A 57,671-nucleotide genomic window follows, 5' to 3' on the forward strand; every position below is an offset into this window, starting at 1 on the left:
TTAAGACTGCTTCGGCCCTTGATTCTAAATAAGGAAGATCATCCTGTCTGCATGTGCTTTCAAACAATTCCCCTTTCATCTTCCGTTCGACTTGAAATGAGACCATTCCATTTTTGTATACTGGTTTTACACTGGTTTTTGACTTTTTGATGTGAACGGTAAAAAAACCTTGATCGTCAGCAGCTCCGCATTTAGTCTCAATCGTCGCTTTTTTCGTATTGTTCGTAAAACCAAGAAAAATCTTGCTCTCATCCCTGGTTAAATAACCAGCAAGCTTGTCTTTTTTAAAATAAGCCATTCCGTTCAGGATTAAAAGAACTTCCGGCTCAGGGGAAGAAATGTTCTCTTGTGAGGAACCTATATCCTGATCACTGCTCAGAGTAACATAAGGAAGCGCTGTTGCTTTAATATTTATGAGAAGATCGTTCATCACTTTAACAGGATATACACTTGCCACAGATCCAAGGTTTAATTCATTGCTATGGACTATGTCGTTGATTCTTTTAGATGAGACCTTTTCCGCCGGGGTAATGGTTTTTATAATTTTGCTTGCCGGATAATCTTTTGTGACCATAATTCTTATGCTGGATGAAATTTCAGATTCTGTCAGAAACAAAGTCAGTATCTCATGAATCCCTTGTTCCCTTGCTGTTTGTTCTCCAATGACAATCAATTCGGCGCTGTCGAGAAAAATTTTCTTTGGATTGCGGTTTAGGATGTTTTTAACTGCCTGAGAAATGGTTCTGCCTGATTGCTGGTAGATAATTGAACCCGGTACTTCTCCAGCTGAATCAGGTTTAGCTGCAGTATTGATCATCTGAAGTGTTACCTCATACCCTTCATTACTGGAGTCAATTCCTATCGCACTGACGATGGAAATCGATTTAATCAGGGTATCCTCTACATTTTTTGAAATAACCACACTGGAACCAAGAGTAAGAATGACGAAAAATATGAGTCCCCATGCTTTTTTCTTCATCGTGTCCTCCTTACTCGTTTTTCAGCTGGTCTTTTTCTTCTTTAGTAAAGGTCTTCTTATTGTTCAGCTGTTCATACATGGGCACCCTGAATGCAGCATCCTTTTGATCTTCAAGCTTAAAAGGAGCGAACGGAGCAAGATACGGCACCCCGAATGATCTTGATGAAGATAACTGAAGCAGGTAATACATAATCCCTGCAATAATGCCGAAAAAACCTAAAACGGATGCAAGAAACATAAAAACGACAGTCAGTTTTTGAGAAACCGTGGCAAGAGAATATACCGGAATGATGCTTGAAAAAATGTAGGATGCACTTAATACAACCAGTGTAAATGGCTGAACAAGATAAGCTTCAACCGCAGATTGCCCAAGGACAATGGCCGCAAAAACAGTGACCGTAAACACAACGGATTGCGGAAGTCTAAGCGAACTTTCCGTAATAATCAGAATCAGAAAATAAAAGACGATGGTCTCAACAACCGTTGGAGCAGGCACAAGTTCCCTCTGCGTGACAATTCCAACGAGCAGATTAGTCGGAATCAGACCTGGATGATAAATCGTAAACGCAATATACAGGGCCGGAAGCAGGATGGAAAAACAATAAATTAACATCCGTGACAACCGCTTTGCCATAATCTTCTTTGTCAAAAAGTAATAATCATCCGGTGACTGAAAAAGCTGCACGAACACAGTCGGCAAGGTGACGACAAACGGCGTCCCGTCAACGATGAGAGCAATTCTCCCTTCCATGATTTCACTGCAGACAACGTCCGGTCTGTCCGTTGAAAGAGTCAGCGGGAAAATGGAGTTTGAAGATTTTTGCAGGGTCTCTTCAAGATAATTCGAGTCAAGAATTATGTCCATTTTTATAGAGGAAAGCTCTTCTTTCAGCTCTTTTATGATTTCCTTGTCGGCTACTCCTTCCATGTAAATGATGCAGATTTTAGTTGTTGAATTGATATCCGGAGACTCAATTCTGAGTGCAGGATTTCTGATCACCTTTCTGATTAATGCCGTATTTGAAGAAATATCTTCGTTAAATCCGATGTCTGGTCCTTTCAGAGTCCGCTGAGCTTTCGGGTTTGAAATACTCCTCTCAGGAAACTTGTCCGTTCCGGCTGTAATACAGCTCGACTGACCTTCTAAAAGAATGACAGTATTGCCAAAAAGGAGCTCATTTACTGCATCATTCATGTCTGTTATTATCCTGGTGTCCTTCAGAGCAATAACATGATCCATGAGGAAGTCAACGGTATCATCAGCTGCATGGGCCTTTTCTGCATCAAATGAAGCAAGTGATGGAAGAATCAGCTCCTCCAGCTGTTTGTTTTCAACAATCGTGCTGATATATACAATTAAAAAAGTAAATCCGTTATTTTTCATTTCTTTAAATTTCAAATCCGAACTGTTACCCAGCTTCTCACAAATCAGCAATTTGCCGGCATGCAGGGATTGGGGTATTTTTTCAGGAGCAACCATTTTTGACATGCGCAGTCCCTCAATTTCAATTTAGTATGGATTAATATTCCTTAAATTCCCCTTGAGTATACGCAAAAAGGACCCCGCAGCATGCGGAGTCCTTCCTTCCCATTACTTATAACAGCTTCCAAACACCCAATACATCAAGCAATACAAGGAAAATGGCAATTGGCGCCACGTACCTCATAAGCAGGAACCACACGTTGAACAGTCCTTTGGATAAAGAAGATCCTTTAGAAAGCTCTTCATAAAGAGCTGATTTTTTCATTTTCAGCGGTACAAAAACAGAAATAAGCAGGGCCCCCACGGGCATCAGGATGTTACTGACCAGATAATCCGCCGCATCAAAAATGGTTTTGCCGAAAATGTTTACTTCGCTCCAGACCCCGAACGATAAGGCAGATGGTATACCTACTGCAAAGATAAGAAGCCCGATTGTCCATGACCATTTTGTCCGTTTTTCCGCGTCTCCTTTTGATAACACAGATACAATAATTTCAAGCATGGAGAATGCCGAAGTCAAGGATGCAAACAGGAAAAGGACCAAAAATGCCGCAAAGAATACCATACCGAATGCCATTTGATTAAATACGGTCGGCAGTACGTTAAAGAGCAGCACCGGACCCGCATCAGGCTTCAGGCCAAATGAAAACACGGCCGGGAAAATTGCAAGTCCTGCAAGAACAACAATAAAAATGTTCATGCCGACAATTGAAAACGCGGATTGAGGAAGATTGGACTCTTTGGATAAATAAGAGCTGTACGTTACCATAACGGAAACCCCGACACTTAGAGTGAAAAAGGATTGTCCCAGTGCAGCCAGGATGGTTTCCGACGTTAACTTTGAAAAGTCAGGCTGAAACAAAAAGCGGACTCCTTCCATCGCCCCGTCGAGCGTAAGCGAACGGAAAATCAGCACGATAAACAAAAGAAATAAGACCGGCATCATAAATTTACTGGTTCGCTCAATCCCTTTTTGAACCCCTTTTGCTACAACCGCAATGGTGATTGCCATGAAGACAAAGTGTGCACCGACGCTCAGGACAGGGTCCGTGATCGTTTCCCCGAACAGCTGCCCATACTGCTCCTGACTGAGTCCGTTTAAATCTCCTGTCAGTGTTTTTACGAGGTACAGTATAATCCATCCTCCAATAACACTGTAAAATGACAGCAGAACAAAACAAGTGATCATACCTAAATACCCGACAGAAAACCATTTTGTCCCCGGTGCGATTGCTTTATAAGATTGGATCGCATCTTTCTGAGTGCTTCTTCCAACCGCAAATTCTGCCAGGAGCAATGGCAGGCCAAGCAGCAATGTGAAGAGAAGGAATATAAAAAAGAAGGCTCCCCCGCCGCTGACTCCGGCTATATACGGGAATTTCCATATTGCCCCAAGTCCGATTGCCGATCCTGCTGCGGCTAAAATAAATCCCAGTTTTGAAGACCACTGCTGATGTTCTCTCATTATGCACCTCTCATGATTGTGTCTTGTATTAATGAAAACGCAAAAAAGCCGCCCCCTGAATGTAGGGGCGACTGTTCATCGCGGTACCACCCTAGTTGAGAATACAATGTTCTCCGGCTCTTAAGTCGATATCGGGACAACCCGTTCATTCCTTCCGTCAGGTCGAAATAAAAACTCAGGGACCGAAATTCATCCACATTGTGTGTACTGACTTTCACCTTGCGTCAGCTCTCTAAAACAGGGACAATGTGATTACTGTGTTTCCCATCAACGTTACGCTCCATTAATTTATAGATAATTTAAACATCTCAGGACTGCTGATGTCAACCTGTTTTTTTAAATGGAACCTCTCTTCACTCATCAAATAGATCAGGCTCATTAAATACAGTCAGCACTTTTGATGCACAATTCAGCTTGCAGTCGAGGTTCCAGACCGTTTTTTTAAAGCACATGACTTCCGGGCTCTCAAGGTAAAATTTTAAGAGGACGTCAGCTTCGGCATCGATAATTGCATAATTTTCCCTGCTTTTGAACAGCTCGAAATCCTTGTGCATGACAAGCTTCCAGCCGTCGCTCAGCGGAAATTCCTTAAAATCCTTAGTGAACTTTTTCAAATTCATGAAGCCCTGCCTCCCCTGCACTGATGTAATTTTAAAAATCATACTTGTTTCTTTTCATTATGCATGGTATATTACTAGAGCGATGAGCTGAATTGTGTAAGCCGGAGAACATGCGGATTTCCGCACACATGAATGTGGCATGTGGTTCTTCGCCTCAATACGCAAGGAGACGACTGGTTTACCAGCGTCTCCTTTTCTATTTTATTCACCCTTGCTCTTGCTCAGCATCCATTTATACAGTTCAGCATCATTGTATGCCTGGACCCATGAATCATGCTTGACTCCTGGATAAGATGTGAATGTTACATTGCCGCCTGTCTGCTGTAAGGCATTGACCATATCCAGGCTTTCCTTGATTGGAATGACATCATCGTCTTCTCCGTGAAAAATCCAGACAGGGATTTCTCTCAGCAAGCCTGCTTTCTCCGGACAGCCTCCTCCGCATACGCAAGCAAGGGCTGCGAATGTTTCAGGCATTCTTCCTGCGAGTTCAAAAGCTCCATATGCCCCCATGCTCATGCCCGTCAAATAGATCCGGCTCTTATCGACTCTGTATGTTTCTACAACCTCTTCCAGCAAAGCTGCAGCACCGTCGATTTCCATGATCCAGTTCGACCTTCTTGCCGTTGATACCGGGCATTGAGGAGCGAGCAGGATGAAGGGAAAATCTTCTCGGTCTGCCACCTCCGGGAGCCCTATTTTTCTGACGTCTTCAGGATTTGTGCCCCGTTCGCCTGCCCCGTGAAGAAACAGTACAAGCGGCACTTCTTCGGTTCCTTCTTCATATCCATCAGGAAGCTTCAGTAAATAAGAAAGCTTTGCTTCTATTTTTTTCGTGATTGTTTTTTCAAATACGCCGGACTTCATCTGCTATAACCCCTTTTTTAATCGTCTTTTACATACATTCTTCTTTTCATGGCCAAATCCTTTTTTGAAAAGATGAAAAAAGACCGGAGATCAAAGTCTCCGGTCTTTATCATGAAGGAATAGTCGATTTAGGTTTAAACGGGTGCTTCTGCTTTACTGTTTCTGGTGCTGTCCGCATGAAACAATTTTTTTGTCAGGAGAGTCTGCAAAATGACAAACATCCCTCCGATGGTCCAGTACAGCGGAAGAGCTGCCGGTGCTGTCAGCGAGAACATGCCGATCATGACAGGCGACAGATAGCTGAACATGGCCATTTGTTTTTTCTGCGTTTCTTCAAGACCGACGAGCGATACTCTTGCCTGAAGAAAATAGATGCCTGCTGCGAGAAGTGTCAGGACAAGATTCGGACTGCCGAGGTTAAACCATAAAAAGGAATGCTGGGCAATTTCAGGCGTTCTTTGGATGGCATAATAAAACCCTGTTAAGAACGGAAGCTGAATGAGAAGCGGCAGACATCCGCCAAGTGCAGCAAGCGGATTGATCTGGTGCTTCTGATACACTTTCATCGTTTCCTGCTGCAGTTTTGTTTTCGTTTCAGCATCTTTTGCTTTTTTCATTTTTTCCTGAATAACTGAAAGCTCAGGCTGCGCCTTTGCCATTTTCCCCTTCATGTGCATTTGGTCTTTCGACTGTTTAAGTGCAAATGGAAGAAGAACGAACCGGATCATCAGCGTTACGAGAATAATTGAAAGCCCGTAGCTTCCCTGAAACCATTCGGCAAACGTTTTTAAAAGCAGTGAAAACGGATAGACAAAATAGTGATTAAAAAAGCCCGGGGTCCCGCTCGTTATTTCCTGAATGCCACCTGTGCCTGCCTGCTGGCAGCCGCTCAAAAGAATAAGCAGGCCTAGTCCAAGCAGTGCAAGGAATACGTTCCGAGAGGTGAATGCAGATTTCTTTTCCATGTAAATCCTCCTTGTTTTTCATTGATTATGAAAGATTCAAGAAGGAAATCTGACGGAGTATCATCTCCTGCATCATACCGCCTCATCTGCCTGATGATCCAGACAATGACCGCATTTGTTTCATTTTGTCTCCGCTGTGAAACCAGTCTGTCTTTATGTTCATGTCTTACTGCCATTTTCATAGACGGGTGTTTTTTAAAGGACTGATCCAGCAGATAGCCGCAGGCAAACATCGCCGCTACAGTAAAGAAAAGGCTGATCAGAGTCAGATACGGTGTCAGTTCGTGTGAAAACTCCATCATCATGTGCTGCATTCACCTCCTTTTATTACACTAAGTATAAACCTCAGAAATAGAAAAAGAAAGCGGATGTCACTTCCATTGCATGGATGGGCAATAAAAAAGCCCGCCGGCTGGAAATTTGGCCGGCAGGCTCTGGTTATCCTTTTTTTACATACAGCGGCAGTTCAGTATGCCCGAGGAGACGGGCATATACAAACAAGTTGCCTTTGTGGTTTACTTCGTGCTCAATTCCCATCTTCACAAGAGATGCACCGGTAGTCTTGAATCCAAAAACGTTTGTCAGATCAATCTCGCGTGAAAGCTCATCATCAGTGAGTGATTCCAGCAGCTGAACGGTTTTCTCCGTATAGAGTTCAACAGCTTTTAAAGGATCTGATTCCCGGACATTCTCTTTTTCCATCAGCGGTCCCGGGCTTCCTGCTTTGGCAACAGCCGTAAATTTATACATGGAAGTTGCCATATGAACAGCAATTTTCGAAGTCGACATAGACGATTCGGCAGGCTTAAAATCCGGATCATTGTTTCTCATAATGGAAAGCAGTTCAAGCGTAACAGCTCTGTGCGATAAAAAATGATTGATTAATTTCGTGTTCATCGTTATCCTCCGCAGGTTAAGGTTATTTAGCAAATCCCATAAACTGCTTCAGCATGGAAAGGCCGTATTTGCGGTCTGCACGTTCCTCTTTTTCTTTTTGCTGCTGTACGAACGCAAGAAATTTTTGTTCTCTCTGTTCAATATACTGTTTGGCTAGCTCACGTTCATACTTGACCTCATCATGGAACATTTCCCGTTCACTGTTTGCAGATTCATGGATTACGTTCAGTTTATCATGAAGAGATGCATAATGTCCTTCCGCAGCATTCATGTGTGCTTCCTTCATTTCGCCAAGCTTTTCCTTCAATGCGGAAAACTGGCTTTTCGACATCGTCAGCTGCGTTTTTGCATGTTCGTTTACTTTGTTTTGAAGGCCGGAGAATTGGCCCAACTGCACTTTCGTCTGTTCATCCATTTTTGACTGAAGTGAAGCATATTGTTCTTTTGCTGCCTGCAGCTGTGTTTTGGCCTGTTCATTAAGCTTAGTGTTCAAAGCAGCAAACTGGCCTTTTACGGCATTGAACTGAGCTTCTTTCTGCTCGTCAAGCTTTGTCTGCAGCGCGGCAAACTGGCCTTTTGATGTCTGCTGCTGGGATTTTGCCTGATCATTCAGTTTGCTCTGGAGGGCTGTGAAATGAGTTTTGGCCGTTTTCATTTGGGCTTTTGACTGCTCATTCAGCTTATGATGAATCGCCGTAAACTGGTTTTTAGCGGCATTCAGCTGCAGATCCGTCTGTTCTTCGAGCTTTTGCTGAAGCTCTTCCATCTGCTCTTTAGCGGCACTCAGCTGGGCTTTTGACTGTTCATTCAATCTGTGATGCAGGGCGGCAAACTGGCCTTTTGACGTTTGAAACTGTGTTTTGGTCTGCTCGCCAAACTCCTGCTTGACCGTTTTCTTCAGCTGTTCGATTAACGACAGCTCCAGCTGGTCCATTTTCAGCTCCAGTATATTTATGTCCTGTTTTCCTTTTTCTTCAATTAAACTGAAAATCTCTTCAAGCGCCACTTTAATATTTTTCTTTGCAGAAAGTTCTGCATCCGGATCCAGAACAGCAGCTGAGGCTGCAGCGGCTTCACCTTTTCCGTTCATAGCAAGCATTTGGACAATTGTCTCATGATCGAGCTGGCTGTCCTTCATATGTTTAATTTTTCTCAGCATTTCAATATTTTCGGGCGAGTACACCCGGGCATTTTTATGATCCCGTTCGATTTCAAGAATGGCTGTGAACTCTTCTTCCCACATTTTTAAAATGTAGGAGGACTCCCCAAGCATGGAAGCTACCTTTGAAATACTTACCTTTTTAGACATATAAAACCCCGCCTTTTCTCATTTTTTTGTTGCCTACGTTTTCGAGGCGGGGATAAGGAAAATCCTGCAAGTCGACAAAGGTTCCAAAATAAAGTCAACATTTCATGAATTGGGTTGAATTTCGGCATTTTCCGCGAATAATTAAAATCCGTGAATCGTCATGCCTCCATCTACGAATAATGTCTGGCCTGTTATGTAGCTTGCTGCATCGGAGCCGAGGAACACGGCAGGTCCCACAAGTTCAGGCAGCTGCCCGATCCGCTTCAGCGGTGTTACGGCAAGAATATCAGAAACATACGCTTCATCCTGCAGGATTTTTTCAGTCAGCGGCGTTTCAAAATACCAAGGACCGATGGCGTTCACCTGAATATTATCCTGCCCCCATTCAAATGCAAGCACCTTTGTCATCTGAATCATGGCTGCTTTTGTCTGGGCATACACAACACCTGTTCTCAGGGCGGTCTTGCCTGCGACGGATGAAATATTAATAATTCTTCCGCCTTTCCCGTTTTTCTTCATCCACTCAGCTGCTTTTTGAGACATAAAAAAAGCAGATTTCATATTTGTACTTACAATCGTTTCCCACTCATACTCTGTCACATCAAGTGCTTTTGAACGGATATTCATTCCGGCATTATTTATCAGAATATCGACATTCAGCTGCTGCGCCTCAAGCTCAGCAAATACACTCTTAATGCTTTCTGTGCTCGTCACATCTGCAGGGAACGGATAGGCTTTTCGGCCTTTTGCCCTGATTTCTTCTGCAGCTGCCTGCAGCTCTTCTTCTGTTCTGGAGAGGAGAATCACATCAGCCCCCGCCTCGGCGTACCCAAGGGCAAGTGCGCGGCCTATTCCCCTCCCTGCACCGGTAATAAGTGCTGTTTTATTTTTCAGATCAAATGATGGCAGATACATAATTGATGCCTTCTTTCTCTTTTTCTTTCATTTTATCATAGAAGTTTGAGTTTTCAGGAAATGATGCTGAAGGAGTAGACGCATTTTAAATTTCTTTGCAGGCAGAGCTTTTTCACACCAAAAAAAGAGCTGCCTGATCTCAGGCAGCTCCCGTTTATTTAGAATTTCCCTGCATTTGTGCCAGGGATTGACGTTTGATTTTGCGGTGTTTCCGGAGCTTTTTCTGTTTCAGACTCATTCCCGCCTGTCAGTTCAGCTCCTGCTTCCTTTACCTTGGAGCCGATGGCTGCAAGATCCTGCTGAGCATCCTTGGCCGTTGCCAGAGTTTCATTCGAAGCTTGAATGACATCGCTGACGTTGCCCTTTACATCTTCATTTAGGCGGTCATACAGTCGTTTCGCCTCGTTAATCGCATCTTTAAGTGAATCTGCTGCGGATTTAAACTGCGTGACAACCTGATTTTTAACTTCGCCTGGATTCTCCTTCACTTGTGTGAAAACCTCTGCAGAGGAATCTTTAATGCCAGCGGCTGACTTTTTCACTTGATTCCGCGTATTTTTATCAAACAATGTGACCAATCCGCCGATTACTGCTCCAGCGAGAATACCCGCAGCAAGCTTGCTGCCTTTCGACTTTGTTTTCACTTCCGGTGCTGCTGTTACAGCCGGTTGAACTGCTGTGTTTGTTGTTTGAAGCGTGTTTTCGTTCGTGCTTTGAATCGTCATCATGATTCCTCCCTGTAGATTAATGTCATATTGCGTACATACCCTTAATGATTTCTTTACGAAACATCATTTTTCCTTCTGTTTATTCAGAATAATCTGTTCATTTTTAAAAATAATCAGTATACTTATTTAGAAGCACGAAACAAGTTGATGGAAATCGGAGGATTATATATGGAAAAAGTGATCGAAAAGAGATTATCCAGAACAGAGGTGCCTGAAGCACTGACTTGGAATCTGGAAGATTTATTTGATTCTCAGGCTGACTGGGAAAAGGAACTCGCCGCAATCGAACATGATGCAGCTGAACTTGCAGCATATAAGGGCACTCTGGGAAATTCAGCCTCCTCCCTTCTTGCCTGCCTTGAAGCAGAGGAACATCTGTCTAAAAAGCTTGTCAGAGCGGGAACCTACATCAGCCTTCTTCAATCGGCAGATGGAACATGCCCTGATAACCAGGCGAACTCCTTACTGTTTGCAGCCCTGCTGTCAGGCGTTCAGGGAAAAACATCGTTCATTGAGTCAGAACTGCTCAGCCTTCCGGAGGAAACAATTGAAGCTTTTATAAAAGAAGAAAACAGGCTCGAGCCATTTTCAAGAAAACTGCAGGATTTAGGAGAATTAAGACCGCACCGTCTTTCAGAAGAATCAGAGCGAGTTCTGGCTTCACTCGGCGAGATTCACGGGGCACCTTACAAAATTTATCAGAACGCAAAGCTTGCAGATATGACATTTGAATCCGTCGAAGATGAAGACGGCAATCTTCTCTCGAATTCATTTGCACTCTATGAAGACAGATATGAATTTTCGTCAAATACATACGTTAGAAGAAAGGCCTACGACTCGTTTGTTTCTACTCTTAAAAACTACAAAAATACAGTCGCATCCGCCTATGCTGCAGAAGTAAAAAAACAGGTGGCCCTATCACGTCTCAGAAACTATCCGTCTGTAACTGACATGCTCCTTAAACCTCAGCATGTCACTAAAGAGATGTACAGCAATCAGCTTGATATTATTCAGGCAGAACTTGCTCCTCACATGAGGAAATTTGCTGCACTTAAAAAGCGTGTTCTGAAACTTGACGAACTGCGTTATTGCGATTTAAAAGCTCCGCTTGACACAGAATTCAATCCAAAAACAACGTATCAGGAGGCAAGCGACATCATCCTTGAAGCACTGGATGTAATGGGGCCTGAGTACACTCAGATCATGAAAAAAGCGCTGTCTGACAGATGGGTCGATCTTGCTGATAACGTTGGGAAATCAACCGGCGCGTTCTGTTCAAGTCCATATGGCGTACACCCGTATATTTTGATGACGTGGCAGGATACGATGAGGGGTGCTTTTGTACTTGCCCATGAGCTTGGCCACGCAGGGCATTTCTATCTGGCCAACAAGCATCAGCGGATCATGAATACACGTCCTTCCACGTATTTCGTTGAGGCGCCGTCAACTCTTAACGAAATGCTGCTTGGAAGACACCTGCTGAAAAAGACACAGGATAAGCGGATGAGACGATGGGTAATCCTGCAGCTTCTCGGGACTTACTATCATAATTTTGTGACTCACCTGCTTGAAGGCGAATTTCAGCGCCGGGTTTATGAATCCGCTGAAAACGGACAGCCAATTACGGCGAACATGCTTTCAAACCATAAAAGAGATGTCCTTTCATCATTCTGGGGAGAGGCAGTTACACTTGATGAGGGAGCATCGCTTACATGGATGAGGCAGCCTCATTATTACATGGGCTTATATCCGTACACGTATTCAGCAGGATTGACAGCCTCAACACTAGTCTCTCAATTCATTGAAGATGAAGGAAAGCCTGCCGTTGACAGGTGGATAAATGTACTGAAATCCGGCGGAAGCAAAAAACCGGTCGAGCTCCTTAAAGAAGCAGGCGTCGATATGACCAGCCCTGACTCGATCAGACAGGCAGTCGCTTATGCAGGTTCACTTATTGAAGAACTTGAAGAAAGTTTTCTCTCTTAAATAGGTCAAAAAAAAAAGCTGACTGGTGTCAGCTTTTTTTGATCAATGTACTTCTTTCATGCTCTCTCTTTTTACAATGGCAGCTTTAATCATAAAATAGGTCACATCGTTTGGAAGACTTTCTTTAATGGGTTTCAGCACATCTGTGCCGTGTGCGTCAATCGCCGCTTCTATCTCCCCGGCATATTCATCCGGAACCCAGCTGTCCGTGTCGATATGCAGGCCTTCTTTTGCGCAGCGCAGCAGATGATTTTCAACTGTGACAGGAGACAAATCTCTCTTTCCGGCTATTTCTTTAACAGATAATCCTTCCTGATAAAGCTTCAATGTATCAAGATGCGAAGATTCTTTCCGCTCTTTTTTTACAGGTACGGGTTCTTCTTTTTCAGGATGATCTTTTAAGTAGGCGATAATCGCATCTGCAAAAATGCGGCCGTATTTCTTCTGTTTCACCTCTCCTACCCCCTGGATAGAGAGGAACGCTTCTCTCGTTTGAGGTTTCTGCAGACTCATATCCTTCAGCGTTTTATCTGAAAAGATGACAAACGGAGGAACATTTTCTTCTTCAGCCAGCTGTTTTCTTACAGCCTTAAGCGTAAGGAAAAGCTCGTCATCCGGAGCCTGATGCACCATCCGCGGCTGTTCTTTCCTTTTAACAGCTTCCAGCCCTTTTAAAACCTGCAGCCCTTTTTCTTCAATGACCAGCACTGGAAACTGTCCGCCTGTTATAGAAATATACTGTTCAGATGTCAGAAAATCGATGAATTCACTGACTTCTTTTGCTGTTTTATGTTTCAGGATCCCGTAAGTAGACAGCTCATGAAAGTTAAAATCCTTGATTTTTTTGCTGGATGAACCAGTCAGCACCTGGCTGATCATCGTCTTGCCAAATTTCTGCCCCATGCGAATCATACACGACAAGACCATTTGGGCTTCTTTTGATACATCTTCGCTTATCCGTTCGTCTCTGCAGTTGCTGCATTTTCCGCACGGCTCAGCTGCTTCGTCCCCGAAATAGGTCAGGATGTAGGATTGAAGGCAGCCTTCTGTATAGCAAAAATCACGCATTTGATGCAGTTTGACGAGCTCTGAATGCTGTCTTTCCTTATGAAAGGACGACTGATCGATCAAATAGCGCTGAACCTGAACATCTTGTGCAGAGAACAATAGGATGCATTCACTTTCAAGTCCGTCACGGCCTGCCCTTCCCGCTTCCTGGTAGTAGCTTTCCATATTTTTCGGCATTTGATAGTGAATCACATATCGCACATTGGATTTATTGATGCCCATGCCGAATGCATTTGTAGCAATCATGACTTGAACGTCGTCATTTAAAAAGAGGTCCTGGGAACTGCTCCTTTGAACATCGCTCATTCCCCCGTGATACTTCCCTGCCTTAATCCCTTTTTTCAAAAGACGTTCATACAGCTGATCTGCGACTTTCCTTGTGGCCGTATAAATAATACCGGTTTCTTCGCTGCGGCCGGCAATGTATTTTTCTATAAATGGAAGCCTGTCCCCGTCTCTGCTTACCCGAAACGAAAGGTTTTCCCTCCCAAATCCAGTAACGACCGTATCCTCATCCAGTATGCCAAGGGTGCTGCAGATGTCTTCCCTGACTTGAGGGGTGGCGGTTGCAGTCAGCGCAAGAAAAACCGGCTTTGAGGGAAGCGTTGTTTTCAAATCTGTTATTTTTAAATAGCTTGGACGAAAATCATGGCCCCACTGCGAAATACAATGAGCTTCGTCTACAGCAACAAGCGATACGTTCATCGAAGAGAGCTGCTCCATAAAAACAGGTGATTCGAGTCTTTCAGGAGCAATATAAAGAATGGTATAAAGGCCATTCTCTAAGTCTGCAAGCCTTGATGATGTTTCCGAATGGGAAAGAGTGCTGTTCAGGAAGGTAGCTTTTATGCCGGCTTGGTCAAGTGAGTCAACTTGATCTTTCATTAAGGAGATGAGCGGAGAAATGACGAGGGTAATTCCCGGCAGAATCAGAGCCGGAATCTGGTAGCAAATTGACTTTCCGCCTCCGGTGGGCATAATGCCTGCTGCATGCTTTCCATTAAGGACATTTGCAATGATTTCTTCCTGGCCCGGCCTGAAAGCAGAATAGCCGAAATAATGTTTCAAGTGTTCTTTTGCCTGGTGTAGCACCGATGGATCCCTCCAGTTACTGTTTTTGTTCTTTTTATTTTACATGGGATCGGTCTTTCTGGCTATGAAATTGACGAAAATCAACTTTTGCGGAAATAAAAAAAACTCCGTTATGGAGTTCTTAATATTTTTTATGGTTATTAATCACTTCTAGTTCTTTGGTGCTTGATTTCATTTCGCTTTTGCAAAGCGGGCAGACAGGAATCTCGCTTTCGCTGCTTTTGAAATTGTCTCTGACCCATCCTTTACAGCTGTCTGATGTGCAGATCCACACCTTCGTTTCTTCAGTAATGATTTCTTCAGGCTTTTTCCTGTACATTCATGACTCTCCTCTCTGATCTTATCAATGTTTACAGAAAATCATAAACGTGATGACAAAAAAAAAATTCACTGCTTATAAAAAGTACCCTTGAAGTGATGACTCTTTATACCCAGTGAATACGGTCTTTTCATTATAACAAATTTTTGCAGTTTTCGTCAACAGACCATATTGCCCCCATACCAGTCCGTTGAATGGCACGCGGGCATGTCAAAACCCTTATAAAAGTAATTGGCTGCCGTTGCAGGCAGCCCGCTTCTTCATTTACTTGCTGAAAGGATTATAGTCCATTTTAATTTGAGGAAGTTCACGCACTTCTTCTGCCATCGTGCTTCCGCACATCGGACATGACAGATCTTCCGTTGAAAAATCTTTTCTCATCCAGCCGTTGCAGGACTCGGATTCGCAAGCGTATACAGTTGTATCTTCGATGATCGTGACGGGCTCTTCAGCACCCTTTTTAGCAAAGTACATGCGCATAACTCCTTTTTTTACCTAGTATACGCTTAAAATAGAATTTTATTTCTATTTTTGATCAATCATTCAATTTGATAGCGCGAAAAAACCGGATTGCGGCGCAATCCGGTTTTTAGCTTATTTAACGGGGAGGGAAATGCTGAAGACAGATCCGAACCCTTCCTCGCTGATGACATCAATGCTCCCGCTATTGGCTTTGATAATTTCCATGCAGACAGAGAGTCCGATGCCGGTTCCCTGTTCTTTCGTTGTAAAGAAAGGCTTAAAAAGAGAATTCAGGGTATCCTGGTTCATGCCGATTCCGTTATCTTTCACCTGAATCACAATTTTTCCGTTGTCAAGTCTCGTTGTAATCGAGATGTTGCCGTTTTTCTTCTGCTTGCTGAGCTGAATGGCTTCCATTGCATTTCTCATCATATTCAGCATAACCTGCTTCATCTGTTTAATATCGACATGCAGATAGACTTCCTCGTCAATGATGCTGCACGTTAATTCACAGTTTGTCAGTATAGCTTCGCTTTTGCAGATCAGGACGATATCATTCAGAAGCTTGCTTAGCAGCACAGGCTGTTTCGTTTCAAGCGGCGTTTTTGAATTATTAAGAAATTCATAGATGATCTCATTTGCGCGGTTCAGTTCTTCTAAGGCAACGTCCGCATAATGTCCTTTTCCAATCTCAATTAAATGAGGCTTAAGGAGCTGCAGAAAACCTTTCACGCTTGTCAGCGGATTTCGGATTTCATGGGCGATGCTTGCCGCTATCTGGCCTACCGTTGCAAGGCTGTCCTGCTTGATGGCTATTTCCTTCATTTGCTGGAGAGACTTTTCGAGCTGTTCCTGTTTTTCAAGAAGGTTCAGGTTCGCATACAGCAAATCACCTTCAAGCGTTTTTACTGCCTGATAAATCTGATCTACACTTTCCTCTTTGTCTATGCAGAAAATATGAATAAAATTTTTCCCTTCATATTGAATATAGACATCAAAAAGTGTCATCGGGTTTGACTTAGTTTTTAAATTCAGCTCTATTTTCGTAATCGACGGCGTGTCGAGAATAAATTTAGCTGCTTTTTTCTTGCTTCCGATCCCTACAACATCAAGAAAGTTTAATTCTTCATCGAAAATCGTAAAGGTGCATCTTGATACCGAAACAATATTCAGCTTTCTGTCCACCAGAAAGTAAGGAAATGGGATTTTATCATATTTACTTGCGATTAATTGCATTTCCATGGCGTTCAGTCCTTGAATTAGAATTTTGAAGCCAGCTTGTAAGCTGGACTATGTTTTGAATCACCACGGTGTTTGGAGGGCAGTAATAATCGACATCAAAATCGCTTGTCTGTTTTCCTCCCAGCATAACAGTAGGAGAAAATGACAGATTCTGCAATTGCGAGACGTATTCAATAACAACTGGAATATTTGAAACAAGACTTGTTGTGAATCCAATCACATCAGGCTTCCAGCGTTCGGCGTACTGACAAATGTAATCAATTGAAACATTTGATTCAATACAGCATGCTTCCCAGCCAAATTCTCTAAACAAGAAAGAAGTCATAATGCCTCCGACCGCATGATCTTCATTTCTCATAGAAAGCAGCATAACGCGCGGTTTGACTGCTGCAGGCAGTGTTAAAAAGGAGTGTGTATGTATTTTTTCGACTTTTTGGTAGTAATAAGTAGCAATCATCGATTTGCAGACAGCCGCTGCAACATATTCATCCGCTACTGTTGCGCGATTCATCTCCCAGAGTTCCAGTACATTGTCCATAGTATCTGATAAAAAGCCATACACCTCAGTGCTTGTCGTATCCGCTTCAAGCAGACTGTTCAATAAGCTCCACGAAAGGCCAAGTTCCCCATCAATAAACAATTGACTCATTTCTTCTACGGGATTCATAAAAATCACCTACCAATCGTTTGTATGTTTTTATCAGCCTAAGGACAGCGGAAAAAGGGATTGCGCAATATGAGATTGTTAGATTAAGCGTAACACATAACGTGTTAAGTAGATACAACAATTCCTTCGTATTGCTAATTTTTCTGAAATCTTAACAATCTTTACGCAAATTCACTCCGTTTTTGATAGAATGTAAGACATTCCACGACGAAAGGACTAACCTTTATGACTGAAAAGCTCTATTATACTTCCCCAAAAACGTTTGAATGGCAGACGGAGATTGTCCGCTGTACAGTTATAGATGGGAGAAAAGCTGTTGTTCTCAAAGAGAGCGCCTTTTATCCTGAAGGCGGCGGCCAGCCTTCTGATATCGGGACGATCGCATCGGTTCCAGTTCTTGATTTAATAGAAGATGAGAATGAACTTTACCATATTGTATCTGAATATCCTGCAGGGATGTCTGCAAACTGCTTTCTCGACGGCCGCCGCAGAATAGATCACATGCAGCATCACTCAGGGCAGCACCTTCTGTCGGCGGTGTGCCTCGAACTGTTCGGCTATGAAACGGAAAGCTTCCATCTTGGAGCAGATACAGTCACAATCGATCTGAATACTCCGCACTTATCTGAAGATCAGATGACCGAAATTGAAAACAAAGCCAATCACTATATCTTTGAAAATCGAAAAATCCGTACCTTTTTTGCCGGTGCAGATGATCTAAAAAACCTGCCGTTAAGAAAGGTTCCGGAAGTAGATGGCCCCCTTCGCATTGTACAAATAGATGGAATCGATACCTCAGCATGCTGCGGTACACACACTGCTGGCACAGGTGAAATCGGCCAAATGAAGCTGATTAAAACGGAAAAACAAAAAGACAGAATCAGGCTTCATTTTAAATGCGGCTTTCGTGCTTTTTCAGAGTTTCAGCAAGCACATAGCCTTGTTAAACATACAGCGCGCTTTTTTCAATCCTCACAGGCAGAGATCCCTGAGCGGCTCCATTCAATAGATCAGGAAATGAAACATCTGCACAAAGAATTGGAGTTTCTAAAAGCTGAGAATGCTGCATTGCTAACAGAAAAAATAACCAATGACCAGTCGGGAAAAATGGCAGCAGTCCTCAAAGAAAGATCATCGCTGAAAGACCTTCAGTTCCTGGCGGCAAAATTTCATGAATGCGGAAAGGATATAGTCCTGCTGGGTTCGATAAGTGAACACGCAGTTCTGTTCAGTCAAAAAAACAGCATTCATGCCGGCCATACAATTAGAGAGTGCCTGAAAGAATTCAGCGGCAAAGGCGGAGGAAGCGAAAATCAGGCACAGGCTAAATTAGCAGACAGCAATGAAACGGAATCATTCTTTCAAGCTATGAAAGAGCAGATCATACATGCATCTAAGGATCATCCGCTGAACTAAATGCCAAATGTGTGACCGCCATTCACTGTAATCGTTTGTCCCGTTATATAAGCTGACTCATCTGACGCAAGAAAGGCAACCGTCTTGGCAAGCTCCTCAGGTGTTCCCATTCTTTTAAGGGGAATGCCTGATTGATAGGCGGCAAGATCATCTGCCCCAACATCACGATGACGCTCTACCGGAATAAAGCCCGGATTGACTAAATTAACCCGGATGCCGTATTCTCCGAGTTCACTTGCCCATGACCTGGTCATTCCTAGCATGGCTGATTTTGCCGTTACATAACTTGAAAAATGAGAGTTTCCCAGAGTTATGACTTCACTGCCGATATGTATAACTGAACCGTTTCTTTTTTGCTTCAATCCAGGCAGAACTTCTTTCAGCAGAAGCAGCGGAGCTTTTACGAAGAAGACAAGCTGATCTTCGTAGTCTTTCCATGTTGCCTCTTCTAGTGACAGCTCCGGCTGAGGACCTGTGGCATTATTAACTAGTATGTCATACGTCCTTCCCCCGGCTGCCTGTCTGATTCCTTCCTCGGTAGTAAGATCTCCCTGGGCAAGAAACGCTTTTCCCCCCTGCTCTCTTATCTGTGAAAGCACGTTCTGCGCCTGCTGTTCTGACGCAGCGTAATTCAAGTAAACTTCAGCTCCCTGACGAGCGAGCTCCAAAGCAATAGCTTTTCCCAGTCCCCGGGAAGCTCCTGTCACCAGGGCAGATTTATTTGCTAAATTCATGATATCCTCCAAAGCGGTCATATAGTATGTATGTCAAATGGTAAACACATCCAGTTCCAAGTATAATCTCAAAATCCGTAAGATTCAATTAATATAGCTTGCACCCCGCGGTTCGATTAAAAAGGCCAACTTTAAAGCAGTTGGCCTTTTTAATCGAACATATTCAATCGGCTTTTGTGCCCCCATTGTTGACAAGAATGGCAAAATACCAGCCGCCTTCACGTATGATTGGTTTCAGGCTTTGAAGCCTCATGCCGGACTGTTTTGCAAGAGCATCCAGTTCTCTTTTAGTAGGAAGGGCGTACAAATTATCAAAAGCAGTAAAAAAACTATTAAAGACACTTGAAAATTGCTTTCCATGCTTCGGCTTTCGAATTGGCGTAATAATGGTAATCATTCCATTTGGAGAAAGAGAGCTGCTTAATCTGCTGATGACCTTCGGACGTTTTTCGGGAGAGAGATAGTGCAGCAGATTATTCATCATAATCAGGTCTGCTTTATTTTCCGGCGACCATTCTTCAATATCCATACAATCAATTGAAATGTTTTTGAGCTCGCTGCAGCGATGGACGGCTTCTTCTGCCACGTCCTTATTAACCTCAACACCTGTTAATATTAAATCCGGAAAAGACTTGGACAGCTTCTGCATGTAGCCCCCGTGTCCGCAGCCTACATCCACAACCGTATGGATGCTGTTTTTCTTCAGAATCTGCACAAGTTTGGGATAAGCAAGCTGTTCGAGCATAGCAGAGGTTTCTGCAACAGTCGCTCCGTGCTGTTTGTGATCAAAGGTCTGGCGCTCATCTGTTTTCATAATGGACGGATATGTCAAAAGCGCGGGAATGTGGAGCTCCATCATTTCTTTCAGCAAAATGCCGACAGACTTTGGATCACGTTTGCTGTCAGGCAGCATAAAGCTTCTGGAGGTTTTAAATTTATTTCGGGAAACTTTTTTAAGATATTTAATTGAAACCCCGACTTCCACCCAGCGTTCAAGAATCTCTGTTTCTAATGCATGACTGGCTGCAACCTCTTCGATTGTTTTTGGAGATTTAAAAATTTCAAACAAATCAAGTTCATACCCGACATATGCGTGCCAGCTGTATAAAAACGGCAAATTCTTCTTCATCCAGCTTCTCGCTTTGTAAAGCCTTACATATTCGGCAATCATCAACGGCTGTACCTCCCTTTCGCTTCCCACGGATAATCATTTTCATACGTAAACATATACCGGGTATGCAATAACTCAATGTTCTGGATTGACCTCGCCGGCATAAGGCCGATTTGTATCAGCCTGTCAACAAATGATTCCTTCCATATTCCAAGCCCCGAGATGTTAAGCATTTGCTTTGTATGAAGCTTTTCATCATCTGTCATCTGTTTGAGGCTTCTGTTTCTGAGAGAACCAAAGTACCTGAATGGCTTTGAATAAGCGAGAGCGGACAGGTGGCTGAGGCTTAAAATGAAATCCACCCTGGACTTGCGGACTTTTTCATACCATTTCAAATTGTCCGGACTGTGTTCATCATGCCTGTACATCCAGCAAAGCAGCTCACCGAGGACATCTCCGTCCTGTATGGCAAGATTCATGCCTTCCCCTGCCATCGGATGCACGCTGTGAGCGGAATCCCCGAGAATCGCCATATTCCCTGACACATATGAGTCTGCGTGGAAATGAACGGGAATCATCAGCTGTATTTTTTTCCACTCCCTGAGTTCGGTCACATAGCCATCAAGCTCAGGACACAACTCTATATATTTGCTGTGAAAATGTTCAATACCCTTTGATTTGAGGGATTGATAGGCACCTGACTGGATGAGGTACACCGTTCTGACTTCATTATCAGGAAGAGGAAAGAGTCCGAGAAAAGCATGAGGCGTAGAGATGATCTTACCTTCCGTCATGTCCGGAGGCCTTTTGAACGTAACCGTCAAAAAGTGATGGTCATATTCATGTTCATTCAGTCTGACATTCATCGCTTTTCTGACATTTGATTTTCTTCCTTCAGCACCGATAAAATAATCAGCCTGAATTTCCGTTTCCTCTTTTCCTATTAATACAATCGCTGCGGAATTATCATTGAATGCCTTGAATCGTGCGGGCTGTATGTAATGGAAAGAAGGAAACTTTTTGGCTTCTTCAAGCAGGAGTTCCTTTAATCTTTCGTGGGGGATCATCAAAGCAAAATTGTACTTGCTCTCAATAATTCCGTAACGCATGACAGCTGAACCAAGCAATCTATATGAACCTTTCTTCCGTTTCATTTCATTCATTTCAATTTCATTGATTCGGTGTCCTGATCTGAGAACAGGCTCTGCTAATCCGAGAGCATCAAAGATTTCAAGACTTTTTGGCTGAAGCAGCTCACCTTTATATAAATGCGGGGAGCCCTTTGTCTGTTCTACCACGCAAACATCTATCCCGCACTTGGCAAGCTTAAGAGCAGCGGTCAGCCCTCCAACCCCCCCGCCAATGACTAAAACCTGTGTTTTCATCCTCCCACCGCCTTTCACCTTTCATTTCCACAATTGGGAAACATTGAAACCATGGAATGCTCTTGGAAAAGCAGAATCAGCCGTATAGCTCCGACAGGCAGAAAAGAAATTGACCAGAAAGGCCGGGTTTGCCTTTTTGGGCAATTTTGTTCTGACGGAGGAGTTGGCTGATGGAGCTGGACAATGCGAAAAGCGGAGCCGACTGTTCAGGCCTGGCAGGCAGATAAGAAATCCCCGGAAAAGTCCGGGTTTGACTTTTTCGGGGATTTTGTTCTGGCAGAAGGACTAGGAGGCGGAGCTGGACAATGCGAAAAGCGGAGCCAACTATATAACCCTTTCAGTCAGATAAAAAATCGCGTTATTCGCGCTTTTTATGAGGATGCGTGTTGCCAGAATGGTACCCTTTATTCAGCCGTGAGCGTTTTATAGGGATGCATTTTGACAATATGGTACCTTCTATTCAGCCGCAAACAATTTATAGGGTTGCATTTCGCCAGAATGGTAACCTATATTTCGGCGACAGCGTTTTATAGGGATGCATTTTGACAATATGGTACCCTCTATTTCTGCAACAGCGATTTATAGGGGTGCATTTCGCCAGAATGATACCCTCTATTTCTGCAACAGCGATTTATAGGGGTGCATTCCGCCAATGGTATCCTCTATTCAGCCGCGTCCAATCTATAGGGTTGCATTCCTCCAGAATGACACCCTATACTCACCCTCGAGCAATTTAAAAGGTACCACATACCATACGAGCGTTGAAACACAAGCAATTCATGAAGTCAATGCTCCATCCAAACACAAAAAAAACCCAAGACTGCTGTTAATAGCAATCTTGAGTCAAAAAGTTGAACGGTGCTTTCAAACTGCCCCTTGATCTGTAAATGAAATCATCACAGAATCCTGTATCGGCTTATAGCCTATCTTCTGATAGATGCTGTTCGATGTTGGATTCGACAGGTCTGTATAGAGAGTGCAGAATGAATATTCCTTCAAAAGCTCACTGCTCAGGGCGGCAACGCAGCTGCTCGCATATCCTCTACCCCTGAATTTTTCCGGTGTGTATACAAGGGATACCGTTATGCCGTTCTTAGTTGCCCGTGATTTTTTTGCCATGGAGACAGGCACTCCGTCAACAGACCAGATGTAAACAGAGTCCTCCGCGAGAAATTTCTTCATTCTTTCTGCTGCCTGGAGCGTCGTAATCGGAGGCTCGTTTGTAAACGTCATAAAGTCCGCCATCCACTCTGTTAAGAGCGGGAGGTGTTCAAGTTTTGCTTTTTGAAAGCTTCCTTCACTGCCAGCAGCAGGCTGCACCTCATGAAGCTGATAAATTTTTTGTTCCATCACAATGTCGGCTCTACCCCCGGTCTGCACAGCCCACTCTTTGGCAAATCTCTCTGTCCAGTACCTTTCTCCGACAGCACCCGGCACAGAAACCCCTGCAGAGATCAGCTGACTGACCATTTCAGCAATCAATCTTTCACTCATTACATCTTGATTATATGTAAGGATTAAATTATGAGGGGGTGTCATAAGAAGCGCTGACGCAACTGCCCCTTCTGTTTCCATCAGAGCCGTATATACCTCTGATGGCGGAACCGTCTTTTTGAAAACAGACAGAAGTCCGAGTGCCAAATTATTTTCTGCTTCCTGTCTCATAAGCAGCGGTTCTGATTTATCAATGTACTTGCGGCGGTCTTTGTATTCTTTAAGCATCATCCATTATCACCTCTAATCTTTTTATTAGATTCACCCCCTCGATTTTCCTTTAAAATTTATTATTTTCACAAAAAAAACTCCGCAGCCAATCCCGGAGTTTAGAAGGTTGTAAACCTGAAGAATTTCTGCAGAGCATAAATGCCCCTTTTGAATACCGGCATGTCATCTCTGTATTTTTCAACATTCAGCGTATATTCTGCTCCGTCATTCGTCCAGAGTTTTGTGAAATACGCTTCCACTTCTTTCATTACATCCTCATCCTGAGGGGCGGAAATTTTCAAATCATTCTCAAGATTAAGATCATCAAGATTACGTTTTGTGAAATTCGCCGAACCACTGATGATCGTGGATTTCTTTTTCCCTTTAATATAAAGAAGCTTTGGATGATACTGTTCATTTGTTGTGTTATACCATCTGATACTCGCTTTGTTTTTCGTATCTTCCATCAGTTCTTCAGCAACAGGCCGGTTAGGCAGTCCGATTTTCTCCTGGCCGAAGGCATTTTGATTCGGATCAAGGATCATGTTCACCTGAACGCCCCGGTTAGATGCCTCAACGAGCGAGTTGATCACTTTTCTGTCAGCTAAATAAAACATACCCATCCAAATGACATCATTTTTTTCTGCAGCTCTTACTGACGACAGCAAATGCTCATATATTTTCCCTTCAGTCAGCACCTGCACATCTATATTCCCTTTTTCATTACCTGACTCAGTGTACTCAGGAAGCTTGGGCCCTCCGGAATAGTCCGATACAGCCTGTTCAGATTCGAGTACATCTGCAATGACATTTCCGCTTACCTGAAAAGCTGTATTGGAATGAAACCCGCTTGCATCGTGAGGATTTGCGGACGAGACTATTGCTGTTTTCTCCGTTGCGACCGCCTTTCTGTGATTTGCCTTTACATTAAAGAGCTTTAAATAAGACCGTACCGTCATATCAGGAGCTGTATCTCCAAACGGATTGGTCACCCAGCCTTTTCCTGACTGGCCAAACCATTGAAAAAACGTTCTCCAGACACTGGAATACAGCGGATTTGAATCGCGGAGAGGCTCCATATCCGACAGAACGACATCTATGCCTGCATCCTTAAATGCTTCAAGCTCCTTTGATTTGTGTGACCCGTATGAGGTATTGATTTCATCTGTAATAAAGACAATCGGCATGTCGGGATTTTCTTTCTTTTTTTGAAGCAGCTTTTCTGTCAGCTGAGCACTGATATCGGGATATGATTCTCCCTTATTGTAATAGCCGTTAAACAAAAATAAATCAATCACAACAAATTCTTCAGCATCATCAATCGCTTTAAGCACAGCATCAAATATCATCCGGTCTGATTTGACCCTGTTTTCTTTCTGATACGTCAGGTCATATAAAAAATCGACGTCCTCCACCTTGCGGACTTTCCCTTCATACGAAAGACCGTCTGGAAGAGGCTTATAGCTTTGATACATAACAGTACCTGTTAAAACAATAAAAATAAGCAGAATGACCAACAGGCGTTTCTTTTTATAGCCTGCAAATTTAGACCTTGACAATAAAACTCCCCCTACAACAAAATAATGGCTTTCTTTATATCCCCTTTTTCATTGATACAAAAACCTTTAACAAGAAAATAGACCGCAGACTGGCTGCGGCCCGTTCAATCAGTTATTTAGACTGGGGAAACATACGCTTCACCATTTCACCGAATTCATCTGCCAATCCTGAAACCGGCTCGCCGTTGCGGATTTTATCGCCGTAGTCTTTTACACGGTCAAAAAAGTCCGGATTCTCCGAAACAAATACATTGTCCAGGTTGCGGTCAGTTGATCTGACCTGATCAGCCACTTTGTTTTTCAGATCATCTGACAGCTTGCCTTTAGGATTTCCTTCCAGCATGACAGCGGCATAGGCCGTGTTATCAAGAACAATCACATTCGCGTATTTGATTTCTTCCAGATCTGCCACTTTCTTTGCTGCATCGTCGGCAACATTCATGCGGTTTTCGCGGTTGTCATTGGTTTGTTCGTCATAAGTGACGTTCTTAAGCTCATTGTTCATGATGTTGTCGTTTTCACGAGCATTGTTATCCATTCCGCAGCCTGATGCAATCAGGACAGAAAAAAAGATAGCTGCTCCAGTAAGGATCATATTTTTCATTCAGCATGCCTCCCATTTTTTTCTTCATTTTATTTTCTGCAGTTGCCGACCGATTATGCAAGATGACCAAAAATACTTAGACAAAGCGTTTTTATGGGAGACAAAATGAAAACCAGCCCCATCAAGAAGGCTGGCCGGTGATTTTATGGAGTGCATACCCTTTTTCTTTCCAGATATAAAAAATCCCCTGTTTAAAGGATTGAAACGTTTTTACATTCAGTGTATATCCCTGATGAATGATATGCTGCACAAGCTTTGGGTTCATCCCCGCAAAGATGGATTCGGTCCCAATAAGCCGCAGGCCTTCTGCAATTTGGTTAAGATGAAACGCAATGGTTTCATCGAACGTCTCGCTAATGCCTGTAAAGTCGAAGATCATGTATTCAGCTCTCCGCTCGGCGGCTTCCCTCAGGATCTTCTCTTTCATTTTTTCCATTCTTTCTTCAGTCAGTGTTCCAGTCAGAGCGATCAAAAGAGCGGAGTCGAGTGCAGTCCCGATGATGGGCGTATACATTTCCTCAAGCAGCGCTTTTCCCTCTTCTATCACATTTTCATATTCTGTGACATCACGCCATGTCAGGACAAATCCTGTCTGTTCTCCTTGAAGGTTGGTCAGTTTGTCCACAACGATCTTAGCTGTGAACCGGTTAAACAGCCTGATCTGGGCACTGTGAGGAAACGGACCGTTTTTAAGAATGTCATTTTGCTTTTTCCCATGAAAGTGCCGGATATCAAATCCGATGAATGCTTCCGGATCAGCCATTCCGGCAAGCGGCCCCACTTTTGAAAGAATCTCTTTTGCCGCATGATTTATCCAGATAATGCGGTACTCATCATCTGCAAAAATTAGCCCTTCCCCTATCCGGTCCAGCAGAGAATAAACATTCATATCCTCTAAAATCGATGAACTCATTTTCACTTGCCTCTTCCCCCTAGAAGACTATTTTTCTGTATGTATTCACAATTATATCCTTTTCCACCATTTTGAAAAGAATAAACGTGCCGAGGGGTCAGTCCCGCTGTGCGTTAACACACAGCGGGACTGACCCCTCTTTCACCTTTTTTATCCTTTTCCAGCCTGGAAGCTCGGGTATTTTGTCATTCCGCCGTCTGCATAAAGGGTGATTCCTGTTACGTAGCTTGCCTCCGATGAAGCAAGAAAGGCTACACACGCTGCGATTTCTTCCGGTTTGCCGATGTATCCCATTGGGATGAGGTCAATGACATCTTTTTTGATCTCGGGATCTGCAAATTTTTCGGCATTGATTGGTGTATCTATCGCTCCCGGCGCAATATTGTTGACGCGGATGCCGGATGAAGCGTATTCGAGTGCCAGGGTTTCAGTCAGAAGCTTAATTCCGCCTTTGCTTGCTGCATAGTGGGCAAAATGAGGCCAGGGAATCTGCTGATGCACTGATGACATATTGATGACAGACCCTTTAATATTGTGATCAAGCATATGCCTGATTGCTTCTCTGCTTCCTAAAAAACAGCCTGTCAAATTTGTCTGTATAACTTTATTCCAGTTTTCAAGACTCAGTTCTTCGGTGGGAATCTCTGCTTGGATTCCGGCGTTATTGACCATAATATCAAGTGTGCCGTAAGTATCGACGGCAAACTGTACAATACGCTTCACATCATGCTCCTGTGAGACATCACCCTGAATTTTCGAAGCTTCGCCTCCGTTTGCCTTGATCTCTTCGATGACAAGGTCTGGCTTATCGTCCTCTGTTAAGTAGTTGACAACGACTTTTACGCCCTCTTTTGCAAAGCGCTGTGCAATGGCTTTTCCAAGTCCGGATGATGCTCCGGTAACAGCAGCCACTTTCCCTTTTAAGCTTTCATACATTCTGCATTCCTCCATTTACCGTTTTGTATAGCCAAGCAGCACTCCGCCTCCGATAATCAGCACGCAGCCGATAATGACAAGCACAATCTGCTTTTTCGTCTTTTTTTCACCAAGCAGAAAGATTCCGCCAAGTGTGGAAATGATGATTCCTGTCTGGGATAAAGAAAAGCTTGTGGCCACTCCAATTTTCGGAAGGGAGAGCAGCAGCCCCAGGTTACCTGCAGCCCACATCAATCCTGTCAGAATGTTCCGCAGCGCATATTTATCAAACGGCTTGTGTCTCGCTGTTAGAATAATGGCTGCAAGCACCATCCCGATCGCCTGCGGCAAAATGGCTGCCCAGCCGTCAATCTCAAAATAACGGATGATGATGACGTAGCCAATATACCCGATTGACGAAATGAACAGAATGAATAGTCCCCGCTTCAGACTCTTGCCGGCCCCTTGTTCATCCTTCTGTCCAATGGAGGTAAATACTACTCCTGTAATGATCAGGAGGATAGCAAGGCTTCCAAGGATAACCGTCATTTTAGTGTCCCATTCTTTAAAGAGCAGAACGCCGAACAGTGTCGTCCCCAGGAGCTGCATGCCTGTTGAGATCGGCACGGTTTTGGATACGCCGATATGCTTGACACTGGCAAGCTGATTCAGCTGCCCGACCGTCCAGAAAATACCCGAGACAATTCCAATCGACCAGACAACCGGAGTGAGATCAGGATTTGAAAAAAAGAACATAACAATGGAAAATAAAAACGCTCCTATTGTAATACCAAGTGTTTGGCTGTATGCATTACCGCCGAGCTTGACACTCACAAGGACAAGACTTCCCCACGCAACAGCGGGAATTAAAGCAAGCAATATTCCAATCATGATGATAATCCTTTCTACTATGTAGTCGTGCTGCTATTTGGACATTTGAAAGTATTATTTCCCCTTATGCGGAAAATATCACCGCCTGCCTTAGTTCATTCCACTAATAAGAAAAAATGAAACAGCAGGTTTATAGATCACGCCGTTTTTTTATACTGGATAAAAAGGAGGGTCAAATGTGGAAGATGTTTTTGCTGAATATGGTGTGTGGGACCTCTATCTTAGAGACAGATACCCTCTTGAAGAATCAGGGATTTTCAAGGATGCTGATGCAGATGAGCTCAGAGGTTTTTTTGAAACGTTTGAGTACGATTCATATGAACAGTTTTCAACCCTCTTTCCGCTCTATTTATTTCTCAAAAAGAAGAACCGGCACTTTTGGTAAAATGCCGGTTCTTTTTTTTTAGAATCTTTGCGTTGATCATTTGTTTTGCTCAGATTTGCAAATCTCCAGTGGACTGAAGCGGAAGGCACTTGACTCCTTGTCCAGCTGCAGCGCCCAACTCCTCTGTCAGAACAAAATCCCCCAAAAAGTCAAACCCGGACTTTTCGGGTGATTTCTTATCTGACTGCCGGAGCAAAACGGGCGCTTCCGCTTTTCTAAGGGATGAAGAGGGCACTGAAGATCCCGCAAGCGCAGCGAGGAAGTTCAGGCACTCCCCGCGGAAAGCAAGTGACTGGAGCGCAGGGGAACGGGTACAAACTCAAAAATCCCGAACCATATTTATTGTAAATTTTGAATTTTTGATATATTATTCTATTTGTAACCGCTTACAAAATAGCAGGTATTGACCTGTATCTTGTTCGCGGGTCTTCAGCACGATTTTCTACATAGGTTTTCACCACAAATATTTAGGAGGCTGATGAAATGAGTCAAGCTACACTGAAGGCTGGAGAAAAACTGGAGAAATTTCTGCAGGGAAAGAAAAAACTGTTTATTAACGGGGAATTTGTAGAAAGCATTTCTAAAAAGACATTTAATACACCTAACCCTGCGACCGGAGAAACGCTCGCTTCCGTGTACGAAGGGGATAAAGCCGACATTGATCTTGCTGTTAAAGCCGCAAGAAGAGCATTTGACAGCGGTCCATGGTCAAAAATGAGCGCGGCTGAGCGCAGCAGATTGATGTACAAGCTTGCTGATCTGATGGAAGCCAATAAAGAAGAACTGGCACAGCTTGAAACATTAGATAACGGAAAACCGATTAATGAAACAACTAACGCTGATGTTCCGCTAGCGATTGAGCATATGCGCTATTATGCCGGCTGGTCAACAAAAATTGTCGGACAGACGATTCCTGTCAGCGGACAATATTTCAACTATACAAGACATGAAGCATTAGGGGTTGTCGGACAGATCATCCCGTGGAATTTCCCTCTGCTCATGGCGATGTGGAAGCTTGGTGCTGCTCTTGCAACGGGCTGTACAGTGGTCCTGAAGCCTGCTGAACAAACACCTCTTTCTGCCCTGTATCTGGCAGAGCTCATAGCAGAAGCCGGTTTCCCTGAAGGTGTTGTAAATATCGTACCTGGATTCGGCGAGACGGCAGGAGATGCCCTTGTCATGCATCCTGATGTTGACAAGATTGCTTTCACAGGATCAACACCTGTCGGAAAAATGATTATGGAAAAAGCGGCAAAATCGTTAAAGCGCGTTACACTTGAGCTTGGAGGGAAATCTCCAAACATCATTCTTCCGGATGCTGACCTGTCAGCAGCGGTCCCAGGTGCGCTTACTGGAGTCATGTTTAACCAGGGGCAAGTCTGTTGCGCAGGCTCCCGCGTCTTCATTCAGAAAAAGCATTATGATAATGTCGTGGCAGACATGGTGTCGCACGCTAAAAACATCCGTCAGGGAGCAGGAATTGAACCGGAAACACAAATCGGGCCGCTCGTTTCTGACGAGCAGCAAAACCGCGTGCTGAACTACATCCAGCGCGGAGTCGAAGAAGGAGCGGAAATCCTGACCGGCGGAAGCTCTCCATCCGAAAATGGATACTTTGTATCCCCAACAATCTTCTCTGCCGTGAAAGATGAAATGACGATTGCAAGAGAAGAGATCTTCGGACCGGTTATCGCCGCTATGCCTTATGATGATCTTGATGAAGTGATCAACCGCGCCAACCAGAGCGAATACGGCCTTGCAGCAGGACTCTGGACCCGCGACATTGCAAACGCGCATTATGTGGCAGGCAAACTGAAAGCCGGAACGGTCTGGGTTAACTGCTACAACGCATTTGATGCCGCTTCTCCTTTTGGAGGCTACAAGCAATCCGGTCTTGGACGGGAAATGGGCTCGTATGCGCTCGATAACTATACGGAAGTAAAGAGTGTCTGGATCAATCTGCAGCGTTAAATGCTGGTATCCTCGCCTGCCCGCTTGAGGTCTTATCGCCTCGGCGGGCAGGTTTTTTATTTTGGAAACACGCTAAAAGCCATTAAAAAAACACCGCCTGATGGAGCCAGACGATGCTGCTGCTTACTTTTCCTCGAAATAATCTTTGTAAAAACCGCTTACTTTCCCATTATTGTCGATCACAAAATAAAATTCTTCTGTTTCATTTTTCACTTCATATGTATTTCCCGCCGTTAACACCCTGTTGACCATATACTTCTCGGCGTTTGTGTGTTTGCACGTAACCGTTTTGATTGTTTCTCTGTTAAGCCAGTCCTGATGAATCATCCGTGATTCTCCTTTGCGCATTTTGACCTCATTATACTATAGAAATGTAAGTGCCGCCACCCGCTGATTCATAACCTTCGCTCTCCGCGAATAGGCTGGTGAAGATGAGGTGAAACATGTGAACCTATTAAAACGGACTGACGAGGAAGTGCAAAAGCGGATTTCAGAGCTCAGAGGCGTTCAAAGGCCGGATGGTTCCTTTCGCTTCTGCTTTGAGGGCGGACCTATGACTGATGCGTTTATGATCATTACGCTCAGATCCCTTGGAGATCAGGATCAACAGCTGATTGAAAAACTTGTCCTGAGGCTAATAAGCATGCAGTCTTATGACGGGGTATGGAGACTGTATGAGGATGAAAAGAACGGAAATCTGACAGCAACTGTTCAGGCCTATACGGCGCTGATTATTTCAGGACACTTCACCGCTGCAAGCCCTCAACTTCAGCGTGCAGAAGCATTTATTCTCGCAAATGGCGGACTGTCTGACGTACATTTTATGACAAAATGGATGCTTGCCGTTAACGGACTTTATCCATGGCCGAAACATTTCAGATTTCCATTGTCTTACTTGCTGCTCCCGGCATCTTCCCCCTTAAGTATGTATCAGCTAAGTTCCTACGCAAGAATCCATTTTATGCCGATGATACTCGCCATGAATAAAAAGTATATCCATAAGGGACTTGGAACAGCTGACTTTTCACACCTTTATGCATCTAAACCCAAATCAATCGACTGGCTGTCCCTGCACCGTGATGTGCGATCAGGCCCAAACCTTTTCTTGCAGACGATACGCTCCCTTGCAGCCTTTCCTGCCTATCTTCATAAATCTGGATATCAGGCAGCAGAAAGATACATCCTCGACCGGGTTGAAGCAGACGGAACACTTTTCAGCTATGCAAGCGCCACGTTTTTTATGATCTACGGATTACTCGCTTTGGATTATAGTGAACAATCATCGCAAATCCAGCGTGCCCTATCAGGATTAAAATCGCTAATCTATAAAAAGGACGATCTTGCCACTCTTGAAAACTCGACATCCACTCTGTGGGACACAGCCCTTCTGAACTACAGCCTTCAATCAGCAGGTCTCAGCTGTCATGACCCGATGATTGCGGCGGCTTCTGCCTATTTGCTGAAAAGGCAGCACATCAAAAAAGCTGACTGGGCGGTTCATAATCCCAGCAAAGAAGCTGGCGGCTGGGGATTTTCAGACATCAACACAAATCATCCGGATAATGATGATACAGCTGCAGCTCTTCGGGCGTTAACACCTGCAGCAATGTATGATCCCCTCATTTTTTCCAGTTGGAACAGAGGAACATCCTGGCTGCTTTCCATGCAGAACCGTGACGGCGGGTTTTCTGCTTTTGAAAAGAATACGGGCAGTGCCCTGGCAGCTATGCTTCCTCTTGAAAATGCAGCTGATGCTGCAGCCGATCCTTCTACGGCAGACCTCACAGGGCGCGTAATTGAATATTTTGGAACCTTTGCAGGACTTAGAAAAAATCATCCTTCAGTAAAAGCTGCGGTCGGCTGGCTCAAAAGCAATCAGGAAAAAGACGGTTCCTGGTATGGCCGCTGGGGAGTCTGCTACATTTACGGGACGTGGGCAGCCATTACAGGAATGAGAGCTGCAGGTGTATCTACTAAAAACGAGTCTATTCAGAAGGCCGCAAACTGGCTGCTGAGCATCCAAAACAGAGATGGCGGATTTGGTGAATCCTGCAGAAGCTGCGAGGTAAAATCCTATGTGCCTCTTGGGTACAGCACACCGTCTCAAACAGCGTGGGCGCTTGATGCCCTTCTCACCGTTCTTGATAAAGAGCATGAGGCTGTTCAGCTTGCCGTTAACCGGCTGCTGCAGCCATTTGATCAAAAATGCGATGAATATCCTACCGGCATCGGTCTGCCAAAACAATTTTACATTCGCTATCACAGCTATGGCAGAATTTTTCCGCTGCTTGCTTTAAGTCGTTACCTGAAAATGAAGTAAAAAAGGAGCCTTTTCCTCAAGGCTCCCAATTTCTATATTCAATATAGGCTGGTGACGCTGTAAGACTTCACTTAATTGCTGGATTAATCCGTTTTCTTAAATGATAAACCGGCCTCTTTCAATGCGCCGCTTAACTTTGGGATTGAACTGGGACCGACTCCATGCAGCTTCAAGATATCCGGTTCACTATACTCTGACAGGCGCTCAAGTGAAGTAATACTGTTGCGTTCAAGAGCTCTCCTGGCAGGTGCACTTATCTTTGAAAGAAAATCACTTTCAATCTCTCTTTCTGATTCACATTTAGGGCAAGTTGGACAATCCGAGCTTTTAAAATAATTGTGGCCCTTTTTACAAGTCCTCAATGTTTTATCCGCCATCGTCATTGACCTCCATTTCACGAGAATCCTTTATTACCGGTTCAATCCTGTTAAAAGAAATCATTAAAAAACGCTTTTCTGTCCGGAATCAGCCGTTCGAGACGGGCTATTGCCTCTTCACTGCCTTCCATTTCCCCAATTTCATAAAGATCCGACGGCCGCATATATCCAAATAAGGCTGCTGTCAGCGCATTAATGGAAAGGCTGATTTCGCCCTTATCAGCGTCTGTTTTCGTCACGTTTCCATCAGTAATCTCATACGTCCCATTGTTCCAGGGAGCATATTCATCCTTGATCGTGAGGACCGTTCGTTCTTGTGATGCAAATTCATAGTTTCTTAAAAAGGCTGCTGCATCTACAATTCTCGCCATAAAGTAAGGAGTCACTTCTGCTTTAATTCTTGGCTCTTTAAGTGAATAGAAAAGAGGATCACTTTCAAACGTAGTGATTTCAAGGTCTTTGATCATCGAATCATGCTGGCAGATGAAATTCCATAACCCTGTTCTCGCTGAAGGTGTCAGCGGAACAAATTCTTCCACAGTCATCTTGGAATCTTTCACTGCATATAGGAGATACCCTTCTGCCGCACCGTTTTCATTGTAATAGACTGCTGCATAGGTATCGTCGCTGTATATGGATTGCTGCCACCATCTTGTCTCCCTTTTCAGCATGCCAGTAAATCTCGAGGCGAACTGATCATAAACCTTCTCAATTTCTTCGGAATGGCCATCCTTTCCGGCATGACGCTTTACAGTTCCAAGATCCTGTTTTTTCATGACAAGACTCTCGGATTTTAAAGATGCTTTTAAATAGCTGCTGAAAAGTTCCCACCCGTATTTCCGGTAAAAAGGAACGGAAAAGGGATGAAGCATGGAAATCGTATAGCCTTCATTTTTCATCGTCTCCAATAGGTCCGTCAGCATTTCCCGGACAAACCCGCTTCTGCGGTATTCAGGATATGTCGCTACACCGGCGACTCCGCCCATTTTTAATGTCCGTCCTCCGATATACACCTCTAAAGGCAGCAAATGAAGCTTTGCTGCAAGCTCTTCTCCTGAAAAAACACCATACAGCTGATGATGTTTATCCATCAAATCCAGCCGTTCTTCCACCTTCTCCTCAGGTACTTTGTACTGAAAAGCATATTCTGATAATTTCATTGCTTCTTTGTAATGCTCTTTTGTCAGCTTCACGACTGTCATCTTGATAGTCCCCTCTTTCATGATCGGATAAATCCGCCTTCTGAATGGATCGTCTGGCCGGTGACCCACTCGCTTTGCTCACTTGCCAAAAAGGCAATAAGCCTTGCAGCATCCTGTGGCTTACCAATTCTCCCTGCCGGGAATTTCAAAAGCAGAGAAGCCTTTATTTCATCAGTCATCCACCCTGTATCTGTCGGACCGGGATTCACGGCATTGACTGTAATCCCCTTATGGCCGATTTCAGCCGCCAGCGTTTTTGTCATGTCAGGTATACACGCTTTTGTTGCAGCATAAGCAAGCTCACCCGGCATCGGGCCAAGCGACTGTCCGGAAGTGAGGGTGATCACTCTTCCTCCCCGTCCCCTTGTAAATCGCCGCGCAAACTCGGTGCTAAGCATGATTGGGGCCCGCACATTTAGGAGATAGTGACGATCCAGAATAGCTGATGTAAGTGTTTCTGCATCGCTGAAGACAGAGTATGCTGCATTATTAATAAGAATGGCTGCCTCGCCAAGCGTTCTCTCCGCCTCGTCAAACAGCATGGAAAAAGAAGCTGCATCTGTTAAATCAAGCTCCATGCTGGCGCAGCGGACTCCCTTTTGAAAAATGCTCTCTTCCAGTTTTTCTATGTCTTCCTTTAATGAGCCCCATGGCTGCTCGGAATCATAAGGTCTGTAATAAGTAAAAAAGATATCAATGCCTGCCTCAGCAAGCTCCAGGCATATGGCTGCCCCGATTCCTGATTGTCTGCTTGCTCCGGTCACAATCGCCATTTTTCTGCTAGTCATTCATTCACCTGCTTTTAGAGATGCTGATTCAAGAAATCAGCAATTGCTTTGTATACAAGAATCTCATTTTCTTTTTTTGAAAATCCATGCCCCTCGTCTTCAAGCACGATATAGTCTGTTTTTCTTCCTTTTTGCCGCAATGCCTCTACAATCTTATCAGACTCTGCTTTCACAACACGGGGATCGTTTGCCCCTTGAATCACGAGCATAGGCTTTGTCATGCCGTCAATATGGGTAATCGGTGAAAATTCGATCAGTTTTTCACGGTCGCGTTCAGGATTGCCTACCCACTGATCCATTGCAGGCTTCCAGAATTCCGGTACACTCTCAATAAACGAAAAAAGATCGCTCGGCCCGAAAATATCGACTACCGCTTTGAAGTAGTCAGAGTGACGTCCGTGCAGCAGCAGAGCCATATAGCCGCCGTAGCTTCCGCCCATCAGAAAGATTTTTTCTTTATCAGCAAGCCCTTCCCCGATCAGCCAGTCAATTCCGGCTGTCATGTCAAATCGCGGCCCATTCCCCCAGTCTCCTTCGACCAGTTTTGAAAATGACAGTCCGTATCGTGTTGATCCTCTGAAATTGGGAGCAAAAATGCTGTAGCCGCTTTTCAGAAGATATTGAAATAAAGCCCTGAACGCATTGGTCTCAGCAGATTGAGGACCGCCATGAGGCCAGATAATCATATGGTGGTTGCTTACATCCGCATGTGCCCTATAAAGAGAGGCTTCAATCGTCATGCCGTCAAAGGAAGAATAGGTAACCGTTTCCGGGTTCACCAAATCCTCCGGTGAGAGTCCTTGAACACCATGATTTGTTATTTGGTGCCATGAGTGGGACGGCGTTCTGCTGAAGATATTCAGCGGTATAATAGCAGACTGTCCAAGGAGGAACAGCTTGCCTTCCTTTGTGATTTGCAGTTTGCTGATGCGGTCGGCAGGCACATCAAGCTGCTCATAGGACTGATCTGACAAATCAAAGCAACAGAGCTCATCTTTGACGCCTTTTTCTGCAACGATATAAAACTTACCGGTAAAAGAATCATATTTCAGAGTACTGAAGTCTTTCCCTTCAAGCTGCAGAACCTTCGTAAAACTCTTAGTCGGAAGGTGAAATTTGGCCAGATAGGAAAAGTCTGATTCGTAGTTCGTCAGAAAATAGAATTCATCCTCAGATATGTAGACAGCATCACTCTGCGTATAAGAGACTTCACTTTCCGGTGCAGCGAGTATGTCTTCTCCGTCTTTTCTGACATAGAGGAGAGATGACGTATTGCTGAAATTTTTAATAAAGACAAAGCTTGTTTCTTGCGGTGATACAGCTTGCAAATAAATTGGCGCATCTGTGCCCTTATGCATCAGTTCCTCTTTTTCACTTTCGATTTCATAGCGGTATACTGCAAGGTTTGTTTCATGGCCATTTTTAGTTGAAGTGTAATACAGCGATTTTTCGTCCTTTGAAAAAAACGGCTGCATATGGCGTTCTCCTTCGGCAAGGCGCAGCGGAATCTGCGCACCTCCCTTTTTTGACAAGGCATAAAGCTGCGTATTTTCGTCCCCGTCCCTGTCAAAGCCTCCAAGGATAAATTCCGCCCGGCTGTTATAAGCAAGGCTCCCGCATGCCTGGTTCACAGTTGTAAGAGGATATGGATATTGGTTTGGAAGATCCATCGCCCACAGATTGTAATGGCCTCCAATATTTGTACTGAACACAAGCTGATTGCCATCTGGCGAAACGATGAAATCCTGAATGGAAAGCACGTTCAAAAATTGCTCAACATCCGACTGTTTAAAAGTAATCATTATGTACACCCCTTAAAAAATCATTTCATGTTCTTATTCGACAAAAAGGAATAAATTCCTCCATCGCATTAGTGAACGATAATTTTGTTATGTAAACCTTCAGGCAGACTAAAAGGCCCTTTCCAGGACCTTATTTTTCCTTCGTTTGAATAAATCGTAACCCAGTCTGCAAATTGGAAAATGTTTGGATGCTGTCCATTGAAACACCGAGATTGATGAGCGTCTGGGCGATCTCAGGCCTGATCCCGACAATCATGCACTGTGCACCGAGGAGTTTTACCGCTTCAGCTGCCTGAATCAGATGATTCGCCACATATGTATCAACAACGGGAACCCCTGTTATCTCCATAATGACGTAACGGCATTGATAGGTTTTCACACTGTGGAGCAGATTTTCGATAATAACAGTAGCGCGTTCATCATGAACCGCACCGATTAACGGAAGGATGCAAACGTCTTTTGAAATAGGGATAATTGGTGCCGAAAGCTCATTAATCATGCTGTCCTGTTTTCTGTATGCTTCATGCCAGCAGTCCGTGCAAATATTCACGAGGTCGGCAATCATCGGATCAAACCAGCTGTCCGTTTTCTCATAGAGCTCATCTGCGATGGCCGAATCCTCCATTGCCTCAATAATTGTGCGTTTAAATTGCTGAATGGACGCGACCAAATACTTTAAGCACTCTTCTTCCCTGAAGTGCCTGTCAATCCACTCTTTAAAGAACTGAACAGCTTCGTTTTCCGATTGGCTGATTTGACTGAAGATGATCTGGAACGTTTTCCGCTTATCCTCTTCCGTTAAAAAATTCGGGCTCGCTACTTCACCTTCCCATCTCTGAAAAAGCAGCTCCTCGTTCCGGTTCATCATGTCAATTACTTGCTGCATATACATTCCCCCAACTTTCTTTGCTCTTGTACCGTACCCTTTGCAGCCTCTCTCTCAAACGCTATGTACAAGCTTTTTAGTAGGGAAATTCTAAATCTGTCTCGATTGTTCCTTTTATTTTCTTCAGGAAGCTGTCCCTTCCGTTCAGCCAATCTTTGAAGTCAATGGAAACAGGCTCCCTGTCTCCCCCTGCACCTATAAGGACCTGGAGTGTTTCAGGTACATATACAGCTGTATGAAGAGTTCCAGCCCAGTTGCCGTACTCTTTTTTGAATATTGCACCATCAGTACGGTTGAAAAAAGCAAAAGCTTCTCTCGGGGTCAGCGCTCTATGAAATTGCCCCTCGATTCTCTTCTTTCTTTGAATCGTTTCTTCAAGACGATTCCTGTTTTCAAAACGTTTATCACCCAATTCAAAATGATTGGTGCAGGCAAGCTTATGTCCTTTTTTAATCTCAACGCCTTTGCTTGAAGCTTCAGCAATAGCCGCATGTCCTGACGAGTCATAGAGGGAGTAATTAAATGCGTGCCGGTGAGGTATTTCTTTCAGCAGCCAAATGGCTTCTTCGGTTGATTTGCACGTATCGAGCACCATTCTTGCAATGCTGCAGCAAATATACCCGTCTCCAGGCTTCAGACGGTTCACAAAATGATAGCCGACCGCAAGACCTTTTTCATTCATACCGTCCATGCGTCCGATCATCCGTGTCGCAAACCCTATGCTTGCATAGGCGGTTTCCGGCTGCCAGATTAAAAACCTTCCTTCGTATGTTTTCGGATGATAATCGTAATTTCTCGCATATATTCCATCCTGCATCAGTGCGCTGCACCCTGACTTTTTCCAGTCTCCCTGATAGCCGCTGTATTCATGGATGACATCTGCAAGAGGCCACTCCATCCCCTCTGATAGTCCTTCAAGCTCCAGCCACAAACCCGGAGCAAAAGATTCCATAAGGCGCTTTGCCTCGCTTAATTCTGTACTGTAGGACTTTGCAGATTTCACGCGTCTCTTTTTATGATTTTCTGAAAGTTTTGATCCCCTGTGTATCTTTCCCTGTTTCATTCCAAGGTCAAAATAAGTGCCTCTTCCCTGGATGATATCCACTTCAATTTTTGTCATATCGATCACTCTCCGTTTCTCTATCATGAATGATTTTAAAAGGAGAAACAAATTCTAATGAGCAGATTTAATGAAATTGTGCTCCACCGCAAGTATCATGATAGATGTACGAAAACATACGGAGGTCGAGAATAATGAATTCAAAGTATAAGCAGCTCCTTCAGCCATTTCAATTTGAGAATGGCGTTCAGTTAAAGAACCGGATTGTGATGGCTCCCATGACAAACTTTTCCTCAAACGAAGACGGAACTGTGACAAAGGAAGAAACAGATTACTACAGCCGCCGTTCAGGAGGACCTGGAATGGTCATTACTGCATGCGCATATGTGACTCCAAGCGGAAAGGGCTTCCCCGGAGAGTTTGGCAGTGACACTGACGACATGATTCCTTCTTTAAAACAGCTTGCTGCATCCATTAAAGAAAAAGGCGCAAAAGCCATCATGCAAATCTTCCACGGAGGACGAATGGTCCCCGCTGAACTGGTTCCTGGAGGAGATGTTGTCAGCGCAAGCGATGTGCCTGCAGAGCAGGGACATCCATCAGGCGAAGCGCCTGTGCCTCGTGCTTTAACAATAGATGAGATCCACTCCATCATCGATGACTTTGGAGAATCAACGCGCCGCGCCATTCAGGTAGGATTTGACGGCGTTGAAATCCATGGCGCAAATGGTTACCTGATTCAGCAGTTCGTATCGCCGCACAGCAATCGTCGCGAAGACGAATTCGGAGGTTCACTTGAGAAGAGACTTGCCTTTCCTCTTGCTGTAGTTGATTCCGTTAAAAAAGCAGCAGCCGAATTCGGGGATGAGAACTTTCTTGTAGGGTACAGATTTTCTCCGGAAGAACCGGAAACGCCTGGGATTACGATGGAAGATACTCTCGCACTTGTTGATGCCCTGAAAGAGAAGAATCTTGATTATCTTCACATCTCATTAATGGAATACTGGTCAGCTCCAAGAAGAGGAATTGATGATACCCGCTCACGTCTTGAAATTATTCAGGAACGGATTGGTGACAGTGTTCCACTAATAGGTGTCGGGTCCATTTACACTCCTGAAGATGCAGTTAAAGCGATGAATACAGGGGTACCCCTTATTGCACTAGGCAGAGAACTGATTATCGACCCTGACTGGGTACAAAAGATTGAAGAAGGCCGGGAAGATAAAATTGAAACCCGGCTTGATAAACAGGCACAAGATCGTCTTGTTGTTCCTGATCCGCTGTGGCAGGCGATAATAAACACACCGGGCTGGTTTCCTGTGAAAGAATAGAATGAACACAAAAAGAGCATCTTTTGCAGATGCTCTTTTTTGTGGAGTCTATATGGCTTTTCAGTGTTCAGGCTGATTCCGCTTTTCTGGTGTCCAGTTCCATCGCCCAACTCCTCTGCCAGAACAGAAAAGCCCAAAAGGCAAAGTGCGCCTTAGGGGCTTTTCTTTATCTGACTCCCGGAGCTAACCGGGCAATTCTACTTTTCTAGTGTCCAGCTCCATCAGCCAACTCCTCTGTCAGAACAAAATCACCCAAAAAGGCAAACCCGGCCTTTCTGGGTGATTTCTTATCTGCCTATCGGAGCTAAACAGCTGATTCCGCTTTTCTTATTAACCTTCAATCAGCAGCGACTCTGGATCTTCTAGAAGGTCTTTAATTGTAGCAAGGAAGCTTACGGCTTCTTTTCCGTCAACGATTCTGTGATCGTAAGAAAGTGCAATGTACATCATTGGGCGGTTTTCCATTGTATCCTTATCGATCGCAACAGGGCGAAGCTGAATTTTATGCATGCCCAAAATTCCAACTTGCGGTCCGTTAAGAATTGGTGTTGACATCAGGGAGCCGAAAACGCCTCCGTTAGTAATCGTAAATGTACCGCCTGAAAGGTCAGCAATTGTCAGCTTGTTTTTCTGTGCTTTACCGGCAAGATCACTGATATCCCCTTCAATTTGGGCGAATGACTTGCGGTCAGCGTCGCGGACAACCGGCACGACAAGGCCTTCAGGTGCAGAGACTGCAATGCCGATATCATAGAATTTTTTAAGGATCAGCTGATCTCCCTGAATCTCAGCGTTGAGAAGCGGGTATTTTTTAAGAGCTGCGATTACTGCCTTTGTAAAGAATGACATAAATCCAAGACGCACATCGTGCTGTTCGAAGAATTTGTCTTTACGGCGCTTGCGGATGTCCATCACAGCGGTCATGTCCACTTCATTAAATGTTGTCAGCATGGCTGCTGTCTGCTGAACTTCCACAAGGCGTTTTGCGATTGTTTGTCTGCGTCTTGACATGCGCTCAACTTCTACCGGCTTGTCAAAAGAATCTGCTGTAACTGCCGGTTTAGCTTCAGATTTAGGAGCAGCTGGAGCCTGCGGCTTAGCTTCAGGTGAATATGCTTCTACATCATGCTTGCGCAATCTTCCAAGCGGATCTCCTGATGGAACCTGGGAAAGGTCAATTCCTTTTTCCCGGGCAAGCTTGCGGGCAGACGGACTAGCAATCGGGCGCTGTGACTTCGCTTCCTGCTGTTCTTGCTTTACAGGTGCAGAAGGTTTCGGCTGCTCTTCCGTTTTCGCTTCTTGTTTAGCCTCTTCAGGTTTTGCCTCAGGAGCTTTTTGCTCATCACTGGCAGAAGCACCGCCGTTTTCATCAATCTCAGCGATCACTTCACCCACTTGAACAGTGTCTCCTGAATCTTTAACAACATCTTTCAGCACACCAGAATAATCAGCTGTCAGTTCAACGTTTACTTTATCGGTTTCAAGTTCAACCAGATATTCCCCTTTTTCAACGTAGTCTCCCGGCTGTTTCAGCCATTGTGCGATTGTTCCTTCTGAGATGGATTCAGCTAATTCTGGTACGATTACTTGTGCCATGATCAAATTCTCCCTTCGTTTTTCCACGTCAATGCTTCAGTCACGATGCGTTCCTGATCTTTTTTATGAACGTTTGGATCTCCCTCTGCTGTTGAAGATCTTCTCTTTCTGCCGATATATTTCACTTTTGTCTGTACTGGCGCCACTTCTCTGAGTTCCGGTTCAATGTATGTCCATGCACCCATGTTCATAGGCTCTTCCTGTACCCATACAATCTCTTCTAGAGCTTCATATCTGCCCAAGATGGCTGATATTTCTTTTTTCGGGAAAGGATACAGTTCTTCCACTCTTACAAGGTGAATACTGTCAGCTTTGTTTTCCATTGCGTTCAGTTTGTCCGTTAAGTCTGTCGCAATTTTTCCGCTGCACAGGACAATGCGCTTCACTTCTGAATGGTTCAGGCCGAGTCCTGGCTGTTCAATAACAGAACGGAATCCCCCGCCGCTCATCTCATCTATAGATGAAACAGTCTGTGCGTTACGCAGCAGGCTCTTTGGCGTCATGATCACAAGCGGACGCACTTCCTCGCGCTTAAGCAGAGCTGCCTGTCTTCTTAAAATATGGAAATATTGCGCTGCGCTTGTCAGGTTGGCAACTGTCCAGTTGTTTTCAGCCGCAAGCTGCAGATAGCGCTCAAGTCTGGCACTTGAATGCTCTGGCCCCTGTCCTTCGTACCCGTGAGGAAGAAGCATCACAAGACCTGATTTTTGTCCCCATTTAGCTCTGCCTGCAGAGATAAACTGGTCAAAGAAGACCTGGGCTGCATTGGCAAAATCTCCGTACTGTGCTTCCCATAGCACAAGTGTCTCAGGAGCAAAAACATTGTAGCCGTATTCAAATCCGAGAACAGATCCCTCAGAAAGCGGACTATTATGAACGGCAAATGATACGTTTGATTTACTTAGTTTATGCAGCGGCGCATAAACATTGCCTGTCTCGCTGTCATGCAGGACAAGATGTCTTTGGGAGAATGTGCCGCGCTCGGAATCCTGACCTGAAAGGCGGATCGGTGTACCATCTTCAAGGATTGTTGCAAAAGCAAGCGTTTCAGCAAGTGCCCAGTCAGCCTTTTGCTCACCTGCAAAGATGTTTGCCCGGCGTTCTAAAATGCGCTTAAGTTTATCAAACACATGAAAATCTTCCGGCCATTTTACAAGTTCATCATTAATTCTGAGCAAAGCTTCTTTCTCGACAGCTGTTTCAATAGCCGGCAGCCCGTTGATAACGATTTCAGGAAGTTCTATATCATGTACCTGCGTGACTTTTTTAGAAGGCACTTTTTGGTACGCTGCATCGAATTTATCCAGTACTTGCTGATCAATTTCTTCTATTTTTTCTTTCGTTGCATATCCTGCTTCTTCAAGCTTCTTCGCATAAAGAGCCCGCGCAGTAGGATGCTTTCGGATTTTTTCGTAAAGCTGCGGCTGCGTCGTCATCGGCTCATCCATCTCGTTGTGGCCGAAGCGGCGGTAGCCGATCAGGTCGATCAGGAAGTCGCGGTTAAACAGTTTGCGGTATTCGATCGCCATTAGAACAGCTGCAAGACACGCCTCCGGATCATCTGCATTAACGTGAACGATTGGAATTTCATATCCTTTGGCAAGATCACTTGCATATTTGGTGGACCTGGAATCCATGCTTTCTGTCGTAAAGCCGATCATGTTATTTGCAATAATGTGAATGGATCCGCCTGTCTGATAACCTTTCAGCGAGTTCAGATTCAGTGTTTCCGCAACAATTCCTTCTCCAGGAAACGCTGCATCCCCGTGAATGATAATCGCCATAGACTCTTTTTCGTCCTGTACAGGGTAGCCTGCTGATTTGCGGTTATCCTGTGCAGCACGCGTATATCCCATGACAATAGGATCTACATACTCCAGATGGCTTGGGTTGTTTGCAAGAGTCAGTCTCGCTCTCTTCGTGCTTTCATCTGTAATCTGTCTGTCAGCGCCCAGATGATATTTCACATCTCCGCTCCAGCCATAGTTAATGCCTACAGAACCTTCTGACGGCACAAGCTCCTTGTTCGGAGAATGCTGAAATTCAGAGAAAATAATTTCATACGGTTTTTTAAGAACATGGGCAAGAACGTTTAGACGTCCTCTGTGCGCCATCCCGATGTTTACATTGTGTGTGCCTGCGTGAACAGCACCCGAAATGAGTTCATCAAGCATTGGTACAAGCATATCAAGCCCTTCAATTGAGAACCGCTTCTGTCCGACAAACGTGCGGTGAAGGAATTTTTCAAATCCTTCTACTTCAGAGAGCCGGCGAAGAATGGAAAGGCGCTTTTCATTCGTGTGGCTTTTGAAGATTTCCCCTGATTCCACCATTTTTTTCAGCCAGTATTTCTCTTCAAAACGGTGAACATGGGAAAATTCAAACGCGATGGTTTTTGTATAAACTTCTTTTAAGTAAGTAATTGCCTGAAGTCCGTTCGTCACATCCTGCGGTGCATCCGCACACAGAATCGACGCTGGAATTTCTTCAAGATCTGCTTCTGTAAGCCCGTAATCCTTCAACTTAAGAAACTCTTTTCCAGGGTTTTCAAAAGGATAAATAGAAGCGTTCAAGTGTCCGTATGTGCGGATATCATCAGCGAGCTTGACTGCATAGGCAATCTTCTTCATCTTGTCCGCACTAGGCACGCTCCCTTCAGCCTGAACAGCAACTGATGCTGTCTGCTGCGGTGATTCATCCCAGCCGTTAAACATTTCTCGCAATTCGGCGTCAACCGATTCCGGATCCTGTTTATACTGATCAAACAGTTCCAGGACATAGCCAAGGTTCGGGCCATGAAAATCTTCAAGTCGAATCTTGCGCTTTGATGTAATTCCTGACATCTTACATTACCCCCAGCAATGGTAGTGAATCTGCTTTCGCGCAGACCCAAATGGATATTATTGTAATATACTATCCTTTCATTCAAAGAATGATAGGTTTGGATTAAAACGCTTCCATTTCCATTTTAACACTCCCTGGCTGTTTTATCAAAGGAGTATCATAAGAAAATTTAAAATAATAGTGAAAAACAAAAATTAATAATGATTCTTCATGAGAATGCAGCCCTAAAATTCGACTCAGGGCAAAAAAATAACCTGTAATCCGACAATAACCCCCATATCTTTTCCAATTTTCTTTTCTTTCAGCCAATTGCACCCACATATTTAAACTGTTCTCTCTTTTATATGCTTTCCCTTCAGAACAGATCCTCTATACAAGGATGAAAATTGTTTAGATTTGAGTATTTTATAATAATGTTTTAAAAAAGCGCCTCATGACGAGACGCTTTTTCAGGCATGAATACTTTTTTGCAGCAATTTTTTCAAAACTGGGAACAAGACTTCCGGAAGCGTGTCGATATCAGGAACGACAATGCTGAACTTTCCGTATATGTTCTGTATTGTTTTCTGCTGTCCCTCGTCAATTTCGCCGTTCGAAAGGAAAATATTTATTACTTCAATTCCGCGCTTTCTGGCTTGGAGCACCGCTTCATGTGTGTCGATGATCCCGTTCTGTTCATATCCTGAAGCTGCCGGTTCACCGTCTGAAAAAACAAGCATGAATTTTTGGCTCTCACTTCTTTGCATCAGCTGTTTTGTCATATGGCGAATGGCATAGCCGTCGCGGTTATCCTCTTCCGGCTGCAGCTGGAGGATCTCCGGCCCCCTCTTTTTTTGAAGGGACGAACCAAAATCAATGACCGTCTTAAAGTGGTTTGGCTGACTTGTTTCCGTGGCTTCATTTGTATCTTCCCAAAAACCGGTAACTTGATGAACAACAGAGACCGATTTCAGTGCTTCATGAAAAAGAGTAATGCCGAGCTTCGTCTGCTCCATTTTGTCAAACATAGAAGCAGAGCAGTCAACGAGCAGGCAGAAGGCAGCATCAATATGTGCTGAAGGCTGATTTTTCTTATAGAACAGACGTGGATTATCATCGGTCAGGAGCTTCAGCAGTTTCTTGCTCAATCTCCCTGTATGCAAATCGCTTCTTGGGGAGATTTTTTTATGTTCCAGTGTTTTTTCAATCATTTGCTTTAATTTTTTTTGATAAGGAGCGATGATTACTTTTTTCTCGCGGTAGGAGACCTGTTCATCAGCAGAAGGCAAGTCCGGGACTGTAAATACAGGAAAGGCATATTTGTTTTCTTTGCCGAATGCTTCAATTCCGCCTTTTTCCTCTCTGTTTTCTGCATTCTCCAGGGCTTCGAGCTTGGAATAATCGTTTCGGGACGTCTTTTTGGATGACCCCTGGACCATTCCAAGTGCCTGATCTCCGTCATCCCCTTCCCTTACACCTTCGCCAAGCAGGTCTGTTTTCGTTCCCTGCTCAAGATCGAACTGCAGGAAACTTTTCGTTGCTTCGCTTGTTTCGCGGTGCCAGGTTGGAAGCTTGTCTTCATGGACATCTTCATCATCTTCTTCTTTTTCCTGCTTTAGGATATCATCGTTTTTGAGCTTGGATTTTCTCTTCATCTCATCAAATGTCAGCACGGCATCTGCTTCGGCATAATCAAGAACCGGCAGATGAAAGTACATATTAAGCATATCAGCCTCAAGAAGATCCTCGAGCACCTCTGTGACAGAGAGAACGATTTTGCTGATGTCTGCTGTTTCTTTTGCCTCGTAAAAAGAAAGGATCTCTCTTTCTAAAAAGGGAACGGCAAGGTCAATGGACTCGCTTAGAGACGGAAAAACCTCCAGCGGAGAATCTGACGTAGCCTTTAAATAAAATGCGCTGTAAAGAGCATCTGTTAAAATGGTCCGTTCCTGATTTATAATCAGCTGGCTTTTAAAAAACCGCCTGTACATTTCCCTTCTTGCCGCAAAGACACGCACAGTGCCGGGTCTTTCCTTTTTGCATGATTCCTCGAGTCGCAAATCCTCAAGCATGACGAAAAGCTGCTTGGCAAAGCTTGAAAGCGAAAGGTTCTGTGCAGCTTTTACAAAAGTATCTACTGCTTGATAATCCGTATGCCTGCTGCTGCCGATGCTCCGGAGAAATACATCGCTTTTCAGTCCGTTCACCATATCCTTGCGGGGACGGTTGTCCCAGAAATGGCTGATATGAACTTTTTTTGTAAAGGGATCAAAATAGGACTGCACAGCAAATTCAACTTCTGTCTCATCGCTGCGTGTCAGTGTTTTAGCAAGATCCGACAGCTCCATAAAAAGAAAGGAATCTACCCGTTTATCGTTGAATTTAATGTATTTCATGACAAATCCCCTTTATGCAAACAGCGTTTCTGCAATATTACGGATCGCTGCCTTTTCCCTGTCATCTTCAAGTTTTTCGGTAATTCCGCGTGAGATCGCACGCAAAGGCGGAAGATAGACGGCAAGGTCGCATGTATCAATCAAGGCCCGTACTGAAGCGGCTTCTTCTGAAATTTGGCCGTTTTGCACCTGGGACAGTAAATCAGCTGACAAAGTAACAAATTGGGACAGAAGCTTTTCATCAGTCAGCTTCGACTGTGTGCGAAGAACGGATTTCAGCTGTTCTCCCTGAATGTATGGAACTTCTATCACGACAAAACGGTTTTTCAGCGCTTCATTCAGAGGAACCGTGCCGACGTATCCTTCATTGATGGCAGCAACTGTTCCAAAGCCCCCTTCGGCCCGGATGACTTCCCCCGTAAACGGATTCGTGATCATTTTGCGGTAATCAAGCACCCCGTTTAAAATAGGAAGCGTTTCAGGCTTCGCCATATTGATTTCATCTATATAAAGAAGGTGGCCTTTTTTCATCGCATGAATGACTGGCCCCTCTATAAATTCAATCGATGTTTTCGCGCCCTCCTGCGAAATGGTTTTATAGCCAAGAAGTGCCTCGGCATCAAGGTCGACACTGCAGTTGATGCTGTGCATCGGCTGTCCGAACAAATTGGAGAGGGTTTCGGCAAGCTTGGTTTTTCCTGAGCCGGTAGGCCCTTTTAATAGAACGTTTTTCCCAAGTGCCAGGGCAATCATCGCATCAAACAGGACCGCATCCTCTGAAGGCAAATAGCCTCCTGTTCCGATCAAGTATGAGTCTCCGCTGTTTTTATAGGATTCTGCCCGCTTCCTGATATCTTCCAAAAGCTGCGGCGGAAGGTTCATGGCTTCTAATTGTAAGGTCATTGTAGGTTGTTCCCTTCTCTCGTTCAAATTTCTCTGCCCCAGTATACTAGAAAAAAACGCATGACTCAAAGGGATTGCCTTTTGCAAGCGCGTTCAAAGAAAAAACAGATTATAACTGGTGGATTGATGATCGGAAGTGCTACATTAAACTGTAAAGAAGAGGTGAATCTATGTTTAGTTTGTGGGCAGCCCTTATTGCTTATGCTGTATTTTTTGCGCCGGGAAAGAGCGGCGTGGAAGATGACATCATGAGAAACCTTTTGTCTGGTTCTTTTGAACAGGCAGATCCGCTGGTGGTTACGGTGTTTTCATTTTTGGGGATTTTCCCAATGATCTTTGCTTTATTGCTCTTGCCGAATGATACGCGGAAGCTTCCTGCATGGCCGTTTGTTATCGGTTCATTTGCCCTTGGAGCTTTTTCGCTGCTCCCTTACTTCTTTTTGAGAAAAGAGCGTAAACATATGGAAAGGAAATTCTCAGAAAAAGCGAAAATGCTTCGTGATTCAAAATGGGTGATTTTGTTTCTTGCCGTGCTTACTGCCGGTCTATACCTTTTTGGCATCATTATGGGGTCAGTAGAGAGATATTCAGAGGCGTTTCAATCTTCGCAGCTTGTCAGTGTGATGACCGCTGACCTGTTTGTTTTAACATGGCTTTCGTGGTATGTGCTTAAGCATGAATACAAAATGGGCAGGAGATCCTTCTATTGTTTTATTCCCGTTCTGGGTCCGCTTTGTTTGCTGCTTGCAAAAGCAAAAAAACAAGAGTGAAGATATTCCTTCACCCTTGTTGTAATTACTGATTTAACGGAGCAGTCCTGATACGATCTCGAATGAACGAAGACGTTCATGATGGTCGTAAATAGAAGCATTGACCATAATTTCGTTTGCGCCGGTTTCTTCTATGAATTTTTCCAGTTTCTCTTTTACCGTTCTTTCATTGCCGACAATAGATGAACCAAGCTGCTGATGAATGGCAGCTTTTTCATATGGCGTCCACAGCTCTTCCATATTTTCAACCGGAGGCTGCATTTTTCCTGGACGATTGCGGACAAGATTCAAAAACTGCTGCTGCATGGAAGTCGCAAGAAAAGCTGCTCTCTCATCTGTATCAGCAGCGATAACGTTGGCGCCAACCATTGCGTAAGGTTCGTCAAGTACCTCTGACGGTCTGAAGCTGCTTCTGTACAAATTCATTGCGGGCACCGTATGCTCTGGGGAAAAATGACTGGCAAAAGCAAATGGCAGGCCAAGTCTTCCTGCGAGCTGCGCGCTGAAGCCGCTTGAACCCAAAAGCCAAATTGGCACATTCAGACCTTTTCCGGGCACAGCTTTGACATGTGCTGCCTCTGTCGGGTTAAAGTATTCTCTTAATTCATCAAGCTGTTCAGGGAAGTCTTCCCCATTGCTCATGTTTTCTCGCCGCAGTGCACGGGCAGTGAGCTGGTCTGTTCCTGGAGCCCGTCCAAGTCCAAGATCAATTCTTCCGGGGTAAAGCGATTCAAGTGTTCCAAATTGCTCTGCGATCACAAGCGGAGAATGATTTGGAAGCATAATCCCGCCTGAACCCACACGTATGGTCGAGGTTCCTCCGGCAACATGGCCGATCAGCACAGCAGTTGCAGAGCTCGCGATTCCTTCCATATTATGATGCTCTGCCAGCCAGAAACGGTTATATCCCCATTTTTCGGCATGCCGGGCAAGATCCAGTGTGTTCTTAAATGCATCTGATGGAGTGCTCCCCTCTACAACGGGAGCAAGATCCAGAATAGAAAGCTTTACATCTTTTTTTGCATTGGACATAAAAAGTCCTCCTCCTGAGTACATCTTAAAGACGAATTTATAGAAACTTACAAAAAGTAAGCTTGTGATTGGCTTTTATTTTAACAAGGAAGAAGGATAAAAGAAACTAATTCGACTCCATTCAGCTATCCCCAATTTGAAAAGCTTCTGCAAGTAGCCTGTACGACTCAAGTTTTTCTTTAATATCGTAAATGTTGGTCAGGATAAGGGCTTCATCTGTCTGATAATCATCCGCAATCCGAAGCAGGTCCTCCTTTATCCTTTCCGGAGTGCCGATCAGCATACGCTTGCGGTTCATTCGTATTTTGTTCTTTTGATCCTCATTGAACTTTATTTTTCCGGCTTGATCCGGAGAAATGATTCTTGTATCTCCCCCGCTTTCAACCTGAAGCAGCCAGGCATCCTGACTGCTTGCCAGATACTCTGCCTTCTCCTGAGATTCAGCACAGACTGCAAAAATGCAGAAATTTGTCTTCGGTTCTTTTAAGTGGCCGGCTGGCTTAAATTGCTCTCTGTAATCTTTCATAGCTTTTTTCCCGCTGACAGGGTTGATAAAGTGCCCGTATGTAAATGCCATCCCATGTTCAGCTGCCACTCTGGCTCCTCTGTGCGATATTCCGAGCAGCCACAAATCAGGTGAGGACGACAGTGGATCAGGCATCGCCTGTACCCCAGAAAAAGCATGCTCCGCAGGGAGGCCGCTGCTTAAGTACCCCTGTAAGTCCTTTAGCTGTCTTGGAAATTCGTTCATGCTCTTTCGCAGACCGTCTGTCAGTGCAAGACGTGTTTCTGCTGAACCTCCGGGAGAACGTCCAATGCCAAGGTCAATCCTGTTTGGAAAAAGCGTTTCAAGCGTACGAAACGTTTCAGCTACTTTCAGCGGACTGTACTGAGGAAGCAGCACACCGCCGGATCCGACTTTTATCCGTTCGGTATGAGAGGCGGCATGTGCCATCAAAATTTCCGGCGCTGTGCTTGCAAGACCGCTCGTGTTGTGATGTTCTGCAAACCAATACCGGCAATAGCCCAGCTTTTCAGCCTCTTTTACAAGGTGAAGAGATTGGGCAAGCGCATCTATGGCAGTAAACCCTTCTGAAATGGGTGACTGGTCTAATATACTAAGTTTCATTGCATCTGCTCCTCCCACAGGTGTCATTCCGCTTATGCCGAAGAAAAATGCTTCCTGCTTATTAGATTTATCGCAATGGCCTTTAAAAATCAAACAATTGAACTGCGTGAAAACAAAAACAGATCCCTCAGGACCTGTTATCTGCTATTCTTCCGGCTTCATGACAATTGACGTAACCAGCCCGATCACTGCGATGGTTATACAGGAAAAAACAAAACTCCTAAGTTCAAGTGTTTTATATCCCGCAAGAACGACAAGCCCGTCTACTAAAAGGATTGCGATGCCGATATTTAAGCTGGTATAGTCTGAAATCAGGCGTGCAAGCAGATCCGTTCCCCCGGTGCTTGTATCATTTCTGAGCATAATCCCGATTCCTATTCCTATAATGCACCCGCCTATTAATGAACTTAGAAAGATGGGCAGATCAAATGACGTCCTCAGCGGATCAAGCAGATCAATAAAGAACGCAGAAACGAGTAAACCATGAAAGCTGCTGTAAAAATACGCCGGCTTATAAAACCACGCATACATGCATAGCGGAATACTGAATAATAAAATGCATAATCCAGTTTTAAAATCAAAGTAATAATGCATAATAAGCGCCGCACCATCCACACCGCCGTCAATCAGATGGTGAGGGACAAGAAATCCGTTAATGCCTATGCCGATCAGCAAACTTCCTATTATAATGGCGGCTATCTTCTGTGTGATAAGCATCACCTTGCCTAAGAAAAGAGTCTTCTAACTATATGTCCAGGCATATTCTTTCAGAAGCATCTTTTTCAGACCGGCAAAATAGAACGCCGCAAATCCTTACTTAATCCTTTCTGCACTCTTTTCGTACAGCACTTCCTTTGTGGAATAAATCGTTACCGTCACACTTGAGCTGTAAACAGCAGCCATGATCAGAACAGGCTCACTGTACTTGTTTGTGAACTTGAAATCAGGACCATACCAGCTGACGGTGGCATCCCGTCCCTTTGGCACATAGGGAACATTCCTCGAATGAGAAAACCGTTCAACTGTTTTCAAACCAGCATTGTCTGTCGCGTTAAATAAAGTAGACGAGACTTGGCAGATTCCGCCGCCAATTCCTTCCGCAAGCTCTCCTTTGATGATAATTGGAGCTTTCATATACCCTTTTGCAGCCGTTCTGTTCCCTACAACACCATTAAACGAGAAGGTTTCTCCAGGAAAAACAACTGTATTATTAATGGCTTCTGCTGCAAGGATTATGTTTTTAGATCTTTGTACATTCCGTTTGTTGAAAAAAGTAGCATAGCTGCCGATCCGTGCTGAACGGATGCTAATTAAGAGATCACTGTCCACTCTGGGGTATAGATCCATTTTCGGCGCATGGATTGTCATAGGCCCCTTCCCGTAAAAATAGGAATATAAAAGTTCACGGAATTTTTCTTTGTTCAGCCTGTAGCCTTTTTTTTCCTTGATGATCCCGCCTGACTTACTTATCTGGGCATTTACAGGAGGCGTATACATCTCGTTGTCAATCCGCGTTGACAGCTGATTTATTTTTTCATCATTCATTATGTACATATCTTCAGTAAGCTGCGCCAGGTCTTCCTTTGAAATGGTTCCAATAATCTCTGTCTGGTCTTTAATAAGCAGACTGTCATTCCCTGGCTGCTGAGTCAGCGCAATCAGCAAAGCGAAAATAGCCATTTTCATACACCATCACTCCCCTGCTTACTATTGGCTTCAAAGTAGGACTTTATGTATGATTTACAAACAATTTCGCAAGAATTCATGATAGATTGCCAGATTGATTGAATTATAAGAAAGTTGACTTTTATAGAGGGGATGCGTTATGATTTTTCTTATCTTTTGCTGAACACATTCAACATTTTCAAACCGACTGTTAACGACTTTTAAAAATGATACTAATTGATTACTAGAGGTGAAAAAAATTGAACAAATTACTTGCTAAGGGTTTTTTAAATAAGCATCTTGGCTTTTTTATTTTCGCGGTAGTCTTGCTGTGGATTAAAACCTATGCTGCTTATCAAACTGAATTTACACTAGGCATTGATAATGCCATTCAGCAATTTCTGCTGTTTGTCAACCCGATCAGCTCTGCTGTTCTTTTTCTTGGATTAGCTCTTTTTGCAAAAGGAAAAAAGGCATTTATCTGGATGATCACTATTGATTTCCTTATGTCCTTCCTATTATATGCGAACCTTGTCTACTACCGTTTCTTTAATGACTTTATTACGGTTCCAACATTGACGCAGACGAAGAATGCAGGCGACCTTGGGCAAAGTCTTGGAGCACTCGTTAAACCTTACGATGTCCTGTACTTCCTGGATGTTATTATTTTGATGATTCTTGTTTTCGGGAAATTCGTCAAACCTGAAAATGTTCGAATGAAAGGCAAAAGAGTAGCGACTGTGATCGTTTCAGCTTTTGTTCTGTTCGGGGCAAATCTTGCTCTTGCTGAAATGGACCGTCCGCAATTACTGACACGTACATTTGACCGAAATTACCTTGTGAAGTACCTTGGAATGTACAACTACACAATCTATGATGCAATTCAAAGTTCCAAGTCTTCTGCTCAGCGCGCACTTGCTGACAGCAATGACGTCACTGAAGTACTCAACTACACAAAAGCGACACAGGCCAAGCCTAACCCTGAATACTTCGGCAAGGCTGAAGGCATGAACGTCATCTATATTTCACTTGAATCGCTGCAGACTTTTGCGATTGATTATAAAATAAACGGCGAAGAAGTAACGCCATTCTTGAACTCACTGACGAAAGATAAAAATACTCTTTACTTTGATAATTTCTTCCATCAAACAGGCCAGGGTAAAACGTCTGACGCCGAGTTTATGGTAGAAAACTCATTATACCCTCTTCCGCAGGGAGCTGTATTTACAACAAAAGCTGAAAACACGTATCAGGCAGCACCGGCAATCATGGATCAAAAGGGTTATTCGACCGGCGTATTCCACGGCAACTACAAGTCGTTCTGGAATCGCGATGTGATGTATAAATCACTTGGATATGAACAATTCTTCGACGCTGAGTATTACTCAATGAAAGAAGAAGATGTTGTAAACTACGGATTAAAAGATAAACCATTCTTTGAAGAGTCGATTCCGCTCCTAAAATCAATGGAGCAGCCGTTTTACACGAAGTTCATTTCATTAACAAACCATTTCCCTTATCCGATTGAAGAAGATGAGGCAACCATTGACCCTCATACAACCGGAGACGGATCTGTTGACCGCTACTTCCAGACGGCACGCTACATGGATGAATCTCTTAAGCAGTTCTTTGAAGACCTGAAGAAATCAGGCATGTATGACAATACAATGATCGTCATGTACGGTGACCATTACGGAATTTCAGAAAACCATAACAAAGCAATGTCTCAAGTAATGGGCAAAGAAATCAACGGCTTTGAGCACGCACAGCTGCAGAGAGTTCCGCTCTTCATTCATGCCCCTGGGTTAAAAGGCGGAGAGCAGCACCAATTCGGCGGCACAGTTGATATTCGCCCTACTGTTCTTAACTTGCTTGGCGTTGATACAAAAGACTATATCCAAATGGGTACAGACTTAATGTCAAAAGACCACCAGCAAGTTGTACCGTTCAGAAACGGAGACTTCGTTACTCCTGAATTCTCTTCTGTTGACGGCAAGTTTTACGATACAAAAACAGGAGAGCTTGTAAAAGAAAACAAAGAAATCAAACAAACGGAAGAAATGGTAGACAAAAAGCTGACAATCTCAGATAAAATCGTCTACGGTGACCTTCTCCGTTTCCACACTCCTGAAGGCTTTAAAAAAGTTGATCCTAATCAGTACCGCTACATGGGTCCTGATGAAAAAGAAGAGTAATCAAAAGCTGATGAGATCTCATTCTCATCAGCTTTTTTGTATTCAGTTCACGATAGCCCCGCAGGCAATCCGGTTTCCTGCATTTCCTGCCGGATCCGTCTGATAATCATCTTTCGACTCGTGGATAATCAGCGAGCTTCCATCCTCATCAAGCAGGGAATTCTTTTTCCCCTGCATCAAGGTAACATCCGCTGTCTGCAGTTCTACATCCACCTTCCCCTTCTCGTTAATTTCAATGTTAGGAAGATCTCCTGCATGATAGCCTTTTGGATTGTCGAATCCATGCTGTTTTTTCTTCGGATTAAAATGACCTCCTGCCGTTTTAAAATCCGGTTTATCGCACTTTCCCGTTTCATGGATGTGAATAGCTTTTATTCCGGGCGGCAGCCCTTCAGCCTTCAGCCTGATCGATACGCCTTTACCCGTGTCAGTAAATACGGCCGTTCCAATCTTAATCCCCTCGCTGTTTATCATTTCTGCTGTAACCGGAGCAGCAGTTCGCCCGCTCGCAGGTGCCGACTCCTCACTTGAAGCTGAGCAGCCGCTAAGCGCCGTGACAGCAGACAGTAACACCGCTGATACAATATGTTTTTTCATGATCCAGCCTCCATTTTAAAAAATTCTCTAGTAGGTTGTGCATAATGGGGGGATTTTAAAACGGAGTGAGTGATTATGTGAATCTTTCTTGAGTGTTTTCTTTCTCTGAATGGGGTTGTACCGGTTTATTGAGAGAACCATATGTAAGGCTTTTTTTATGCTGGGAGGTTATATCATGTGGGTTTATGACCCTTTAGATACTCTCCTTCATGCTGAAGGGTTATATCATGGCTGCTTATGACCTTTCACACATTCTCTTCCATGCTGAAGGGTCATATCACGCGGGCTTATGACCTTTCACACACTCTCCTTCATGCTGAAGGGTTATATCACGCCTGCTTATGACCTTTCACACACTCTCCTTCATGCTGAAGGGTTATATCACGCCTGCTTATGACCTTTCACACACTCTCCCTCAATCTGAATGGTCATAACTTATTTCTGAAATGCAAAAATATAAGTCTTTTGCAAACAACGTCTTCATTATTAAAAACAAAAAAATCCGTCCCCTTTAAAAAGGAACGGATTTCAAACAGCTTCTTATTTTAAATATCTTTTAGCTCCCAGGTATCTTGCTTTCCAGTAGGAGTTGTCAAGCTTCGAAACGGTAACACCTGATGAGCTTGCGTGAATAAATTCACCATTTCCTAGGTAGATCCCCATATGGGATGGACCTGCTTTATAAGTAGTGAAATAAACGAAGTCACCTTTTTGCGGCGAGCTGACAGACGTCATTATGTCCCAGTAGCCTGCAGTGCTCAGGCGGGATACGGACGTTACTTTGTTCAGTACATAGTACATATAGCCGCTGCAGTCAAAACCTGACGGTGTATTGCCGCCCCAGCGGTACGGAACACCGATGTGTTTTTTGGCTTCGGCAATCATTGTGTCTATTTTACTGCTTGCAGATGGCTTTGTTTCTTCCACTTCTTTAGGCGGCTGTGCGCCTGAACCTTTAACTTTGAGAACCTGTCCTGCATATATGGTATCAGATTTCAGATTATTCATCGCTTTCAGTTCAGCTACAGTCAGATCAAATGCATTCGCAATTTTACCGAGATAGTCGCCAAGCTGAACCTTATATGTAGAAGTTTGATTCACCGGTGCTGCCGGTTTTGGACTCTGCACAGGGGCTGAAGGTGCAGCTGAAGGGGCTGATTTGCTGACCTTTAAAACCTGACCAGGCCGGATCAAATCGGATTTAAGACCGTTCCAGCTTTTCAGCTCGTTTACAGATACCTTATGTTTTGCTGCAATGACCCATAGTGAATCACCTGATTTGACAGTGTATGCAGCCGTTTCCGCAGGCGTTTGCACCGGAGCAGGTTTTGCCGCTGAGGGCTTAGAATTTTGAACACCTGAAATTTGAAGGACTTGTCCAGGGTAAATCAGATCACTCGTCAATTTATTTGTCTGTTTAATCGTTTGGATAGTTGTTTTATAGTCACGTGACAATTTCCACAGCGAATCGCCTTTTTGTATGGTTACACTTGCTGCTGAAGCTGCAGAACCAATGAGGCCTGAGCCTATGACAGCTGAAGCAGTCAACCCGAGAATCTTCTTTTTCATCTTCTGCTATGTACCTCCTTTTTTCTTACTTCACTATTTTAATAGATTAGGGCATTAATTACTACAAATTTCTAAAAATAGTATGATTTTCTTACTTTTTACGACGGAAAATGTCAATTTTATCCCGAAAAATCCCCGTAAAATGACATACTGATGCTTTTTTCCCTGGAGCATCTTTTGTCTCAGGAACATATACTATTTAAAAGGAAACAGGGTGTTTGGGATGGCAAAAAGATCAAGAGGCAAGACTTTATGGAGAATGGCATCACGGGCCAGGGGAACGTGCCCAATATGCGGAACACAGCGTATTAAGCTCCTTTACCCGAGCCTTCAGGACGGACAGAAGCTGACAGTCTGCAAAAAGTGCAGAAATAAATAAAACGAAAAAAAGAGAGGTCTCACCTCTCTTTTTACTTGCTTTCACTTAAACCAGCAATCTCATTTCTCTGAAAATACTTCATACCGTATAAAATGACGAGCAGGAGCGAAAGCGTGCCGAATATAAGGACCATAAACTGCAGTCCAATCGTATCAAGAAACAGCCCTGTACCCAGCAATACGATCTGAAACATGACCCG

At 44.1% G+C, this 57,671-nt stretch carries 52 protein-coding genes and 1 other annotated feature (2 of these 53 running past the window's edge); of the genes, 8 read left to right on the plus strand and 44 right to left on the minus strand.

What is annotated here, in order from left to right:
- The 11 genes from ACK1LH_RS10910 to ACK1LH_RS10960 all read right to left on the minus strand — a co-directional run.
- Positions 1-979, minus strand: the 5' portion of a protein-coding gene (locus tag ACK1LH_RS10910) for a Ger(x)C family spore germination protein (protein ID WP_411333026.1). 203 nt of this gene lie to the left of the window's left edge; only the first 979 of its 1,182 coding nucleotides appear in the window; its start codon is at positions 977-979; the stop codon falls past the left edge of the window.
- Between the two features lie 10 nt (positions 980-989).
- Positions 990-2,468: a spore germination protein gene (locus ACK1LH_RS10915; RefSeq protein WP_282033925.1), complete on the minus strand. Its 1,479-nt coding sequence runs from the start codon at positions 2,466-2,468 to the stop codon at positions 990-992.
- A gap of 106 nt (positions 2,469-2,574) precedes the next feature.
- The gene (locus tag ACK1LH_RS10920) at positions 2,575-3,927 is read right to left on the minus strand and encodes a sodium-dependent transporter (protein ID WP_282033926.1); all 1,353 of its coding nucleotides are present in this window, start codon (positions 3,925-3,927) and stop codon (positions 2,575-2,577) included.
- Positions 3,928-3,987: 60 nt separating this feature from the next.
- Positions 3,988-4,207 (minus strand) — a binding site (T-box leader).
- Positions 4,208-4,280: 73 nt separating this feature from the next.
- Positions 4,281-4,547 carry a hypothetical protein gene (locus tag ACK1LH_RS10925; protein ID WP_029565796.1) on the minus strand — a complete coding sequence of 89 codons (267 nt, stop codon included), beginning with the start codon at positions 4,545-4,547 and terminating at the stop codon, positions 4,281-4,283.
- 201 nt (positions 4,548-4,748) lie between these two features.
- Positions 4,749-5,414, minus strand: a complete 666-nt coding sequence (locus ACK1LH_RS10930; protein WP_282033927.1) for a prolyl oligopeptidase family serine peptidase — start codon at positions 5,412-5,414, stop codon at positions 4,749-4,751.
- 134 nt (positions 5,415-5,548) lie between these two features.
- Positions 5,549-6,379 (minus strand): membrane protein insertase YidC, encoded by an 831-nt coding sequence (gene yidC, locus ACK1LH_RS10935; protein WP_282033928.1) that lies wholly within the window; start codon positions 6,377-6,379, stop codon positions 5,549-5,551.
- The gene (locus ACK1LH_RS10940) at positions 6,322-6,684 is read right to left on the minus strand and encodes a hypothetical protein (RefSeq protein ID WP_282033929.1); all 363 of its coding nucleotides are present in this window, start codon (positions 6,682-6,684) and stop codon (positions 6,322-6,324) included. The genes yidC and ACK1LH_RS10940 overlap by 58 nt, the downstream gene beginning before the upstream one ends.
- Before the next feature lie 133 nt (positions 6,685-6,817).
- Positions 6,818-7,276 carry a DinB family protein gene (locus tag ACK1LH_RS10945; RefSeq protein ID WP_411333027.1) on the minus strand — a complete coding sequence of 153 codons (459 nt, stop codon included), beginning with the start codon at positions 7,274-7,276 and terminating at the stop codon, positions 6,818-6,820.
- A gap of 22 nt (positions 7,277-7,298) precedes the next feature.
- Entirely contained in the window at positions 7,299-8,585 is a 1,287-nt protein-coding gene (locus ACK1LH_RS10950; protein ID WP_282033931.1) for a helix-turn-helix domain-containing protein, read from the minus strand.
- A 141-nt stretch (positions 8,586-8,726) separates the two neighbouring features.
- The gene (locus tag ACK1LH_RS10955; protein WP_203287356.1) at positions 8,727-9,500 is read right to left on the minus strand and encodes an SDR family NAD(P)-dependent oxidoreductase; all 774 of its coding nucleotides are present in this window, start codon (positions 9,498-9,500) and stop codon (positions 8,727-8,729) included.
- Between the two features lie 158 nt (positions 9,501-9,658).
- Positions 9,659-10,225 carry a YtxH domain-containing protein gene (locus ACK1LH_RS10960; RefSeq protein WP_051865301.1) on the minus strand — a complete coding sequence of 189 codons (567 nt, stop codon included), beginning with the start codon at positions 10,223-10,225 and terminating at the stop codon, positions 9,659-9,661.
- A gap of 171 nt (positions 10,226-10,396) precedes the next feature.
- Between ACK1LH_RS10960 and pepF the strand changes: the two genes are divergently transcribed.
- Positions 10,397-12,214, plus strand: a complete 1,818-nt coding sequence (pepF, locus tag ACK1LH_RS10965; protein ID WP_411333030.1) for an oligoendopeptidase F — start codon at positions 10,397-10,399, stop codon at positions 12,212-12,214.
- Positions 12,215-12,256: 42 nt separating this feature from the next.
- Here the strand turns inward: pepF and recQ are convergent, their stop codons facing one another.
- The 5 genes from recQ to ACK1LH_RS10990 all read right to left on the minus strand — a co-directional run bounded on the left by recQ (position 12,257) and on the right by ACK1LH_RS10990 (position 17,064).
- A complete protein-coding gene (gene recQ / locus ACK1LH_RS10970; RefSeq protein ID WP_411333031.1) occupies positions 12,257-14,374 on the minus strand; it encodes a DNA helicase RecQ in 2,118 nt (705 codons plus the stop codon).
- Between the two features lie 121 nt (positions 14,375-14,495).
- Positions 14,496-14,693, minus strand: coding sequence for a cold-inducible protein YdjO-related protein (locus ACK1LH_RS10975; protein ID WP_029280848.1), 198 nt, complete (start codon positions 14,691-14,693; stop codon positions 14,496-14,498).
- A 264-nt stretch (positions 14,694-14,957) separates the two neighbouring features.
- Positions 14,958-15,167 (minus strand): cold-inducible protein YdjO-related protein, encoded by a 210-nt coding sequence (locus ACK1LH_RS10980; protein WP_029280847.1) that lies wholly within the window; start codon positions 15,165-15,167, stop codon positions 14,958-14,960.
- 120 nt (positions 15,168-15,287) lie between these two features.
- Complete coding sequence (locus ACK1LH_RS10985) at positions 15,288-16,397, minus strand: ATP-binding protein (RefSeq protein WP_282033934.1); 1,110 nt, start codon at positions 16,395-16,397, stop codon at positions 15,288-15,290.
- Positions 16,372-17,064 carry a B12-binding domain-containing protein gene (locus ACK1LH_RS10990; protein WP_282033935.1) on the minus strand — a complete coding sequence of 231 codons (693 nt, stop codon included), beginning with the start codon at positions 17,062-17,064 and terminating at the stop codon, positions 16,372-16,374. The genes ACK1LH_RS10985 and ACK1LH_RS10990 overlap by 26 nt, the downstream gene beginning before the upstream one ends.
- Before the next feature lie 225 nt (positions 17,065-17,289).
- Here ACK1LH_RS10990 and ACK1LH_RS10995 point away from each other — a divergent pair, with 225 nt between their 5' ends.
- A complete protein-coding gene (locus ACK1LH_RS10995) occupies positions 17,290-18,480 on the plus strand; it encodes an alanyl-tRNA editing protein (protein WP_411333035.1) in 1,191 nt (396 codons plus the stop codon).
- Here ACK1LH_RS10995 and ACK1LH_RS11000 read toward each other — a convergent pair.
- The 9 genes from ACK1LH_RS11000 to ACK1LH_RS11040 all read right to left on the minus strand — a co-directional run bounded on the left by ACK1LH_RS11000 (position 18,477) and on the right by ACK1LH_RS11040 (position 28,293).
- A complete protein-coding gene (locus ACK1LH_RS11000) occupies positions 18,477-19,214 on the minus strand; it encodes an SDR family NAD(P)-dependent oxidoreductase (RefSeq protein ID WP_282033937.1) in 738 nt (245 codons plus the stop codon). The two genes, ACK1LH_RS10995 and ACK1LH_RS11000, sit on opposite strands and share 4 nt — an antisense overlap.
- Positions 19,215-19,377: 163 nt before the next feature.
- The gene (locus ACK1LH_RS11005; protein WP_282034228.1) at positions 19,378-20,385 is read right to left on the minus strand and encodes a class I SAM-dependent methyltransferase; all 1,008 of its coding nucleotides are present in this window, start codon (positions 20,383-20,385) and stop codon (positions 19,378-19,380) included.
- The gene (locus tag ACK1LH_RS11010; RefSeq protein ID WP_282033938.1) at positions 20,385-21,710 is read right to left on the minus strand and encodes an FAD-dependent oxidoreductase; all 1,326 of its coding nucleotides are present in this window, start codon (positions 21,708-21,710) and stop codon (positions 20,385-20,387) included. The genes ACK1LH_RS11005 and ACK1LH_RS11010 overlap by 1 nt, the downstream gene beginning before the upstream one ends.
- Positions 21,711-22,574: 864 nt before the next feature.
- Positions 22,575-23,435 (minus strand): GNAT family N-acetyltransferase, encoded by an 861-nt coding sequence (locus ACK1LH_RS11015; RefSeq protein WP_411333037.1) that lies wholly within the window; start codon positions 23,433-23,435, stop codon positions 22,575-22,577.
- 98 nt (positions 23,436-23,533) lie between these two features.
- Complete coding sequence (locus ACK1LH_RS11020; protein ID WP_411333039.1) at positions 23,534-24,973, minus strand: phospholipase D family protein; 1,440 nt, start codon at positions 24,971-24,973, stop codon at positions 23,534-23,536.
- 112 nt (positions 24,974-25,085) lie between these two features.
- Entirely contained in the window at positions 25,086-25,577 is a 492-nt protein-coding gene (locus ACK1LH_RS11025) for a YhcN/YlaJ family sporulation lipoprotein (RefSeq protein WP_029280836.1), read from the minus strand.
- 121 nt (positions 25,578-25,698) lie between these two features.
- Positions 25,699-26,490: an STAS domain-containing protein gene (locus tag ACK1LH_RS11030; protein WP_411333042.1), complete on the minus strand. Its 792-nt coding sequence runs from the start codon at positions 26,488-26,490 to the stop codon at positions 25,699-25,701.
- 150 nt (positions 26,491-26,640) lie between these two features.
- Complete coding sequence (locus ACK1LH_RS11035; protein ID WP_029280834.1) at positions 26,641-27,426, minus strand: glucose-1-dehydrogenase; 786 nt, start codon at positions 27,424-27,426, stop codon at positions 26,641-26,643.
- A 15-nt stretch (positions 27,427-27,441) separates the two neighbouring features.
- Positions 27,442-28,293 carry a GRP family sugar transporter gene (locus ACK1LH_RS11040; RefSeq protein WP_411335090.1) on the minus strand — a complete coding sequence of 284 codons (852 nt, stop codon included), beginning with the start codon at positions 28,291-28,293 and terminating at the stop codon, positions 27,442-27,444.
- Between the two features lie 181 nt (positions 28,294-28,474).
- Here ACK1LH_RS11040 and ACK1LH_RS11045 point away from each other — a divergent pair, with 181 nt between their 5' ends.
- Positions 28,475-28,681, plus strand: coding sequence for a hypothetical protein (locus ACK1LH_RS11045; protein WP_029280832.1), 207 nt, complete (start codon positions 28,475-28,477; stop codon positions 28,679-28,681).
- Between the two features lie 483 nt (positions 28,682-29,164).
- Positions 29,165-30,652: an aldehyde dehydrogenase family protein gene (locus ACK1LH_RS11050; RefSeq protein ID WP_029280831.1), complete on the plus strand. Its 1,488-nt coding sequence runs from the start codon at positions 29,165-29,167 to the stop codon at positions 30,650-30,652.
- Positions 30,653-30,775: 123 nt separating this feature from the next.
- Here the strand turns inward: ACK1LH_RS11050 and ACK1LH_RS11055 are convergent, their stop codons facing one another.
- Complete coding sequence (locus ACK1LH_RS11055) at positions 30,776-30,979, minus strand: DUF6501 family protein (RefSeq protein WP_029280830.1); 204 nt, start codon at positions 30,977-30,979, stop codon at positions 30,776-30,778.
- 118 nt (positions 30,980-31,097) lie between these two features.
- Here ACK1LH_RS11055 and ACK1LH_RS11060 point away from each other — a divergent pair, with 118 nt between their 5' ends.
- Positions 31,098-32,972, plus strand: a complete 1,875-nt coding sequence (locus ACK1LH_RS11060; RefSeq protein WP_411333045.1) for a prenyltransferase/squalene oxidase repeat-containing protein — start codon at positions 31,098-31,100, stop codon at positions 32,970-32,972.
- 83 nt (positions 32,973-33,055) lie between these two features.
- On the opposite strand, the gene ACK1LH_RS11065 is transcribed toward ACK1LH_RS11060, so the two are convergent.
- From ACK1LH_RS11065 to ACK1LH_RS11090, 6 genes are all read right to left on the minus strand, one after another.
- The gene (locus tag ACK1LH_RS11065) at positions 33,056-33,355 is read right to left on the minus strand and encodes an RNA polymerase alpha subunit C-terminal domain-containing protein (protein WP_029280827.1); all 300 of its coding nucleotides are present in this window, start codon (positions 33,353-33,355) and stop codon (positions 33,056-33,058) included.
- A 44-nt stretch (positions 33,356-33,399) separates the two neighbouring features.
- Entirely contained in the window at positions 33,400-34,551 is a 1,152-nt protein-coding gene (eis, locus tag ACK1LH_RS11070; protein WP_411333047.1) for an enhanced intracellular survival protein Eis, read from the minus strand.
- 17 nt (positions 34,552-34,568) lie between these two features.
- Positions 34,569-35,339 (minus strand): SDR family oxidoreductase, encoded by a 771-nt coding sequence (locus tag ACK1LH_RS11075; RefSeq protein ID WP_029280825.1) that lies wholly within the window; start codon positions 35,337-35,339, stop codon positions 34,569-34,571.
- Between the two features lie 14 nt (positions 35,340-35,353).
- A complete protein-coding gene (locus ACK1LH_RS11080) occupies positions 35,354-37,141 on the minus strand; it encodes a S9 family peptidase (protein ID WP_411333049.1) in 1,788 nt (595 codons plus the stop codon).
- Positions 37,142-37,271: 130 nt separating this feature from the next.
- Positions 37,272-38,027 (minus strand): STAS domain-containing protein, encoded by a 756-nt coding sequence (locus tag ACK1LH_RS11085; RefSeq protein ID WP_411333051.1) that lies wholly within the window; start codon positions 38,025-38,027, stop codon positions 37,272-37,274.
- Between the two features lie 76 nt (positions 38,028-38,103).
- Positions 38,104-39,147 carry a C45 family autoproteolytic acyltransferase/hydolase gene (locus tag ACK1LH_RS11090; RefSeq protein ID WP_411333052.1) on the minus strand — a complete coding sequence of 348 codons (1,044 nt, stop codon included), beginning with the start codon at positions 39,145-39,147 and terminating at the stop codon, positions 38,104-38,106.
- A gap of 134 nt (positions 39,148-39,281) precedes the next feature.
- Here ACK1LH_RS11090 and ACK1LH_RS11095 point away from each other — a divergent pair, with 134 nt between their 5' ends.
- Entirely contained in the window at positions 39,282-40,418 is a 1,137-nt protein-coding gene (locus ACK1LH_RS11095; protein ID WP_411333053.1) for an NADH-dependent flavin oxidoreductase, read from the plus strand.
- A 330-nt stretch (positions 40,419-40,748) separates the two neighbouring features.
- On the opposite strand, the gene odhB is transcribed toward ACK1LH_RS11095, so the two are convergent.
- The 5 genes from odhB to ACK1LH_RS11120 all read right to left on the minus strand — a co-directional run bounded on the left by odhB (position 40,749) and on the right by ACK1LH_RS11120 (position 48,136).
- Positions 40,749-42,014 (minus strand): 2-oxoglutarate dehydrogenase complex dihydrolipoyllysine-residue succinyltransferase, encoded by a 1,266-nt coding sequence (odhB, locus tag ACK1LH_RS11100; RefSeq protein ID WP_411333054.1) that lies wholly within the window; start codon positions 42,012-42,014, stop codon positions 40,749-40,751.
- Between the two features lie 2 nt (positions 42,015-42,016).
- Entirely contained in the window at positions 42,017-44,857 is a 2,841-nt protein-coding gene (gene sucA, locus ACK1LH_RS11105) for a 2-oxoglutarate dehydrogenase E1 component (protein WP_411333056.1), read from the minus strand.
- A 103-nt stretch (positions 44,858-44,960) separates the two neighbouring features.
- The gene (locus ACK1LH_RS11110) at positions 44,961-45,167 is read right to left on the minus strand and encodes a hypothetical protein (protein ID WP_282033952.1); all 207 of its coding nucleotides are present in this window, start codon (positions 45,165-45,167) and stop codon (positions 44,961-44,963) included.
- 140 nt (positions 45,168-45,307) lie between these two features.
- On the minus strand, positions 45,308-47,233 hold the full coding sequence (locus ACK1LH_RS11115; RefSeq protein WP_411333057.1) for a vWA domain-containing protein: 1,926 nt from the start codon (positions 47,231-47,233) through the stop codon (positions 45,308-45,310).
- Positions 47,234-47,245: 12 nt separating this feature from the next.
- Entirely contained in the window at positions 47,246-48,136 is an 891-nt protein-coding gene (locus ACK1LH_RS11120; RefSeq protein WP_029280813.1) for an ATP-binding protein, read from the minus strand.
- A gap of 170 nt (positions 48,137-48,306) precedes the next feature.
- Between ACK1LH_RS11120 and ACK1LH_RS11125 the strand changes: the two genes are divergently transcribed.
- The gene (locus ACK1LH_RS11125) at positions 48,307-48,906 is read left to right on the plus strand and encodes a hypothetical protein (protein ID WP_029280812.1); all 600 of its coding nucleotides are present in this window, start codon (positions 48,307-48,309) and stop codon (positions 48,904-48,906) included.
- A gap of 33 nt (positions 48,907-48,939) precedes the next feature.
- On the opposite strand, the gene ACK1LH_RS11130 is transcribed toward ACK1LH_RS11125, so the two are convergent.
- The 4 genes from ACK1LH_RS11130 to ACK1LH_RS11145 all read right to left on the minus strand — a co-directional run bounded on the left by ACK1LH_RS11130 (position 48,940) and on the right by ACK1LH_RS11145 (position 52,753).
- A complete protein-coding gene (locus ACK1LH_RS11130; protein WP_029280810.1) occupies positions 48,940-49,938 on the minus strand; it encodes an LLM class flavin-dependent oxidoreductase in 999 nt (332 codons plus the stop codon).
- 121 nt (positions 49,939-50,059) lie between these two features.
- Positions 50,060-51,067 carry an LLM class flavin-dependent oxidoreductase gene (locus ACK1LH_RS11135; protein WP_029280809.1) on the minus strand — a complete coding sequence of 336 codons (1,008 nt, stop codon included), beginning with the start codon at positions 51,065-51,067 and terminating at the stop codon, positions 50,060-50,062.
- Between the two features lie 144 nt (positions 51,068-51,211).
- Positions 51,212-51,784, minus strand: coding sequence for a YitT family protein (locus tag ACK1LH_RS11140; protein ID WP_029280808.1), 573 nt, complete (start codon positions 51,782-51,784; stop codon positions 51,212-51,214).
- A 96-nt stretch (positions 51,785-51,880) separates the two neighbouring features.
- Complete coding sequence (locus tag ACK1LH_RS11145) at positions 51,881-52,753, minus strand: VanW family protein (RefSeq protein WP_411333059.1); 873 nt, start codon at positions 52,751-52,753, stop codon at positions 51,881-51,883.
- 239 nt (positions 52,754-52,992) lie between these two features.
- Here ACK1LH_RS11145 and ACK1LH_RS11150 point away from each other — a divergent pair, with 239 nt between their 5' ends.
- Positions 52,993-54,927, plus strand: coding sequence for an LTA synthase family protein (locus ACK1LH_RS11150; RefSeq protein WP_411333061.1), 1,935 nt, complete (start codon positions 52,993-52,995; stop codon positions 54,925-54,927).
- A gap of 42 nt (positions 54,928-54,969) precedes the next feature.
- Here the strand turns inward: ACK1LH_RS11150 and ACK1LH_RS11155 are convergent, their stop codons facing one another.
- From ACK1LH_RS11155 to ACK1LH_RS11165, 3 genes are all read right to left on the minus strand, one after another.
- Positions 54,970-55,524: a superoxide dismutase family protein gene (locus ACK1LH_RS11155; RefSeq protein ID WP_282033961.1), complete on the minus strand. Its 555-nt coding sequence runs from the start codon at positions 55,522-55,524 to the stop codon at positions 54,970-54,972.
- A gap of 540 nt (positions 55,525-56,064) precedes the next feature.
- Entirely contained in the window at positions 56,065-57,093 is a 1,029-nt protein-coding gene (locus tag ACK1LH_RS11160) for a LysM peptidoglycan-binding domain-containing protein (RefSeq protein WP_029280801.1), read from the minus strand.
- 410 nt (positions 57,094-57,503) lie between these two features.
- A protein-coding gene (locus ACK1LH_RS11165; protein WP_029280800.1) for an MFS transporter crosses the window boundary here: on the minus strand, positions 57,504-57,671 show its end. Its footprint extends 1,029 nt past the window's final position; 168 of the gene's 1,197 nt are visible here — the last part of the coding sequence; its start codon lies beyond the right edge, outside the window; it ends in the stop codon at positions 57,504-57,506.

It is taken from the genome of Metabacillus indicus, from assembly GCF_046603695.1.
In the GTDB taxonomy this organism is placed as follows: Bacteria; Bacillota; Bacilli; order Bacillales; family Bacillaceae; genus Bacillus_P; species Bacillus_P indicus.

Bases quoted from the DNA above. Each gene is read 5' to 3' on its own strand.
- ACK1LH_RS10915 (WP_282033925.1), bottom strand. From the start codon at position 2,468: ATGTCAAAAATGGTTGCTCCTGAAAAAATACCCCAATCCCTGCATGCC.
- ACK1LH_RS10920 (WP_282033926.1), bottom strand. From the start codon at position 3,927: ATGAGAGAACATCAGCAGTGGTCTTCAAAACTGGGATTTATTTTAGCC.
- ACK1LH_RS10925 (WP_029565796.1), bottom strand. From the start codon at position 4,547: ATGAATTTGAAAAAGTTCACTAAGGATTTTAAGGAATTTCCGCTGAGC.
- ACK1LH_RS10930 (WP_282033927.1), bottom strand. From the start codon at position 5,414: ATGAAGTCCGGCGTATTTGAAAAAACAATCACGAAAAAAATAGAAGCA.
- yidC (WP_282033928.1), bottom strand. From the start codon at position 6,379: ATGGAAAAGAAATCTGCATTCACCTCTCGGAACGTATTCCTTGCACTG.
- ACK1LH_RS10940 (WP_282033929.1), bottom strand. From the start codon at position 6,684: ATGATGATGGAGTTTTCACACGAACTGACACCGTATCTGACTCTGATC.
- ACK1LH_RS10945 (WP_411333027.1), bottom strand. From the start codon at position 7,276: ATGAACACGAAATTAATCAATCATTTTTTATCGCACAGAGCTGTTACG.
- ACK1LH_RS10950 (WP_282033931.1), bottom strand. From the start codon at position 8,585: ATGTCTAAAAAGGTAAGTATTTCAAAGGTAGCTTCCATGCTTGGGGAG.
- ACK1LH_RS10955 (WP_203287356.1), bottom strand. From the start codon at position 9,500: ATGTATCTGCCATCATTTGATCTGAAAAATAAAACAGCACTTATTACC.
- ACK1LH_RS10960 (WP_051865301.1), bottom strand. From the start codon at position 10,225: ATGACGATTCAAAGCACGAACGAAAACACGCTTCAAACAACAAACACA.
- pepF (WP_411333030.1), top strand. From the start codon at position 10,397: ATGGAAAAAGTGATCGAAAAGAGATTATCCAGAACAGAGGTGCCTGAA.
- ACK1LH_RS10975 (WP_029280848.1), bottom strand. From the start codon at position 14,693: ATGTACAGGAAAAAGCCTGAAGAAATCATTACTGAAGAAACGAAGGTG.
- ACK1LH_RS10980 (WP_029280847.1), bottom strand. From the start codon at position 15,167: ATGTACTTTGCTAAAAAGGGTGCTGAAGAGCCCGTCACGATCATCGAA.
- ACK1LH_RS10985 (WP_282033934.1), bottom strand. From the start codon at position 16,397: ATGGAAATGCAATTAATCGCAAGTAAATATGATAAAATCCCATTTCCT.
- ACK1LH_RS10990 (WP_282033935.1), bottom strand. From the start codon at position 17,064: ATGAATCCCGTAGAAGAAATGAGTCAATTGTTTATTGATGGGGAACTT.
- ACK1LH_RS10995 (WP_411333035.1), top strand. From the start codon at position 17,290: ATGACTGAAAAGCTCTATTATACTTCCCCAAAAACGTTTGAATGGCAG.
- ACK1LH_RS11000 (WP_282033937.1), bottom strand. From the start codon at position 19,214: ATGAATTTAGCAAATAAATCTGCCCTGGTGACAGGAGCTTCCCGGGGA.
- ACK1LH_RS11005 (WP_282034228.1), bottom strand. From the start codon at position 20,385: ATGATTGCCGAATATGTAAGGCTTTACAAAGCGAGAAGCTGGATGAAG.
- ACK1LH_RS11010 (WP_282033938.1), bottom strand. From the start codon at position 21,710: ATGAAAACACAGGTTTTAGTCATTGGCGGGGGGGTTGGAGGGCTGACC.
- ACK1LH_RS11015 (WP_411333037.1), bottom strand. From the start codon at position 23,435: ATGATGCTTAAAGAATACAAAGACCGCCGCAAGTACATTGATAAATCA.
- ACK1LH_RS11025 (WP_029280836.1), bottom strand. From the start codon at position 25,577: ATGAAAAATATGATCCTTACTGGAGCAGCTATCTTTTTTTCTGTCCTG.
- ACK1LH_RS11030 (WP_411333042.1), bottom strand. From the start codon at position 26,490: ATGAGTTCATCGATTTTAGAGGATATGAATGTTTATTCTCTGCTGGAC.
- ACK1LH_RS11035 (WP_029280834.1), bottom strand. From the start codon at position 27,426: ATGTATGAAAGCTTAAAAGGGAAAGTGGCTGCTGTTACCGGAGCATCA.
- ACK1LH_RS11050 (WP_029280831.1), top strand. From the start codon at position 29,165: ATGAGTCAAGCTACACTGAAGGCTGGAGAAAAACTGGAGAAATTTCTG.
- ACK1LH_RS11055 (WP_029280830.1), bottom strand. From the start codon at position 30,979: ATGATTCATCAGGACTGGCTTAACAGAGAAACAATCAAAACGGTTACG.
- ACK1LH_RS11065 (WP_029280827.1), bottom strand. From the start codon at position 33,355: ATGACGATGGCGGATAAAACATTGAGGACTTGTAAAAAGGGCCACAAT.
- eis (WP_411333047.1), bottom strand. From the start codon at position 34,551: ATGACAGTCGTGAAGCTGACAAAAGAGCATTACAAAGAAGCAATGAAA.
- ACK1LH_RS11075 (WP_029280825.1), bottom strand. From the start codon at position 35,339: ATGACTAGCAGAAAAATGGCGATTGTGACCGGAGCAAGCAGACAATCA.
- ACK1LH_RS11080 (WP_411333049.1), bottom strand. From the start codon at position 37,141: ATGATTACTTTTAAACAGTCGGATGTTGAGCAATTTTTGAACGTGCTT.
- ACK1LH_RS11085 (WP_411333051.1), bottom strand. From the start codon at position 38,027: ATGCAGCAAGTAATTGACATGATGAACCGGAACGAGGAGCTGCTTTTT.
- ACK1LH_RS11090 (WP_411333052.1), bottom strand. From the start codon at position 39,147: ATGACAAAAATTGAAGTGGATATCATCCAGGGAAGAGGCACTTATTTT.
- ACK1LH_RS11095 (WP_411333053.1), top strand. From the start codon at position 39,282: ATGAATTCAAAGTATAAGCAGCTCCTTCAGCCATTTCAATTTGAGAAT.
- odhB (WP_411333054.1), bottom strand. From the start codon at position 42,014: ATGGCACAAGTAATCGTACCAGAATTAGCTGAATCCATCTCAGAAGGA.
- sucA (WP_411333056.1), bottom strand. From the start codon at position 44,857: ATGTCAGGAATTACATCAAAGCGCAAGATTCGACTTGAAGATTTTCAT.
- ACK1LH_RS11115 (WP_411333057.1), bottom strand. From the start codon at position 47,233: ATGAAATACATTAAATTCAACGATAAACGGGTAGATTCCTTTCTTTTT.
- ACK1LH_RS11120 (WP_029280813.1), bottom strand. From the start codon at position 48,136: ATGACCTTACAATTAGAAGCCATGAACCTTCCGCCGCAGCTTTTGGAA.
- ACK1LH_RS11125 (WP_029280812.1), top strand. From the start codon at position 48,307: ATGTTTAGTTTGTGGGCAGCCCTTATTGCTTATGCTGTATTTTTTGCG.
- ACK1LH_RS11130 (WP_029280810.1), bottom strand. From the start codon at position 49,938: ATGTCCAATGCAAAAAAAGATGTAAAGCTTTCTATTCTGGATCTTGCT.
- ACK1LH_RS11135 (WP_029280809.1), bottom strand. From the start codon at position 51,067: ATGAAACTTAGTATATTAGACCAGTCACCCATTTCAGAAGGGTTTACT.
- ACK1LH_RS11140 (WP_029280808.1), bottom strand. From the start codon at position 51,784: ATGCTTATCACACAGAAGATAGCCGCCATTATAATAGGAAGTTTGCTG.
- ACK1LH_RS11145 (WP_411333059.1), bottom strand. From the start codon at position 52,753: ATGAAAATGGCTATTTTCGCTTTGCTGATTGCGCTGACTCAGCAGCCA.
- ACK1LH_RS11155 (WP_282033961.1), bottom strand. From the start codon at position 55,524: ATGAAAAAACATATTGTATCAGCGGTGTTACTGTCTGCTGTCACGGCG.
- ACK1LH_RS11160 (WP_029280801.1), bottom strand. From the start codon at position 57,093: ATGAAAAAGAAGATTCTCGGGTTGACTGCTTCAGCTGTCATAGGCTCA.